The 43,934-nt window shown below is 72.6% G+C and carries 50 protein-coding genes and 1 pseudogene; 32 read left to right on the forward strand and 19 right to left on the reverse strand.

What is annotated here, in order from left to right; translation table 11 throughout:
• The first annotated feature begins 686 nt into the window (after positions 1-686).
• The 3 genes from rplM (at position 687) to glmM (ending at position 3,340) form a co-directional block, all read left to right on the forward strand.
• Entirely contained in the window at positions 687-1,139 is a 453-nt protein-coding gene (rplM, locus tag BJF79_RS39380; RefSeq protein WP_075905053.1) for a 50S ribosomal protein L13, read from the forward strand.
• Between the two features lie 146 nt (positions 1,140-1,285).
• Entirely contained in the window at positions 1,286-1,810 is a 525-nt protein-coding gene (gene rpsI / locus BJF79_RS39385; protein ID WP_075905055.1) for a 30S ribosomal protein S9, read from the forward strand.
• A gap of 186 nt (positions 1,811-1,996) precedes the next feature.
• Positions 1,997-3,340 carry a phosphoglucosamine mutase gene (gene glmM / locus BJF79_RS39390; protein ID WP_075905057.1) on the forward strand — a complete coding sequence of 448 codons (1,344 nt, stop codon included), beginning with the start codon at positions 1,997-1,999 and terminating at the stop codon, positions 3,338-3,340.
• A gap of 270 nt (positions 3,341-3,610) precedes the next feature.
• Here glmM and BJF79_RS39395 read toward each other — a convergent pair whose 3' ends face one another.
• The gene (locus BJF79_RS39395; RefSeq protein WP_075905059.1) at positions 3,611-3,928 is read right to left on the reverse strand and encodes a hypothetical protein; all 318 of its coding nucleotides are present in this window, start codon (positions 3,926-3,928) and stop codon (positions 3,611-3,613) included.
• Between the two features lie 24 nt (positions 3,929-3,952).
• Entirely contained in the window at positions 3,953-4,237 is a 285-nt protein-coding gene (locus BJF79_RS63810; protein ID WP_262403248.1) for an HNH endonuclease family protein, read from the reverse strand.
• A gap of 488 nt (positions 4,238-4,725) precedes the next feature.
• On the opposite strand from BJF79_RS63810, the gene BJF79_RS39405 reads away from it, so the two are divergent.
• From BJF79_RS39405 to BJF79_RS39425, 6 genes are all read left to right on the forward strand, one after another.
• Positions 4,726-5,703 carry a DUF389 domain-containing protein gene (locus BJF79_RS39405; protein ID WP_262403249.1) on the forward strand — a complete coding sequence of 326 codons (978 nt, stop codon included), beginning with the start codon at positions 4,726-4,728 and terminating at the stop codon, positions 5,701-5,703.
• Between the two features lie 113 nt (positions 5,704-5,816).
• Positions 5,817-6,791, forward strand: coding sequence for an ABC transporter ATP-binding protein (locus tag BJF79_RS39410; protein WP_075905061.1), 975 nt, complete (start codon positions 5,817-5,819; stop codon positions 6,789-6,791).
• The gene (locus BJF79_RS39415) at positions 6,788-7,666 is read left to right on the forward strand and encodes an ABC transporter permease (RefSeq protein ID WP_075905063.1); all 879 of its coding nucleotides are present in this window, start codon (positions 6,788-6,790) and stop codon (positions 7,664-7,666) included. The genes BJF79_RS39410 and BJF79_RS39415 overlap by 4 nt, the downstream gene beginning before the upstream one ends.
• A complete protein-coding gene (locus BJF79_RS63815; protein WP_262403250.1) occupies positions 7,663-7,794 on the forward strand; it encodes a hypothetical protein in 132 nt (43 codons plus the stop codon). Before BJF79_RS39415 ends, BJF79_RS63815 begins: the two co-directional genes overlap by 4 nt.
• A gap of 5 nt (positions 7,795-7,799) precedes the next feature.
• Positions 7,800-8,573, forward strand: coding sequence for an ABC transporter ATP-binding protein (locus tag BJF79_RS39420; protein ID WP_262403251.1), 774 nt, complete (start codon positions 7,800-7,802; stop codon positions 8,571-8,573).
• Positions 8,570-9,295: an ABC transporter permease gene (locus BJF79_RS39425; protein WP_075905065.1), complete on the forward strand. Its 726-nt coding sequence runs from the start codon at positions 8,570-8,572 to the stop codon at positions 9,293-9,295. Before BJF79_RS39420 ends, BJF79_RS39425 begins: the two co-directional genes overlap by 4 nt.
• 2 nt (positions 9,296-9,297) lie before the next feature.
• Here BJF79_RS39425 and BJF79_RS39430 read toward each other — a convergent pair whose 3' ends face one another.
• Positions 9,298-9,714, reverse strand: coding sequence for a hypothetical protein (locus BJF79_RS39430; RefSeq protein ID WP_075905067.1), 417 nt, complete (start codon positions 9,712-9,714; stop codon positions 9,298-9,300).
• Positions 9,715-9,781: 67 nt separating this feature from the next.
• Between BJF79_RS39430 and BJF79_RS39435 the strand changes: the two genes are divergently transcribed.
• Both BJF79_RS39435 and BJF79_RS39440 read left to right on the forward strand, forming a co-directional pair.
• Positions 9,782-10,111 (forward strand): PadR family transcriptional regulator, encoded by a 330-nt coding sequence (locus tag BJF79_RS39435; RefSeq protein ID WP_075905069.1) that lies wholly within the window; start codon positions 9,782-9,784, stop codon positions 10,109-10,111.
• A complete protein-coding gene (locus tag BJF79_RS39440; protein WP_262403252.1) occupies positions 10,108-10,827 on the forward strand; it encodes a permease prefix domain 1-containing protein in 720 nt (239 codons plus the stop codon). The genes BJF79_RS39435 and BJF79_RS39440 overlap by 4 nt, the downstream gene beginning before the upstream one ends.
• On the opposite strand, the gene BJF79_RS63820 is transcribed toward BJF79_RS39440, so the two are convergent.
• The 5 genes from BJF79_RS63820 to BJF79_RS66085 all read right to left on the reverse strand — a co-directional run bounded on the left by BJF79_RS63820 (position 10,718) and on the right by BJF79_RS66085 (position 13,976).
• The gene (locus BJF79_RS63820) at positions 10,718-11,383 is read right to left on the reverse strand and encodes a PEP-utilizing enzyme (RefSeq protein ID WP_075905071.1); all 666 of its coding nucleotides are present in this window, start codon (positions 11,381-11,383) and stop codon (positions 10,718-10,720) included. The two genes, BJF79_RS39440 and BJF79_RS63820, sit on opposite strands and share 110 nt — an antisense overlap.
• Positions 11,326-12,339, reverse strand: coding sequence for a PEP/pyruvate-binding domain-containing protein (locus BJF79_RS63825; RefSeq protein WP_075905073.1), 1,014 nt, complete (start codon positions 12,337-12,339; stop codon positions 11,326-11,328). The genes BJF79_RS63820 and BJF79_RS63825 overlap by 58 nt, the downstream gene beginning before the upstream one ends.
• Positions 12,336-12,902, reverse strand: coding sequence for a transcriptional regulator (locus BJF79_RS39455; protein ID WP_262403253.1), 567 nt, complete (start codon positions 12,900-12,902; stop codon positions 12,336-12,338). The genes BJF79_RS63825 and BJF79_RS39455 overlap by 4 nt, the downstream gene beginning before the upstream one ends.
• A gap of 7 nt (positions 12,903-12,909) precedes the next feature.
• The gene (locus tag BJF79_RS66080; protein ID WP_316043532.1) at positions 12,910-13,179 is read right to left on the reverse strand and encodes a hypothetical protein; all 270 of its coding nucleotides are present in this window, start codon (positions 13,177-13,179) and stop codon (positions 12,910-12,912) included.
• 134 nt (positions 13,180-13,313) lie between these two features.
• Entirely contained in the window at positions 13,314-13,976 is a 663-nt protein-coding gene (locus BJF79_RS66085; protein ID WP_316043533.1) for a TetR/AcrR family transcriptional regulator, read from the reverse strand.
• A gap of 85 nt (positions 13,977-14,061) precedes the next feature.
• Here BJF79_RS66085 and BJF79_RS39465 point away from each other — a divergent pair, with 85 nt between their 5' ends.
• Together BJF79_RS39465 and BJF79_RS39470 are read left to right on the forward strand one after the other, a co-directional pair.
• Positions 14,062-15,009, forward strand: coding sequence for an ATP-binding cassette domain-containing protein (locus BJF79_RS39465; RefSeq protein WP_075905119.1), 948 nt, complete (start codon positions 14,062-14,064; stop codon positions 15,007-15,009).
• Positions 15,006-15,767: an ABC transporter permease gene (locus BJF79_RS39470; protein ID WP_075905077.1), complete on the forward strand. Its 762-nt coding sequence runs from the start codon at positions 15,006-15,008 to the stop codon at positions 15,765-15,767. Before BJF79_RS39465 ends, BJF79_RS39470 begins: the two co-directional genes overlap by 4 nt.
• Here the strand turns inward: BJF79_RS39470 and BJF79_RS39475 are convergent, their stop codons facing one another.
• Entirely contained in the window at positions 15,768-16,451 is a 684-nt protein-coding gene (locus BJF79_RS39475) for a TetR/AcrR family transcriptional regulator (protein WP_075905121.1), read from the reverse strand.
• A 113-nt stretch (positions 16,452-16,564) separates the two neighbouring features.
• On the opposite strand from BJF79_RS39475, the gene BJF79_RS39480 reads away from it, so the two are divergent.
• Together BJF79_RS39480 and BJF79_RS39485 are read left to right on the forward strand one after the other, a co-directional pair.
• Positions 16,565-17,086, forward strand: coding sequence for a hypothetical protein (locus tag BJF79_RS39480; protein ID WP_075905079.1), 522 nt, complete (start codon positions 16,565-16,567; stop codon positions 17,084-17,086).
• A 60-nt stretch (positions 17,087-17,146) separates the two neighbouring features.
• A complete protein-coding gene (locus BJF79_RS39485; RefSeq protein WP_075905081.1) occupies positions 17,147-18,310 on the forward strand; it encodes a GDSL-type esterase/lipase family protein in 1,164 nt (387 codons plus the stop codon).
• Positions 18,311-18,322: 12 nt separating this feature from the next.
• On the opposite strand, the gene BJF79_RS39490 is transcribed toward BJF79_RS39485, so the two are convergent.
• Positions 18,323-19,720 carry an MGH1-like glycoside hydrolase domain-containing protein gene (locus tag BJF79_RS39490; RefSeq protein ID WP_187357123.1) on the reverse strand — a complete coding sequence of 466 codons (1,398 nt, stop codon included), beginning with the start codon at positions 19,718-19,720 and terminating at the stop codon, positions 18,323-18,325.
• Positions 19,721-19,923: 203 nt separating this feature from the next.
• Here BJF79_RS39490 and BJF79_RS39495 point away from each other — a divergent pair, with 203 nt between their 5' ends.
• From BJF79_RS39495 to BJF79_RS39520, 7 genes are all read left to right on the forward strand, one after another.
• Positions 19,924-20,397 carry a LysE family translocator gene (locus BJF79_RS39495; RefSeq protein ID WP_262403254.1) on the forward strand — a complete coding sequence of 158 codons (474 nt, stop codon included), beginning with the start codon at positions 19,924-19,926 and terminating at the stop codon, positions 20,395-20,397.
• A 261-nt stretch (positions 20,398-20,658) separates the two neighbouring features.
• The gene (locus BJF79_RS39500) at positions 20,659-21,561 is read left to right on the forward strand and encodes an ABC transporter ATP-binding protein (protein WP_083734578.1); all 903 of its coding nucleotides are present in this window, start codon (positions 20,659-20,661) and stop codon (positions 21,559-21,561) included.
• Positions 21,558-22,577, forward strand: a complete 1,020-nt coding sequence (locus tag BJF79_RS39505) for an ABC transporter permease subunit (protein WP_075905083.1) — start codon at positions 21,558-21,560, stop codon at positions 22,575-22,577. The genes BJF79_RS39500 and BJF79_RS39505 overlap by 4 nt, the downstream gene beginning before the upstream one ends.
• A gap of 12 nt (positions 22,578-22,589) precedes the next feature.
• Complete coding sequence (locus BJF79_RS63830; RefSeq protein WP_262403255.1) at positions 22,590-23,309, forward strand: hypothetical protein; 720 nt, start codon at positions 22,590-22,592, stop codon at positions 23,307-23,309.
• A complete protein-coding gene (locus BJF79_RS63835) occupies positions 23,306-24,070 on the forward strand; it encodes a sensor histidine kinase (RefSeq protein ID WP_262403256.1) in 765 nt (254 codons plus the stop codon). Before BJF79_RS63830 ends, BJF79_RS63835 begins: the two co-directional genes overlap by 4 nt.
• Positions 24,067-24,723 (forward strand): response regulator, encoded by a 657-nt coding sequence (locus tag BJF79_RS39515; protein ID WP_075905085.1) that lies wholly within the window; start codon positions 24,067-24,069, stop codon positions 24,721-24,723. The genes BJF79_RS63835 and BJF79_RS39515 overlap by 4 nt, the downstream gene beginning before the upstream one ends.
• A gap of 51 nt (positions 24,724-24,774) precedes the next feature.
• Positions 24,775-25,122 carry a VOC family protein gene (locus tag BJF79_RS39520; protein ID WP_075905087.1) on the forward strand — a complete coding sequence of 116 codons (348 nt, stop codon included), beginning with the start codon at positions 24,775-24,777 and terminating at the stop codon, positions 25,120-25,122.
• 282 nt (positions 25,123-25,404) lie between these two features.
• Here BJF79_RS39520 and BJF79_RS39525 read toward each other — a convergent pair whose 3' ends face one another.
• Positions 25,405-25,779, reverse strand: a complete 375-nt coding sequence (locus BJF79_RS39525) for a VOC family protein (protein WP_075905089.1) — start codon at positions 25,777-25,779, stop codon at positions 25,405-25,407.
• An 85-nt stretch (positions 25,780-25,864) separates the two neighbouring features.
• On the opposite strand from BJF79_RS39525, the gene BJF79_RS39530 reads away from it, so the two are divergent.
• Positions 25,865-26,827 (forward strand): helix-turn-helix transcriptional regulator, encoded by a 963-nt coding sequence (locus BJF79_RS39530; RefSeq protein ID WP_075905091.1) that lies wholly within the window; start codon positions 25,865-25,867, stop codon positions 26,825-26,827.
• Positions 26,828-27,216: 389 nt separating this feature from the next.
• Here BJF79_RS39530 and BJF79_RS39535 read toward each other — a convergent pair whose 3' ends face one another.
• From BJF79_RS39535 to BJF79_RS39545, 3 genes are read right to left on the reverse strand one after another with little or no spacing between them, the layout of a single operon-like run.
• Positions 27,217-28,098: a GntR family transcriptional regulator gene (locus BJF79_RS39535; RefSeq protein ID WP_316043534.1), complete on the reverse strand. Its 882-nt coding sequence runs from the start codon at positions 28,096-28,098 to the stop codon at positions 27,217-27,219.
• A 7-nt stretch (positions 28,099-28,105) separates the two neighbouring features.
• Positions 28,106-28,369 (reverse strand): DUF397 domain-containing protein, encoded by a 264-nt coding sequence (locus BJF79_RS39540; RefSeq protein WP_075905095.1) that lies wholly within the window; start codon positions 28,367-28,369, stop codon positions 28,106-28,108.
• A 16-nt stretch (positions 28,370-28,385) separates the two neighbouring features.
• Positions 28,386-29,231, reverse strand: a complete 846-nt coding sequence (locus BJF79_RS39545; protein ID WP_075905097.1) for a helix-turn-helix domain-containing protein — start codon at positions 29,229-29,231, stop codon at positions 28,386-28,388.
• 101 nt (positions 29,232-29,332) lie between these two features.
• On the opposite strand from BJF79_RS39545, the gene BJF79_RS56520 reads away from it, so the two are divergent.
• From BJF79_RS56520 to BJF79_RS63840, 4 genes and pseudogenes are all read left to right on the forward strand, one after another.
• Positions 29,333-29,599: a hypothetical protein gene (locus BJF79_RS56520; protein WP_075905099.1), complete on the forward strand. Its 267-nt coding sequence runs from the start codon at positions 29,333-29,335 to the stop codon at positions 29,597-29,599.
• On the forward strand, positions 29,596-29,997 hold the full coding sequence (locus BJF79_RS56525) for an ATP-binding protein (RefSeq protein ID WP_075905101.1): 402 nt from the start codon (positions 29,596-29,598) through the stop codon (positions 29,995-29,997). Before BJF79_RS56520 ends, BJF79_RS56525 begins: the two co-directional genes overlap by 4 nt.
• Positions 29,998-30,194: 197 nt before the next feature.
• Positions 30,195-30,308: a hypothetical protein gene (locus tag BJF79_RS54560; RefSeq protein WP_143220802.1), complete on the forward strand. Its 114-nt coding sequence runs from the start codon at positions 30,195-30,197 to the stop codon at positions 30,306-30,308.
• A 49-nt stretch (positions 30,309-30,357) separates the two neighbouring features.
• Positions 30,358-30,435 (forward strand): annotated as a pseudogene (locus BJF79_RS63840) (hypothetical protein); the annotation flags it as partial.
• Positions 30,436-30,588: 153 nt separating this feature from the next.
• On the opposite strand, the gene BJF79_RS39570 reads toward BJF79_RS63840, so the two are convergent.
• Genes BJF79_RS39570 through BJF79_RS39585 form a run of 4 tightly spaced genes read right to left on the reverse strand, consistent with a single transcriptional unit; the run spans position 30,589 to position 37,043 of the window.
• Complete coding sequence (locus BJF79_RS39570; RefSeq protein ID WP_075905103.1) at positions 30,589-32,790, reverse strand: DUF4132 domain-containing protein; 2,202 nt, start codon at positions 32,788-32,790, stop codon at positions 30,589-30,591.
• 10 nt (positions 32,791-32,800) lie between these two features.
• Positions 32,801-33,940, reverse strand: coding sequence for a DUF4132 domain-containing protein (locus tag BJF79_RS63845; RefSeq protein WP_143220803.1), 1,140 nt, complete (start codon positions 33,938-33,940; stop codon positions 32,801-32,803).
• Positions 33,835-34,818 (reverse strand): hypothetical protein, encoded by a 984-nt coding sequence (locus tag BJF79_RS63850; RefSeq protein WP_143220804.1) that lies wholly within the window; start codon positions 34,816-34,818, stop codon positions 33,835-33,837. Before BJF79_RS63850 ends, BJF79_RS63845 begins: the two co-directional genes overlap by 106 nt.
• Positions 34,815-37,043, reverse strand: a complete 2,229-nt coding sequence (locus BJF79_RS39585; RefSeq protein ID WP_075905109.1) for a DUF4132 domain-containing protein — start codon at positions 37,041-37,043, stop codon at positions 34,815-34,817. Before BJF79_RS39585 ends, BJF79_RS63850 begins: the two co-directional genes overlap by 4 nt.
• A gap of 121 nt (positions 37,044-37,164) precedes the next feature.
• Between BJF79_RS39585 and BJF79_RS39590 the strand changes: the two genes are divergently transcribed.
• The 5 genes from BJF79_RS39590 to BJF79_RS39605 all read left to right on the forward strand — a co-directional run bounded on the left by BJF79_RS39590 (position 37,165) and on the right by BJF79_RS39605 (position 43,255).
• Complete coding sequence (locus BJF79_RS39590) at positions 37,165-38,556, forward strand: alkaline phosphatase PhoX (protein WP_075905127.1); 1,392 nt, start codon at positions 37,165-37,167, stop codon at positions 38,554-38,556.
• A 149-nt stretch (positions 38,557-38,705) separates the two neighbouring features.
• On the forward strand, positions 38,706-39,365 hold the full coding sequence (locus BJF79_RS63855) for an ATP-binding cassette domain-containing protein (RefSeq protein WP_262403257.1): 660 nt from the start codon (positions 38,706-38,708) through the stop codon (positions 39,363-39,365).
• A 30-nt stretch (positions 39,366-39,395) separates the two neighbouring features.
• On the forward strand, positions 39,396-39,776 hold the full coding sequence (locus BJF79_RS63860; RefSeq protein WP_262403258.1) for a hypothetical protein: 381 nt from the start codon (positions 39,396-39,398) through the stop codon (positions 39,774-39,776).
• Entirely contained in the window at positions 39,773-41,494 is a 1,722-nt protein-coding gene (locus BJF79_RS39600; RefSeq protein ID WP_075905111.1) for an ABC transporter ATP-binding protein, read from the forward strand. The genes BJF79_RS63860 and BJF79_RS39600 overlap by 4 nt, the downstream gene beginning before the upstream one ends.
• A 96-nt stretch (positions 41,495-41,590) precedes the next feature.
• Positions 41,591-43,255, forward strand: coding sequence for a catalase (locus BJF79_RS39605; RefSeq protein WP_075905113.1), 1,665 nt, complete (start codon positions 41,591-41,593; stop codon positions 43,253-43,255).
• A 10-nt stretch (positions 43,256-43,265) separates the two neighbouring features.
• Here BJF79_RS39605 and BJF79_RS39610 read toward each other — a convergent pair whose 3' ends face one another.
• Positions 43,266-43,700, reverse strand: coding sequence for a hypothetical protein (locus tag BJF79_RS39610; protein WP_143220805.1), 435 nt, complete (start codon positions 43,698-43,700; stop codon positions 43,266-43,268).
• Between the last annotated feature and the right edge of the window lie 234 nt (positions 43,701-43,934).

The raw sequence follows: 43,934 nt of genomic DNA on the forward strand, positions 1-43,934 counted from the left end.
CTGGGACCCGGGCCGGGGGCCGGGCTGGTGGCCGGGGGAGGGACGGCCGGGACGCCGTCGCCCGGTTGCTGGGGGCGCCCGGCGGGACGGCCGGGTCTGCGGGGAGTGGACAGCGGGGGCTCCCGGGGGCTGGCCGGTGTACGCCGTACGCCGGCAGGGGGACCGGTCGGCGGCACCTTATCTCTTTATGTAGTGCCGAGTAAGGAGATTCGGGCAAAACGCGAATCGGTACTCGTTATGCGCACTTCCCGTGCACATTCGCATACGTTCCGCACGCCCCACGGTTTCCGCACATACCCACGTATGGCCCGCGCGTCGCCGCGTCCCGCCGCGTCCCGCCGCCGTTCCGTGCGCCGCCGCGTCCCGCGACGGTTCCGCGCGCCGCCCGTCCCGCGTTCCGTCCGGGTGGACGGGTGGGGCATACTGGTAGACGGCTGGGAGACTGTCACGGGCTACTCGCTTTGACCCGCGCCCGCGCGGCCGAGTATCCTGCGGGTTTGTTGTATGCGTCGGCGCCTGCCCGGAAGGCGGGATGACGACCGCATCCACGTGTCGGTGTGCCCCATGTGCGCTCGCACGGGCCCCGGCCTCCCGGAGCGCCCGATCGGATCGAGATTCGCTTCTGACCGGTCGGCGCGAGCAGGAGATCCGCTGAGATAGTCGACGAGAAACGAAGGCTGACGACCGTGCGCACGTACACCCCTAAGCCCGCTGACGTTCAGCGTCAGTGGTACGTCATCGACGCGACCGATGTCGTGCTGGGCCGTCTCGCCAGTCATGTCGCGCAGCTGCTTCGGGGTAAGCACAAGCCGATCTACGCTCCGCACCTCGACACCGGTGACTTCGTCGTCATCGTGAACGCCGACAAGGTGTCGCTGTCCGGCAACAAGCTGGAGCAGAAGCGGGCGTACCGGCACTCGGGCTACCCGGGCGGTCTGCGGTCGGTGAACTACGCCGACCTGCTGGCCAAGAACCCCGAGCGGGCCGTCGAGAAGGCGATCAAGGGCATGCTGCCCAAGACGACCCTCGGCCGGCAGATGTTCCGCAAGGTGAAGGTCTACGCCGGTCCGGAGCACCCGCACCAGGCGCAGAAGCCGGTCCCGTTCGAGATCACCCAGATCAGCCAGACCGGCAAGTAAGGCAGAACCGGCCGGTTGCCGGGGCGCGGAGCGCCCTCCGGCCGTCCGGTACCGCGCACGCACCGGCGTGCGCGTCCTGAAGCAGAGGCCGCCGGGGCACCCGATTTTCGGGCCAGCCGCCCTGGCCAGAAGACACTAGGAGAACCGTGGACGAGTCCACCGGCACCGAAACCGAGACGCCCGCCGAGGGCGTCGAGTTCGACTCGTACGAGGACGCGCCGTCCGAGTACACCACCGAGAGCCCCGAGGCCGAAGGCGAGGGCTACCTCGGTCAGCCGGTCGCGACCGGTCCCGCCGCCGGCACCGGCCGCCGCAAGCAGGCCATCGCGCGGGTCCGCATCGTCCCCGGCAGCGGCCAGTGGAAGATCAACGGCCGCACGCTGGACCAGTACTTCCCGAACAAGGTCCACCAGCAGATCGTGAACGAGCCGTTCGTCCTGCTCGGCCTGGAGGGCCAGTTCGACGTGCTCGCGCGGGTGAACGGCGGCGGCACCACCGGCCAGGCCGGTGCGCTGCGCCTCGGCATCTCCCGTGCGCTGCAGTTCGCGAACATCGAGCACCGCCCGGCGCTGAAGAAGGCCGGGTTCCTCACCCGCGACGCGCGGGTGCCGGAGCGCAAGAAGGCCGGTCTCAAGAAGGCCCGCAAGGCTCCGCAGTACAGCAAGCGTTGATCGACGGCACGAGCCGCCGCACCCATGGCTTCATTGTGGCCGACCCCACGTGGTCGGCACGCCGGGTGCGGCGGCTCGTCCGCTTTTTCCGGTTCGTTCGCTCATGATGGCCGCACGGAACCGGACGGGACGCCGCACGTCCCGTCCGCGTCCGGGCGGCCTTTTCGTCTATCCGGGAGTTGAACTGTGGCTCGTCTGTTCGGGACCGACGGCGTGCGGGGGCTCGCCAACCGTGACCTGACCGCCCGCCTCGCCATGGACCTGTCCGTCGCCGCGGCGCGGGTCCTCGGCGAGCAGGGCGAGTTCCGGGGGCATCGGCCGCTGGCGGTGGTCGGGCGCGATCCGCGGGCCTCCGGCGAGTTCCTGGAGGCGGCCGTCGTCGCGGGCCTGGCCAGCTCCGGCGTGGACGTGCTGCGCCTCGGCGTCCTGCCGACCCCGGCCGTCGCGTACCTGACGCACCAGCTGCACGCCGACCTCGGCGTGATGCTGTCCGCGTCGCACAACCCGGCCCCCGACAACGGGATCAAGTTCTTCGACCGGTCCGGCCACAAGCTCCCCGACGACAGCGAGGACCGCATCGAGGCGCGGCTCGGCGAGGAGTGGGACTGGCCGACCGGCGCCGGTGTCGGCCGCGTCCGCGACGCGCACGGCGCGGTCGAGCAGTACGTGGCGCACCTCGTCGCGTCCGTCCCGGTGTCGCTGGACGGGCTGCGCGTCGTCGTCGACTGCGCGAACGGCGCGTCGTGCGACGTCGCGCCCGAGGCGCTGCGCCGCGCGGGCGCCGAGGTCTTCACGATCGGCACGGCACCGGACGGCCTCAACATCAACTCCGGCTGCGGTTCGACGCACCTGGACGCGCTCCGCGCCGCCGTCCGCGAGACCGGCGCCGACGTCGGCATCGCCAACGACGGCGACGCCGACCGCTGCCTCGCCGTGACCGCCGCGGGCGAGGTCGTCGACGGCGACCAGATCATGGCGATCCTGGCGCTCGAACTGCGCGAGACCGGTGCCCTCACCGCCGACACCGTCGTCGCGACCGTGATGTCGAACCTCGGTTTCAAGCTCGCGATGCGGGAGGCCGGGCTCACGGTCGTGGAGACCGCCGTCGGCGACCGCTACGTGCTGGAGGCGATGAAGGCCGGCGGGTTCGTCTTCGGCGGCGAGCAGTCCGGGCACGTCATCATGCTCGACCACGCGACGACCGGCGACGGCGTCCTGACGGGCCTGCACCTGCTCGCCGCGATGGCCCGCCGCGGCCGTCCGCTCGACGAGCTCGCGAAGGTGATGACCCGGCTGCCGCAGGTGCTCGTCAACGTCAAGGACGTCGACAAGACCCGCGCGAAGACGTCCCCCGAACTGGCCGCGGCCGTCGCCGCCGCCGAGGCCGACCTGGGCGAGACCGGCCGGGTGCTGATCCGCCCGAGCGGCACCGAGCCGATGGTCCGCGTGATGGTGGAGGCCGCGTCCGAGGAGAAGGCCCACACCGTGGCCGACCACCTGGCGGAAGTGGTCCGAACGACCCTCCGCTGACCCGCCCCCGCGCGTGCCGGGGCACGCGCCCGGGCGGGGGTTCACGCCCGGGCGGGTGTGACTCCCGAGCGTGCGGAGGTGCCGCACACGCCGGGGGTGTGGCGCGCGGGCGGGTTCACGCCCGGCCCGGACGTATCCGCGTGGTAGTGCCGCAGACACCGGGGGAGTGCCGCCCGGCCAGGTGTCACCCACCGCGCGGGCCGGGGTCGCTCGCGGCCGGTCGTCCGCGCCGAGCCGCCAGGCGAGGGGGTGGACGACCGGGCGGATTTTTCAGCGGTCTTCGATGTCCAGGCGGCCGACCTTGAGGTGCTTGATCTCGACGGTTCCGGCCTCCAGGTGCTCGACGATCGCCCGCTTGACGACGAGCTTGCCGATCGCGACGGCGCCGACGGCGAGGGCGCCGAGGGCCATCGAGCCGATCGCGAGGGAGCCGAACGCGTTGCCGAGGCGGAGGTTGAGGCCGGTGGCGGACGCGCCGGTGACCTCGGCGCCGGTGGCGCGTGCGCCCACGGCGCGTTCCGTCCGGACGCGGGGACGTTCGTCCTGTTCGTCCTGTTCAGGGGCCTGCCGATCGCTGGAATCGCTCATGCGTCGAGCATAGGACGGGCGCGGTCAGCAGCGGTCGAGGAAGCCGCCGAGGGTGCGCCGGTCGGCGGACGTGACGGGCAGGGAGTACTCGTCGGCGACCGCGATGTACTTGGTCGCGTACTCGCACTGGTAGGGCTTGCGCGGTTGCCATTCGGCGGGGCCGGAGTCGCCCTTCTGCCCGTTGGGCACGCCCCACACGGCGAGCAGGTTGGCGTGGTCGTTGGCGAACCGTTCGCGGCGGTCCTCGGGCCAGCCGGACGCGCCCATCCGCCAGGCGAGCGCGAGCGGGTAGACGTGGTCGATCTGCACTTCGGCGGCGTCGGCCTTCTTGAACGAGATGTCCGGCCGGTATAGGGGTCGTGCAGGAGACCGGCGACGACGACGCAGTCGCCGCGCTTGCGGACGTCGTCGAGGTCGCGGGCGAGGACGTCGTTGCGCTGGTCGCAGCCGTTGCGGTCGATGTCCTTCCACCGGGTGCCGAACTTGTCGCGCTCGTAGCCGTCGCCGTCGCCCTCCGCCGCGACGCGCAGTCCCGCGAGGGTCTCGCGCGCCGGGCTCGCCGCGCCGGACGGCGAATCGGTACCGGCGTCCGATATGCCGACGTCGGCGCTGCAGGCCGCCAGCAGGGCCGCGGCGAGTGCGAGTCCTGCCGCGCGTGCCGTGCAATCCATCGTCACCGTCCTGGGGGTTTCTGTTGGTTTCGCCGGGATGCAGGTAAATAAACGATCACACCGTACGGGGTGGCGTTCCGGCCATGGGGGACGCTCCTTGCGGGCAGTATGTGGGACGTGCTGCACATGCGAGCGATCGTCCCGCCGGACCGGACGGACGACGTCTGCGAGGCTCTCGCCGACTGCGACGGGGCGACGAACATCGTGGTCGTCCGGGGTGCGGCGCTGTCGCCGTCCGGTGACCTGGTGACCGGGGACGTCGCCCGCGAGTCGGCCAACGAGGTGCTCGACGCGCTGCAGGATCTCGGTGTCGACCGGGACGGCTCGATCGCGCTGGAGCGGATCGACCTGTCGATGTCGCGGGTGGCCGAACGCGCGGAGCGGCGCGCGCCCGGGCACGGCGACGACGCGGTCGTGTGGGACGAACTCGACCGGCAGGTCACCGAGGGCGCGGCGATGACCTGGTCGTTCATCGCGTTCCTGGTGCTGGCGACGCAGCTTGCGGCGATCGCCGCGCTGATCGACTCGCCGATCCTGGTGGTCGGCGCGATGGTGCTCGGGCCGGAGTTCGCCGCCGTCGCGGCGATCTGCTACGGCATCGTCCGGTTGCAGGCGCGGCACATCGTCACGGCGGTGCGCACGCTCGTCGCCGGCTTCGCGATCGCGATCGTGGTCACGTACGTGTGCGCGCTGGTCAGCCGGTGGATCGGTGTGATCGAGATGTCGGAGCTTCCGGAGAACCGGCCGCTCACCGCGTTCATCTACAGCCCGGACCGCTGGTCGTTCATCGTCGCGCTGCTGGCGGGCGCGGCCGGGGTGCTGTCGCTGACGGCGGGGAAGTCGTCGACGCTCGTCGGGGTGTTCATCTCCGTGACGACCGTGCCCGCCGCCGGGAACCTCGGGGTCGCGCTGGCGCTGAAGCACGTCAGCGAGATCGAGGGGTCGCTGCTGCAGCTCGGCGTCAACCTCGCCGGGATGATCATCGCGGGGACGGTGACGTTGTTCCTGCAGCGGATCGTGTGGGGGATCGTGCTGCGCCGCCGCGCGGCTCCGATCTCGACCGGACGGCCCGTGCCGCCGCGCGTCCGGCCCCCGGGACCGTGACGCCGGCATCGGGCCGCAGAGTGACTTTGGTCGATACCGGTATCAGACTTATGGCTCCATGCATCGCTCCTAAGGCCGACGTGGACGGACAAGCAGGCGGTAGGTTCGGCAACATGCCGATCATCGCCACCCAGGGCCTGACGATGAGGTTCCCCCGGGTGACCGCCCTCGACGACCTCAACGTGGCCGTCGAACCGGGCGTCGTCGGGCTCGTCGGCGCGAACGGGGCCGGGAAGTCCACGCTCATCAAGATCCTGCTGGGGCTGCAGCCGCCCACGGCGGGGACGGCGAGCGTGCTCGGGCTCGACATCGCGCGCGAGGGCGTCCGCATCCGGGAGAACGTCGGGTTCATGCCCGAGTACGAGTGCCTTCCGCCCGACATCTCCGCGACCGAGTTCGTCGTGCACATGGCGCGGATGTGCGGGCTCCCCGCGACCGCCGCGCGCGAGCGCGCCGCCGACACGCTGCGGCACGTCGGCCTGTACGAGGAACGGTACCGTCCGATGGGCGGCTACTCCACGGGCATGCGCCAGCGGGTGAAGCTCGCGCAGGCGCTCGTCCACGACCCCAAGCTCGTGTTCCTGGACGAGCCCACCAACGGCCTCGACCCGGCCGGACGCGACGAGATGCTCGACCTGATCCGCCGGATCGGCGCCGAGTTCGGGATCAGCGTGCTGGTCACCTCGCACCTGCTCGGCGAACTGGAACGCGTCTGCGACCACGTGGTCATCATCGATGGCGGGCGGTTGCTGCGCTCGCAGGCCGTCGAGGCGTACACCGAGGCCAGCGGCGTCCTCACCGTGGAGGTCGAGGACGGACGCGACGACCTGGGCCGACGGCTCCACGAGCAGGGTGCGGCGGTCCGGCCGGACGGCCGGTTCCTCTTCGTCGACATCGCGGGGGAGGCGACCTACGACCTCGTCCGGGACGGCGTCGCCGAGCTGGGGCTGCGGCTGATCCGGATGGAGCAGCGCCGGCACCGCATCGAGGAGGTCTTCCAGGACGACCCGTCCGCGGCCGTCCCGCCGGAAGCCTCGGAGGCGCCGGAGGCGCAGGGGGCGCAGGGGGCACAGGGGGCGCCGCGATGAGCACCAGCACGATCCACGACATCGGCTACCGGCACTACGAGGGCCGCCGCAACGGCCGCGGGTACGTGCTGCGGTCGCTGTACGTCCACAACCTGCGGGCCGCGTTCGGGCTGGGCCGGCCAGCCCGCGCCAAGATCATGCCGTTCCTGCTCGGCGCGATCATGCTGCTGCCGGCCGCCGGGTCGGTCGCCGCGTTCGCGCTGACCAAGCAGGAGGACGCGCTGATCAAGTACGCGTCCTACGCGGTGTTCCTGCAGGTCGTCATCGCGATCTTCACCGCGACGCAGGCGCCCGTGCTGGCCTCGCGGGAGCTGCGGTTCCACGTCGTCCCGCTGTACTTCTCCCGCCCGATCGACCACCTCGACTTCGTCCTCGCCAAGATCGGCGCGATGGCGACCGCGCTGCTGGCGATCATGGCCGTGCCGATCACCGTCCTGTACGTGGGCGGGCTCGTCACGAAGGCGCCCGACTCGGGACGCCAGCTGACCGACTACCTGACGGGCCTCGTGGGCTGCGTGCTGTTCGCGGTCGTGCTCGCCGCGATCGGCATGGTCGTGGCGGCGTTCACGCCCCGCCGCGGGTTCGGCGTCGCCGCCGTCATCGCCGTCTACATGCTGACGGTCGCTTTCACGGCGATCGTGCAGACCCTCGCCGAGGTCCAGGGCAACTTCACGCTGCAGGGCTGGATGTCGCTGTTCGCCCCGTTCGACCTGGTCGACACCGTCCAGGTGCGGCTGCTCGGCGCGGACGTCACGTCCCCGTCGGTGGCGCCGGGCGTCGGCGGCGGGCTGGTCGCCCTCGCGGTGTGCGCCGCCCTCGCCGCCGGCTCGATCGCGGTCCTGTACCGCCGGTTCCGGAAGGCGGGCCTGTCATGAGCGAGCTGAAACTGGAGAACGTGTCCCGCTGGTACGGCAACGTCGTCGCCGTCAACGGGGTGTCGATGACGATCGGCCCGGGCGCACCGGGCTGCTCGGCCCGAACGGCGCCGGGAAGTCCACGCTGATCCACATGATGGGCGGGTTCCTCGCGCCCTCCTCCGGGACGGTCGCGCTGGACGGCGCGCCGATCTGGCGGAACCCCGCGGCGTACCGCGGGCTCGGGCTCGTCCCCGAGCGGGAGGCCGCGTACGACTTCCTCACCGGCGAGCAGTTCATCCAGGCGATGGCGAAGCTGCACAAGCTGAAGGATCCGGACGCCGCGGCCCGCCGCGCCATCGGCCTCGTCGAGATGGACTACGCGGCGAACCGCACGATCGGCACCTACTCCAAGGGCATGAAGCAGCGGATCAAGATGGCGTCCGCGCTGGTGCACGACCCGCCCGTCCTGCTCCTGGACGAGCCGTTCAACGGCATGGACCCGCGGCAGCGGCTCCAGCTGATGGACCTCATCCGGCGGATGGCCGACGAGGGACGCACGATCCTGTTCTCGTCGCACATCCTGGAGGAGGTCGAGCGGCTCGCCGGGCACATCGAGGTCATCGTCGCGGGCCGGCACGCCGCGTCCGGCGACTTCCGCCGGATCCGCCGGCTGATGACCGACCGGCCGCACCTGTTCGTCGTCCGGTCCGCCGACGACCGCGCGCTCGCCGCCGCGATCATCGCGGACGGCTCGGCGCGCAGCGTCCGGCTCACCGACGCGGGCCTGGAGGTCGAGGCGACCGACTTCCAGCGCTTCACCTGGCTGCTCCCGCAGGTCGCGAAGCAGGCGGACGTGCGGTTGTGGGAGGTCTCGCCCGCCGACGAGTCCCTCGAAAGCGTCTTCTCCTACCTGGTGGCCAAATGAACGCGACGATCGCGACGATCACCCTCCGGTCGATGCTCGGCCGGCGCCGCGCGCTGCTGCTGCTCGGGCTGCCCGCCATCCTGGTGGTGCTCGCGCTCGCATTGCGCCTGCGCATGACCGGCGGCGACGCCGACCTGGACACCGCGACGCTCGTCCTGCAGCAGTTCGGGCTCGCGACGCTGCTGCCGCTGCTGGCGCTCATCGCCGGGACCGGCGTGATCGGCCCGGAGATCGACGACGGCCAGATCATGTACGTGCTGACCAAGCCGATCCCCCGGCAGGTGATCGTGCTGACGAAGCTGGTGGTCGCGATCCTGCTGGTCACGGCGTTCGCGGTGATCCCGACGCTGCTCGCCGGGGTGCTGCTGGCCGGGACGACCGCGGGCCTCACCGTCGCGTACACGGTCGGCGTCCTGGTCGGCGGCTTCGCCTACAGTTCGATCTTCGTGGCGCTCGCGGTGGCGAGCCGCAACGCCGTCACGATCGGCCTGCTGTACGCGCTGGTGTGGGAGTCGCTGCTGGCGAGCTTCGCGCCGGGCGCCAAGTCCGCGTCCGTCCAGGCGTGGGCCCTGTCGGTGACCGACTCGCTGACCTCGGCGACGATGGTGACGTCGTCGGTCGACCTGACCCTCGCGATCGTCCTGCTGGTCGCGGTCACGGTCGTCGGCGCGTTCCTCGCGGTGTTCCGGCTGCGCGCCCTGTCGGTCGCGAGCGCCGAATAGCGTTACGCCCCGGGGCGGACGACCATCAGGACGGCGACGATCGTCCACAGCAGGTTGAAGATCCCGGTGGTCATCGCCAGCCGTCCCGCCGCCCCCTCGCCGGACGCCTCCCCGGCCAGCACCCGCCCCTGGGCGGGGAGGACCGCGAACACCAGCAGCGCCGCGGCGGCCGCCGTCGCGGCGATCGACGCGAGCAGCCACGCCTGCGTCAGCACGCCCAGCGTCGCGCCCGTGGCGAACCCGAACACCGGAACCGCGACGCCGACCAGCGCGTAGTTCCGGCAGATCCGGTGCAGCAGCGCCATGACCCCCGCGTTGCCCTCGCGGGCGTAGCGCGGGAACAGCGACCCCGCCACCGACACCGGCCCGATCGCCAGGATCGCCGCGAGCACGTGCAACGTCAGCAGTACCTCGGTCATGATCTCTCCCTCTACGTACGCAACCAACATATTGGCTACCAATACATAGCACGCTAAGCTGGCCGCCATGAGGGGAGACGCGGTACGGGGCCACCTGGACGCCCTGCTGCTCGCCGTGCTCGAATCCGGCCCGCTGCACGGGTACGCGATCATCACGGCCGTCCAGGAACGCAGCGACGGAGCCCTCGAACTGCGCACGGGCACCGTCTATCCGGCGCTCAACCGGCTGGAGCGCCTCGGGATGCTGACCGGCAGCTGGCAGTCCGTCGGCGCGCGCCGCCGCCGCTGCTACGAACTCACCGACAACGGGCGCCGCACCCTCGCCGGGGAGCGGACGGCCTGGCGCGAGTTCACCTCCGCGATCGGCGCCGTCCTCGAACCGAGGCCGTCCGCATGACCATCGACGAGCACGTCGCCGCGCTCTCGGACGTCCTGCACGGCCCCGCCCGCACCAAGGACCGCATGCTCACCGAGGTGCGCGAGGGCCTGACCGACGCGGCCGACGCCCTCGCCGACGCGGGCCTGCCCGCGGACGCCGCCGCCCGCCGCGCCGTCCGCGACTTCGGCAGCGTCGACGACGTCGCACCGAGCTTCCAGGACGAACTCACCGTCGCCCAGGCCCGCCGGACCGCCGTCACCGCCGCGCTCGGCGCTCCCGTCCTCCTGCTCTGCTGGCAGTTCGCGGGCGCCGACACCGGCGTGCTCTCGCACACCGCCCGGCTCGTGGGCGCCGTCGCCGCCGTCGCGGCCCTGCTGTGCGCCGGTTGCCTCGCCGCCACGGGCGCGTGGGCCGCACCCCGCGCCCTCCCGCGGACGGTCGCCTGGGCGGGGACGATCGCGGCGCGGCCCTCGGCGCGGCGCGATCGCGCTCACCGTCGCGTCCGCGCTCGCCGCGAACTGGACGCTCGCCGCACCGATCGCCGTCCTCACGCTGGTGTCGCACGCGAAGGTCGCGTCGTCCGCGCGGGCCTGCCGGCACTGCGTCCGCCTCGCCTGACGAACGTCACCGGAGGGCGTCGGCCCACCCGAGCAGGCGATCGAGGTGCGGGTCCGACGTCGCGACCGTGCGCGCGCGTCCGGCGACGATCTCGCCGCTCGTCCCGTCGATCGTGATGAGCGCGCCGTCCGGGAGACCGAGGTCCGATGCCCCGACGACGGCCGGTCGGCCCAGCGAGCGCGCGACGACCGCGGCGTGGCTCGTCGTCCCGCCGACCGCCGTGACGACGCCCGCCGCGGCGGCCAGCCCGTGCATGTCGAGCGGGGACGTGTACGGACGAACGAGGACGACCGGCCCGTCCGCCGCCATGCGGACCGCGCCGTCGGGGGTGGTCGCCACCCGGCCCGTCGCGACGCCCGGAGAGGCGCCGATCCCCCGCGCGAGGACGTCCGGGGCGTCGAGCCTCGGCGCGCGCGCCCCCCGCAGGTCGTCCGGGGACACCCGCCCGACCGCCTCGCGCCGGTCGATCACCCCCTCCTCGACCAGCTCGACCGCGACCCGGACGGCCGCCCGCCCCGCGAACCCCCCGGGCCGGACCTGCAGCAACCACAGCGCGCCCGACTCGAAGGTGAACTCCACGTGGCACGCGTCGCGATAGCACTCCTCGACCCGATTCAAGGCGTCGACGAGCGCCGCCCACACCTCGGGCTCCCGCTCGGCCAGCGCGTCCAACCGCAGCGGACTCGCCCGTCCCGACACGACGTCGTCGCCCTGCCCGCCGAACAGCACCTCCCCGAACGGACCGGGCTCGCCGGTCCCCGGATCGCGGCTGAACGCGCGCCCGTGCCGCTGCGCCCGTCGCGATTGCCGAACACCATCGCCTGCACGATGACGGCCGTCCCGGACTCGTCCGGAATGCCGCGGATCATCCGATAGGTCCGCGCCCGCGGCGTGTTCCACGACGCGAACACTCCCCGCACGGCCAGCACAAGCTGCCCCCAGGCATCATCCGGCACCGCCGAACCCGCCCCGGCGGAGCCGGACGCTCGTTCCCGCGGCGCGCGGCCCTCGTCCGTCCCGTCGTCCGGTGCCTCAGGTCCGCGAGTTGCGTCGTCCGGCCGTGTTCCTAGCCCGGTGGCGGCGTCGAGGGAGCTCGGCGGCAGGCAAGTCCCCGCCCCGGCGGAGCCGGACGGTCGTTCCCGCGGCGCACCCCGCTCGTCCGTCCCGTCGTCCGTAGTCGCGGCGGGTGAGCCGGGCGTGGTCGCCGTCGCGGTGAAGGTCCTGTGGAGGCGGTCGCGTGAGTCGTGGGCGAAGCGGGGGTCGCCGGTTTCGGCGGCCAGGCCCGCCGTCGCGTCCGTCGTGAGGCCCAGGTTCAGGATCGTGTCCATCATGCCGGGCATCGACACCGCGCCGCCCGAGCGGACGGCGAGGACGAGCGGACGGTCCGGGCCGCCGAGGCGGCGGCCCGTGGCGGCTTCGAGGTCGGCGACGGCCGCCGCGAGTTCGGCGTCGAGGCCGTCGGGGAGGCGGCCGTCGCGCAGGAAGGCGCGGCACGCGGCGGTGCCGATGACGAACCCGGGCGGGACCGGGAGCCCGAGCCGCCGCAGCGTGATCAGGCCGTGGGCCTTGCCGCCGAGGACGGTCGCGGGCTCGTCGACGCCGGGCGCGAGGGGGCGGATCCAGGTCATCGCGGGATGCCCAGCGTGACCAGCAGGTCTTCGTGCAGCTGGAACCACACGGTGTGGTAGCTGGCGAGGTCGTCGGTCACGTATCCCTGCTCTCCCGCGCGGGCGCGGGCGAGCGCGTGGGAGAGCCGGTCGCGGTACCGCTGGAAGCGGAACAGCGCCCCCGCCAGTTCGGCGCAGACGACGTCGGCGCGCAGGTGGAAGTCCCCGAGGGCCGCCAGCACGCGGGAGCGGTCGTCGGGCCGCAACTGCCACGCGGTGAAGAGGTCGAGGAGTTCCGGGTTGAGCACCATGAACTCGCCGTACGCCCTGGTCACGGTGGGGCGGACGCCCGCCGCGTCGAGCTCGTCGCGGATCCGTGCGGCGTCCGCCTCCCGTCCGGCGCCGGTGAGGCCCCACCCGCCGAACTCGCCGGGCTCGCGCGTGACGAGGCCCGCCACCGCGAGGTCGATCAGTTCGGATTCCACGTCGGGTTCGAGGAGCCCCGCCGCCTCGGCGAGGCGGCGGGCCCCCGCGACGCCAACGCAGCGCACGGTGTGGAGAACCAGCAGGTCGAGGCCTGTCATGTGCATGTCATACCCGCGTTTCGTCGGTGGCGATGGTGTGCGTCGCGCCGCGGCCGTCCGCGCGCGCGACGATCTCGCCCGCCCGGACCCGTACCGCGACCTCGGTGTCGTCGCCCGGTTCGGCGACCCCGGCGGCGGCCGCCGCCGTGCCGTCCTCGTCGAGGACGAGGCGCAGGCGCGGCCACGCGTCCGGTGCGAACGTGCGCCGAAGGCAGCGGGTGAGGTCGCCGACGCGGAGCCGGACGAGCCGTCCGATCTCGGCCGGGTCGGCGGTCACGACCGCCACGGTGACCCGGTCGCCGGGCCGGGCGGCGCGGACGGCCTCCTCCGCCGCCCGCAGCCGTCCGCGCCGAGGACGCTCGACGATGCCGTCGCCGTCGAGCCCGGTCGGGCGGCCGGTGATCTCGTCCGTCAGTTCGCCGGGCGGCTCCCAGGTTTCCTGGACGGCCGCGGCGGGGGCGGCGTAGGGCAGGTGCGGCGGGTCGAAGGTGTCGGCGAGGTCGAGTCCGGCCAGGTGGCGGCAGGCGCGCGCGACGTCGAACGGGTCGCCGAAACCGGGCGCGCGCCCGCGAGATGCCCGGAGCCGTTGAGCAGTGTCAGCACCAGCTCGGCCAGCCGCACCCGCCGGACGCGCGGCGCGTACGACTCCAGCGCGAGCCCGAGCAGGAGCGCCTCCAGCCACGTGACCTGCGCGAGCGCGGCGCGTCCGCGGTCGTCGTCGAACAGTCCGGCGGTGGCGAGCAGCCGCAGTCCGGCGCCCGCGGGCGAGTCGCCGCTGAGCGGCAGCCGTTCGAGCCAGCCGCGGGCGAACGAGCCGAGCGCGTCGGCGGGCCCGTCGGCGGGCGGCGCCTCGGTCGTCGCGGTGTCGTCGAGGGAGTCGACCAGGACGGCCAGGTACAGCGCGCGCTTGCTCGGGAAGTTCGAGTAGACCGCCCCCCGGGTGAGCTCCGCGCGTTCCGCGATCCGGTCGATCTTCGCGTCGGCGTATCCGCGCTCGGCGAACTCCGCCCGCGCCGCGACCAGTACGGACGCCCGCGTCCGCTCCTGCTGCTGGGCCCGTGTGAGCCTGGCCATCGCCCCGCCCCCTTTGCTCCGTCGGCCCGCCTAAGATACTTTCACCATCCGGATGATGCCAACATCTGAATGTCGGGAGCATGTGGTGAGCGAGCACGGTTTCGAAACCGAGGGCCTGGTCAGACGGTTCGGCGGGACGACGGCGCTCGACGGCGTCGATCTCGCCGCCGGACGCGGGCGCGTGCTGGGCCTGCTCGGGCCCAACGGCGCTGGGAAGACGACCGTGATCCGGATCCTCGCGACGCTGCTGCGGCCGGACGCCGGGCGCGCCGCCGTCGCGGGGTTCGACGTGGTGCGCAGTCCGGCCCGGGTCCGGGAGCGGATCGCGCTGTCGGGCCAGCACACGAGCGTCGACGAGGAGCTGACCGGACGAGCGAACCTGATCATGATCGGGGGGCTCCTCGATCTGCCCCGCCGCCGCGCCGCGGAGCGGGCGGGCGAACTGCTCGGACGGTTCGGCCTCGACGAGGCCGCGGACCGTCCCGTCGCCGGGTACTCGGGCGGGATGCGCCGCCGCCTCGACCTGGCGGCGAGCCTCGTCGGACGTCCCGAGGTCGTGTTCCTCGACGAGCCGTCCGCCGGACTCGACCCCGGCAAACGGGACGAACTATGGCAGCTCATCCGGGACCTCGCGGCCGACGGCGTCACCGTCCTGCTGACCACCCAGTACCTGGAGGAGGCCGACGCGCTCGCCGACACGATCACGGTCATCGACGCCGGACGGGTCGTGGCCGCCGGGCCGCCCGCCGAGCTGAAGCGGCGGATCGGCGGGCACACGATCGCCGTCCGGCTCGACGATCCCGCCGACGCCGGACGGGCGGCGGCGATCCTCGCCGCGGTCGCCGGGCGCGCCCCCGAACTCGCCGCCCGCACCGAACTGGCCGTCCCGGTGACCGGCGCCGACGCCCTCTTCGAGACGACCGCGCGGTTCCGCGAGGAGCGCATCGGCGTCGCCGAACTGTCCCTGCGGCTGCCCAGCCTCGACGAGGTGTTCCACGCCCTGACCGACGACTCCGCGAAGGCGGCACGATGACGCGCACCGTCCGGCACAGCCTGATCCTCGCCCGCCGGAGCCTGGCCAAGACGAAACGCAACCCGGGCCCCGTCGTCAACGGCATCGTGTCGCCCGCGCTGTTCCTGGTCCTGTTCCTCTACCTGTTCGGACGGCCGGTCGCGGGTTCCACGGGCGACTACCTGCAGTACCTCTTCCCCGGCATCGTCGTCATGGGCGCGGCGCTGGCCGGGCTGGTCTCCACCGGCACGAACATCAACCTCGACCTCAAGAACGGCGTGACCGACCGGTTCCGCAGCATGCCGATCAGCCGCCTCGCGCCCCTCCTCGGGTCCGTTCTGGCCGACTTCGTCCGGTACGTGTTCGCCGTCGCCGTCCTGTTCGTCCTCGGCGTCGCGCTGGGTTTCCGCACCGGGGGCGGCATCGCCGCCGCGTTCGCCGCCGCGGGCCTGGCCGTCCTGTTCGGCTTCTGCCTGAGCTGGGTGACCGTGCTGTTCGGCGTGCTGGTCAAGGACGCCGGGGCCGTCCTGGCGTTCAGCTTCATCACCTTCCTGCCCCTCCAGCTCGGCACCAGCCTCGCCACCCCGACCGGGGACCTCCCGGGCTGGCTGAGCGCGTGGGCCGGCGTCAACCCGGTCACCCACGTCATGGACGCCTGCCGCGCCCTCCTCAACGGGACTCCGGTCGGCGGCACGGTCACCACCACGCTGATCTGGTGCGCCGCCCTGTTCCTGGTGTTCTGCCCCCTGGCGGTCCGCGCCTACGGCCGCCCGCAGTGATCAGGACGGGACGCCCGCGCGTTCGGCCTCGATCCCGTTGAGCAGCGCGCGGAGCCCGTACTCGAACGTCTCCTCGGGCGCGCCCGCGTAGTCGGCCGCCGCGGGCGCGTCCAGCCGGGCGCGCAGCCGCGGGAACCGCGCCGCGACCTCGGCCGCCTTCTCCATCGTGTCTCGCATGACGGCCTCGGCGTCCTTGCCGCCCCGGGTGAGCCGCATGGTCAGCGAAACCGTGGCGGAGGCGCCGAGGACGTTGCCCAGCACGTACGTGAACACGGCCGCCGCCGCGCGGTCGGCCTGCGCGCCGGTGAAGCCGCCCGACTCGTAGACGGCGAGGCAGTGGTCGTCGTACCGGGCCTTGCCCTCGCCGTAGAACAGGTGCGACCCGAACGCCTGGACGAGCCAGGGATGCCGCTCGAACATGGCGTGCAGGCCGACGGCCAGCGCCGTCGCCGCGTCCCGCCAGCCGAGCGCGTCCGGGTCGGCGAACTCGATCTCGTCCCACACCCGGTCGCCGGCCAGCAGCAGCAGGTCGTCCTTGTTCTTGACGTGCCAGTACACGGCGGTCGCGGCCGCGTTGAGGCGTTTGCCGAGGTTGCGCATGTTCAGGCCGTCGAGGCCCTCCTCGTCGAGCAGTTCGACGGCGGTCCGGACGATCTGTTCGCGGGTGAGGCTGTCGCGCGGCATGACCACACGATAGGGCGCGCCTGAACTTAGTTCAAGAAACCTCTTGCACTTAGTTCAAGTCGGTGCCTACAGTGCTCTTGCACTTAGTTCAAGAGCCTTCGAGAGGAACCCCCATGCCGACGCTCGCCGCCGTCCTGCAACTGCTCGTCGCCGTCGCCTTCGTGAGCATCCCGCTGGTCCGGCACCGCTACGGCCCCGCCGCGAAGGCGGCCGCCGAGGCCGAACTCGCACGTCAGGACGTCCCCGCGACCGTCCTTGAGGAGAACGGGCTCAAGTTCGACGCGAGCGGGCACGAGACGGCCGCGCCCGTCGCCATCGCGGCGGTCATGGTCGCCGCCGCGTCCCTCAACCTCGCCGGGCACGACTGGGGCCGCCCGCTCACCTGGGTCTTCTCGTCGCTCGTCCTGCTCGGCAACGCCGTGATCCTCTACAGCCAGCTCACCGCCGCCAAGTCGGTGCGGGCCGCGTTCGTGCGCAAGGGCGACCCGGCGCTGCTGCGCATCGACGTCCCGGCCCTGCTCGGCGCGGCCGAAGGCGCATTCCCCCGCTGGGTGATGCCGAACCTGCAGAACATCCGCCACACGATCGTCTTCGCGGGCTCGGCGGTGGCCCTGCTCGCCGTGACCCTCGGCTGATTTGCCTACACCCCTTAGGCTGTAGCAAAAAGGTATTCGCAACAGGGGAAGCAAGCGATCATGCAGACCTGGACGACCACCCCCATCACCGCCGACGTCCTGCGCGGTGCCCTCGACCTGGAGCGCACCGCGCGGGGCGTGCTGCCGCACCGGCTGCCCGCATGGGCGCGTGCGCAGTACCCCGACGGGCAGCTCGCCATGGCCGAGTCCCAGCCCTCGGGCGTCCGGCTCGCCTTCCGCACCCGCGCCACCGCCGTCGAACTGGACGCGATCCCCACGAAACGGTCGTACCCGGGCGCCCCGCCCCGCCCGGACGGCGTGTACGAGCTGCTCGTCGACGGGCGCCTGCACGACTCGGCCGTCCTGAACTGCGGCGACACCCTCGTCATCGACATGGCGACCGGGACGGCCGAGCACCGCCCCGGCGAGCCCGGCACGCTCCGCTTCGCCGGCCTGCCCGGCGGCGACAAGGACGTCGAGATCTGGCTGCCGCACAACGAGACGACCGAGCTGGTCGCGCTGCGCACCGACGCGCCCGTCGAGCCCGCGCCCGCCCGCGGCCGCCGGGTCTGGCTGCACCACGGCAGCTCGATCAGCCACGGCAGCAACGCCGCGACGCCCACCGCCACCTGGCCCGCGCTCGCCGCCACCGGCGCCGGGGTGGAACTGGTCAACCTGGGCCTGGGCGGCAGCGCCCAGCTCGACCCGTTCACCGCGCGCACCATGCGCGACACCCCCGCCGACCTGATCAGCGTCAAGATCGGCATCAACCTGGTCAACGCCGACGCGATGCGGCTGCGCGCCTTCACCCCGGCCGTGCACGGCTTCCTCGACACCGTCCGCGACGGCCACCCGGCGGCGCCGCTGCTGGTCGTGTCGCCCATCTACTGCCCCATCCACGAGGACGTCCCCGGCCCCACCGCCATGGACGCCACCGGCCTCGCCGCCGGACGGCTGCGCTTCCGCGCGACCGGCGACCCCGCCGACCGCGCGCAGGGCAAGCTGACCCTGAACGTCGTCCGGGACGAACTGGCCCGCATCGTCGAGCGGCGAGCGGCCGACGACCCGAACCTGCACCACCTCGACGGCCGCGACCTCTACGGGGAGTCCGACTTCGCCGAACTGCCCCTCCCCGACGACCTGCACCCGGACGCCGCGGCGCACCGCCGCATCGGCGAACGCTTCCGGGCCGCGGCCTTCGCCGCCGACGGCCCGTTCGGGTGAACGGTCAGCCGGTCAGCCGGTCGGCAGCGGCACCGCGGTGGTGTCGTCGCCGGTGTCGCCGTCCGCGGCGAGCATGTCGAGGGCGAGCGCCGCGGACCAGCTGAAGTCGTGCGCGCCCCGCCCGCTGCCGTCCACCGGGTCGAAGTACTCCCGGAAGCCCGAGCGGTCAAGCAGGGCGAGGGTCGAACCGGAGATCGTCCGCGCGATGTCGGACCGTCCGGCGCGCAGGGCGCCGACCCACAGCAGCCAGTTGGTGTTCACCCACGTGGGGCCCCGCCAGTACCGGCGCCGCTCGAACCCGGGTTCGCGCAGGTCGTACGTTGGCACGGGGTGCGGGCAGCCGCCCATGAACGCGGGCGACAGCAGCAGATCGAGCAGCCGGTCGCGGACCGCGGCGGGCAGCCACGGGTCGAGCAGCGGCGCGAACCCGGAGATCGTCGCCGCGGTCCCGCGGACGCCGGTGCGCACGTCCCGCGCGACGAACGTGCCCCGCTCGTCGTCCCACAGCCGCGCCAGCAGCCCCCGGTGGACGGCGCGGGCGGCCAGGTAGTGCGGCTCCGGATCGCGGCCGACCCGGCGGGCGATCTCGGCCAGGCACAGCTCGCCGTCCAGCAGGATCGCGTTGAACAGCGGGTCCTCGACCGTGAACGCGTGCTTGTCCAGGAGCTTCAGGTCGTCGTACCCGAGGTCGCGGTAGCTCTCGGCGAGCGCGATGTACGCCGCGTAGTCGGCGTCGCCGGGCCGCTCGTCGGCCGCGACATGGTCCATGTCCCGGCGGACGAACGCGGCGCGCGCCCCGCCGACCCCGGCGAGGAACGGATCCCACGCGGGGCTGTTGTCCGTCCCGGACTCCCACGGATGGACGATCGCCGCGAGCCCGCCGCCGTCCAGGTCGCGCCGTTCGATCAGGTACCGGTGCTGCGCGGCGAGCTTCGGATACACCTCGGCGAGGAACCGCCGTGCGGCGCCCCGGTCGGCGGCCCGGGTGCAGATCGTCAGCGCGGCGCGGGCGTGGACGGGCGGCTGCACGATGCCGGACGTGCACACCGCGGGCGCGTCCGGGACGCCGCGGCTGTCCCAGAAACCGGGCCCGGGGAAGTACGCGTCGCCGCCCGCGTCGCCGTAGACGATGTGCGGCAGCCGTCCGGTGTCCCATTGGGCGCGCAGGAGGCAGCGCAGTTCGCGCTGCGCGCGGTCCTGGTCGACCCGGGCCAGCCCGATCGCGATGAACGCCGAGTCCCAGCTCCACTGGTGCGGGTACTGCGTGCGGGACGGGAGCGTGGCGGCGCCCGTCCAGTTGGCGTTCAGCGTGCCGACGGCGGCCTCGCCCAGCCGGTGGCGGTCCACCGGCCCGGGGGCCTCGACGGCGTCGACCCCGCCGGGGCCCGCGAGGCTTGCGACGCGGTCCACTCGGGTGGCTCCTCACAGGTCAGGGGGCGTATCGGGGGTGCACCGGGGGCTCTCCGACCGACGGAACCATGTGCGTCCATCGCCCACTGATTGTCATGTTATGACCCGAGCTTGACATTTCGTCCCCGAGAGTCGATTTTTTGCCAAGCCGCCGGGCCTGGCCGCGAGGGCGGGGCGATGGTCCGGAATGCGAAGATCTACGGATGCCGATCGACCCGCATCTGCTGGCCGTGTTCACGGTGACCACGATCGTCGCGCTCGTCACCCCGGGCCCCGACATGCTGTTCGTGCTCGGGTGCGGGATGCGGGGCGGCGCCCGCGCGGGCCTGCTGGCGACGGTCGGCGTCATCACGGGCGACGCGCTCTACATCGTCGCCGCGACCGCCGGGCTCGCCGCGCTGCTGACGGCGTTGCCGGTCGCGTTCACCGCCATCCGGATCGCCGGAGCCGCGTACCTCGTCCACCTGGGCGTCCAGATGATCCGGAAACGCGGGGAGGGACCGGCCGACGATCCCGCCGGTACCGCGATGCCGGGCCGCCGCGCGTTCCTCAACGGGATCGTGTCGTCCATGGCCAACCCGCAGACCTTCACCTTCATGGTCGCCTTCCTCCCGCAGTTCATCGACCCCGCCGCCGGGCCCGTCTGGCTGCAGGCCGCCGACCTCGGCGCGTCCTGATCGCCCTGGAGTTCCTCGCCGACGGCACGGTCGGCGTCCTCGCCGGACGCATCGGCGGCCGACTGCGCCGCAGCGCCGCCGTGCGCCGCCGCCTCGACGCCGCGACCGGCGGCGTGTTCATCGGCCTCGGCGTCACCCTCGCGGCCGAGGGCTGACCGCCGCCGCGCCCGGCGGCGAACCGGCCGAAAGTACGACCGCCGACGGCGCGAACCGTCCGTTGGGCCGGTGCTCCGGGGCGGTGCCGCGGCGGACGATGCCGTCATGTCGCATGAGAGCCCGGTCCCGATGCTGCACGCCGAGGGACTGACGAAGAGATACGGGCGCCGGGAGGCGCTGAGCGGAGTCGATCTGCGCGTCCCGTCCGGACGCGTCGTGGGCCTGGTGGGCCCGAACGGTGCGGGCAAATCGACGCTGCTGAACCTGGCCTGCGGCCTGCTGGAGCCGACGTCGGGTTCCCTGCGGGTGCTCGGGTCGCCCCCGGCGGCGGGCGCCGCGCACCTGGCCCGGGTCGGGTTCGTGGCGCAGAACACCCCCGTCTACCCGTCGTTCAGCGTGGCCGACCACCTGCGCCTGGGGACGCGCCTGAACCCGTCGTGGGACCAGGCCCTGGCCGAGCGGCGGATCGCGCAGGTCGGGCTGAACCCCGACCAGAAGGCCGGACGGCTGTCGGGCGGCCAGCGCGCCCAACTGGCCCTGACGATCGCCGCCGCGAAACGTCCCGAACTGCTGGTCTTCGACGAGCCGGCCGCCGCCCTGGACCCGCTGGCGCGCCAGGGATTCCTCGAGAACCTGATGGAGTTCGTCGCCGAACTCGGCGCGAGCGCCGTCCTGTCGTCGCACCTGCTCGGCGACATCGAGCAGGTCTGCGACCACCTCGTCGTGCTGTGCGACGCGCGGATCCAGGTCGCGGGCGAGGTCTCGGACCTGCTGGCCGCCCATTACCGGCTGGCCGTGCCGCCCGGCGGACTCGACCGGCTGCCCGCCGGTGTCGAGGTCGTCCGGACCGAACCCGGCGGCACGCTCGTGCGCGACGACCGTCCGGCGTCGCGCCCGCCGTCGCGACCGCCGTTCCCGGCCGAGCCCGTCACGCTCGAAGACCTCGTCCTCGCCTACATGTCGCGGGCGCACCGGCCCGCCGTCCCGGCCGGAGGCGGAGCGCGATGATCTGGCTGAACTGGCGGAAGTTCCGCCTGCAGGCCCTCGTCGGCGCCGCCGGACTCGTCCTGATCGCCGGATACCTGCTGTATCTGGGCCTGGACATCCGGGACGCCCACGACGCCTACCGGTCGCGCTGCACCGACCCCGCGAGCTGCGCGAAGGGCGAGGCCGAGTTCCGGGGCGCCTACCGGACCACGCTGCTGTTCCTGGCCGCCGGGCTCGGGCTGATCCCCGTCGTCCTCGGCGCGTTCTGGGGCGCGCCGCTGATCGCCCGGGAGCTGGAACTCGGCACCCACCGGCTCGTGTGGAGCCAGAGCGTGACCCGCCGCCGCTGGCTGCTCGCCAGGACGGCGTTCGTCGGCCTCGCCGCGATGATCTTCACGGGCCTGGTCGCCCTCCTGCTCACCTGGGCGGCATCCCCCTACGACCGGGTCGCCGCCGACCGGTTCGGCGCCATCGAGTTCGGGGCCCGCAACATCGCCCCGATCGGCTACGCCTTCCTCGCCGTCGCGCTCGGCACCGCCGTCGGCCTGTTCGTGCGCCGGACGCTGCCCGCGATGGCCGTCACGGGCGTCGTCTTCCTCGTCGTCCAGTTCGCGGTGCCGAACCTCGTGCGCCCGCACCTGATGCCGTCCGAGCACGCGACCCTGCCGATGACCGCGCAGACCATCAACGGGGCCAAGAACCTCGGCAGCATCACCGGCGCCCCCGTCATCGGCGGCCTGCGGGTGCCCGGCGCGCCCGACGCGTGGATCAGCGAGACCGGCCCGATGCGCACCACCGACGGCCGGACGGTCGACGCGGCCGCGTTCGGCCGATGCCTCGACAGCCCCCCGAAGACGGGCGCGGACGGCACGTTCGGCGACACCGCCGTGTGCCTCGCCGCACTCGACCTGCACGTCGACCTGGAATACCACCCGAGCGGCCGCTACTGGTCGTTCCAGCTCGCCGAAACCGGGCTCTACCTGCTGTCCGGCGCGCTCCTCACCGGCATCGCGCTGTGGCGCGTCCGACGTGCCTGAAAGGGGACGGCCATGATGAAACCGGACGTGCTGATGAACGCGGGGCTGGGCACTGTGTTCGCCCTGGGCATCGCCTTCATCGCCTACAAGCTGATCGGAAGCTGGGGCGGCGCCTACTGGATCCACACCGCCGCCGTCGCCGTGGTCCTGTGCGCGCTCGCGCTGCTGCGCGGACGCCGCGCGTGGCCCGCGGCCCGCCGCGGCCGTCACGGCCGCCGCGGTCGCGCTCGCCTGGCTCGCCGGGCCCGCCGCCACGACCGTCCTGGCAACGCTCCTGGTGGGAGGCGGTCTGGTCGTCGGGGCGCTGCTGCACGCGTTCACCCCCGCCCGTCCGGACGGCACGTCGGTAACCTGGCCGACGTGACCGTTCCGGACGGATGGGTCCGGGGCGCCTCCGCGGCCGGGCTCGGGGCCGTGCTCCTCGCGGCGATCGCCGTCCAGGCCGTCGCCATCGCGCAGAGCTGGGGCACCTGGTACTGGCTGCCGGGAGGCGTCTTCGCGGCGGCGGTGTGCGGCGCGGCCCTGGCCGGGCGCGGCGGCCGCTGCGCTCGGCGATCACGGCGTCGGCCTCGCCGCGGCCGCCATCGCCGTCACCCGCGCGGCCGGGCCCGAACTCCCCGCCGAACCCAGCCCGGCCATGACCCTGGGGCTGGCCGTGCTCACCGGCGGCCGCGCTCCGGACCCTCCCGCCGGTCCCGGCCGCGGCGATCACGGCCGCCGGACCGGTCGTGATCGCCGCCGGTGAGCTCGCCGCCGGGCCGTCCGCCGGTCTCGGCGCGGTGACGGCGCTGGACGGCCCGATCTGGCTGGCCGCCGCCGGGGCCGGGCTGTCGCTGCGGCTGCTGGACGCCCGGGCCCGCGCCACCGCCGAGCAGGTGGGCCGGGACGAGCGGCTGGAACTCGCCCGCGAACTGCACGACGTCGTCGCCCACCACATCACGGGCATGCTGCTTCAGGCGCAGGGCGCCCAGGTGGTCGCGCGGCGCGACCCCGAACAGGTGGGCGCGTACCTCGCCGAGATGGAGACCGCGGGCACCGACGCGCTGGCCGCGATGCGGCGGGTCGTCGGGCTGCTGCGCGACACCGGCGACGCCCCGCCCGCCTCCCCGGGACCCGAGCGGCTCGGCACCCTGGTGGAGCGTTTCCGCAGGCAGGGCCCCATGGTGCGGCTGGACATGCCGGACGGCGACACCGGGTGGCCGCCGGAGGTGACGACGACCGTGCACCGCGTCGTCCAGGAGGCGCTCACGAACGTCCTGCGGCACGCGCCCAAGGCGCGTTCCGTCGAGGTCACCGTCGGGCGCGACGACCGGGACGTCACCGTCGAGGTCGCCGACGACGCCCCGGCGGCGCCGTCCCGGCACCGCGGCGGCTACGGCCTGATCGGCATGCGCGAACGCGTCGAGACGCTCGGCGGCACCCTGCACGCCGGGCCGCGGCCCGGCGGCGGCTGGTCCGTCCGGGCGACCCTGCCCGCCGGAGAGCCCCGATGACCATCTCCGTCCTGATCGCCGACGACCAGGCGATGATCCGCCGCGGGCTCCGGCTGATCCTTGAGGACCAGCCGGACATCAGCGTGGTCGGGGAGGCCGCCGACGGGGCCGAAGCGGTCGCCATGGCCCGGCGGCTGCGCCCGGACGTGTGCCTCGTGGACATCCGGATGCCCCGCCTCGACGGCATCGAGGTGACCCGCGCGCTCGCCGGCCCCCGCGTGCCCGACCCGCTCCGGGTCGTCGTCGTCACCACCTTCGACCTCGACGAGTACGTGTACGGGGCGCTGCGCGGCGGCGCGGCCGGGTTCGTCCTCAAGGACGCCGGGCCCGCCCTGCTCGTCGAGGCGGTCCGCGCCGCCGACAACGGCGAGGCGCTGGTCTCGCCCTCGGTCACCGTCCGCTTGCTGCGGCACCTGACGGACGCGCCCGCACCGGCCCGTCCCGCCCGTCTCCCGGCCCTGTCCGACCGCGAACTCCAGGTCGTCCGGGCCCTGGCGCGCGGACGGACCAACCAGGAGATCGCCGCGGAGCTGTTCATCTCGCTCAGCACCGTCAAAAGCCACCTGTCGGGCATCCAGGCCAAACTGGGGGTGCGGAACCGGGTCGGCATCGTCACCTGGGCGTGGGAGAACCGGCTCGTCGACGGCGCCTGAGCGACCTGTGGAACGCTGGACGGGTCGTTCACCTCGCCGCCCGGAGCCGCCATGTCCATCCGCCGCGCCATGCCCGACTTCCACTCGGAGGCCATGGAGGAGAGCCGCGACTTCTACGGCCGCCTCGGCTTCGAGGAGGTCATGAACCACGGCTGGGTGATGACGCTCGCCTCGCCGTCCAACCCGACCGCCCAGGTCACCTTCATGACCCACGACCGGACCGCGCCGGTCGTGCCCGACATGAGCGTCGAGGTGGACGACGTCGACGCGGCCTACGCGGCGATGCGAGAGACCGGCGCGGAGATCGTCCATCCCCTGCAGAACGAGGAGTGGGGCGTCCGCCGCTTCTTCGTCCGCGACCCCAACGGCCGCGTGATCAACGTCCTGAGCCATCCGTAGGGAGTTCGTTCGACCCCGTCGCGATATTGCGGGGATGTCACCGCCGCTGGGGATCATGGGCTTCGTCGAGCACCTCGCCGAGCGGAACCTCCGGGGAGACCACCCTGACGAGACACGCGCGATGGGCGAAAAGCTCCTGCGAAGGAAACCCGCCCATTGTCGCGACCGTCACCTGCCGAACTTCGGGCGAAGAACCCGACATCTCGTCCCCGCAAAAACAACGACCGAACGAGTGCACAGTCATCGAGACTCCAATACGCCCACAAGCCGGGCAGGGAGCGGTCAGCCGGTGGCCGGTGTGAAGAAGTTGACGAGGTTGCCGTCGGGGTCGCGGAACAGCAGCGACCGGTTGCCCCACGGCATCGTGGTGGGCTCGTTGACGAAATCGATGACGGACCCCGTGAGCTTCTCGTAGACCCGGTCCACGTCGTCGACCCGGAACTCGACGATCACGCTGTGGTTGTCGGCCGGACGGGCGGAGCCCGGGGCGAACAGCGGGACGGTACGGGTACCGGCGATCGCAAGCGTGGCGGCGGGCGTCCGGATCTCGGCGAAGTCCTCGGTGGCCCACGCCGCCCGCATCTCCGTGACCGTCTCGTAGAACTCGACGAGCCGAGCGACGTCGCCGGTGATGACGCGGATCGATACGAAGTCCATGGCGTTCCTCCTAGGTTCGTGACGCCCGCACGCTACGTCGGATACTGGACAGAATCGGTCCACTATCGGACGTAACCTCGAAGGCATGTCCCGACCCACCGGCCGCGTCCTCACCCTCCTGGAACTGCTGCAGTCGGGCGGCACCCGGACCATGACCGAGCTCGCCGACCGGCTCGGCGTCGACGGACGCACCGTCCGGCGGTACGTCGACCACCTGACCGACCTCGGTATCCCCGTCGAGTCGGTGCGCGGCCGCTACGGCGGCTACCGCCTCGCCCGCGGCTACCGCCTGCCGCCGCTGATGCTCGACGACGACGAAGCGCTCGCCGTCCTGCTCGGGCTGATCACCGGGCCCGCGGGGGACGCCGCGAGCGAGACCGCCGCGGCGAAGATCCGGCGGGTGCTCCCCGAACGGCTCGCCCGCAGGCTGGACGCGCTCCCGGAATCCCTCGCGTTCACGAAGCCGTCCGGCGGGTCCGCCCCGCCCGCCGGGACCCTGCTCACGATCTCCGACGCGGTGCGCCACCGCCGTCCCGTCTCGATCAGGTACACCGACCGCGCCGGCCGCCGCACCGACCGCACGCTGCACCCCCACGGGATCGTCAACCACGCGGGCCGCTGGTACGTCACCGGCGAAGACCCCGCCGTCGGCGCGGACCGCACCTTCCGCCTCGACCGTCTCGAAGACGCCAGGACCCTGCCCGGCTCGTTCGCCGCACCGGACGCGCCGGACCCGGCCCGTCGCGTCCTGTCGGGCTTCGCCACGGCGCCCTACCGGCACGAGGTGACCATGCGGATCCACGGGACGGTCGAACAGATCCGCGCCCGCCTCCCCGCCAGTGTCGCGACCGTCGAAGAAACCACCGCCGAACCGGATCCGGAGGCCGAACGCTGGCTGCGCGTCGAACTGCGGGCCGAACGCCTCGACTGGCTGCCCGCAGTGCTCGCGGCGCTCGACCGTCCGTTCGTCATCGACCGCCCCGACGAACTACGCGACCGAGTCCTCGCCCTCGCCGACCGCCTCGCCTCCCACGCCCGCCGAACCTGAGGACGAGCGTTCAGGTACGGCGCGCGCGCGGAGGCGGACGGCCGAAGCCGTCCAGAACGCCGTGAGGCCGAACCCCGGCAGCACGACGAGCGCCGGGTTCACCCAGACCGGGACGGTCTCGGCGGCAGTCCGCGCTCGTCGACGCACACGAGACTGAACGGGAAGCCGCGGTTGTAGGAGACCGCAGGCATCGCACCGGCATCGGGCCCGTCCGCGACGCACGCTTCGCTCGGTTCGAGGAAACCCGCGTATTCCATCGACGCGTACAGTTAGAGCAGGACCGCGCCAATGGCCGCGAAGAGGCTGCTCAAGTACAAGGCCCGCGCCGCCCGGTTCACGGCCGCGCGGTGGTCGGTAAGTCGCGGGCACGGTGCGAGATGCCCGGCACGTCAGAACTCATCGAGCCCTCCGACTTGCCCGATCGGGAAGATGTGGCGGGTCGCCGAGCAGATCGTCTCCAACGTGTGGACCGGCGTCCCCTCGGCCGAATACGACGCCCGCAACACCTGGACGACCCATTCGCCGGGTTCGAGTTCGAGCGTGTCGGCCTCGAACCTGGTTGCCGGACGGGCAGTGAGCGTCTCCTCGGCATGCCCGAAGGTATAGCCCAAGGCGACGATCGCGGCCTGCAAGGACGGCTTGACGAACTCCGGCTCGGCGATCCGGGTGCCGTCGAAGAGGTCGGCGCGGAAGTAACTCGTGGCGATGCGGACCGGCACCTCGTTGGCCGTCATCATTTTGCGGCGCGCCAGTATGTCGTCCCCAAGGGCGACGTGCAGGCAAGCGGCGACGTGCTCGCTCGCGGGCTCGGTGCCGATGTAGAGCATCCGTCGGCCAGGCGTGATGCCCTGCCGCTCGGCTTCGGTGAGGAACAGCGACGCCGAGCCGCGTGTGGCCGGGTCGGTCGGCAACGCGCGCTGCACGATCACGCGCGGCCCCTGGCTGACCGGAGCGGCGGGCGCCTTGGCGGCCGGCCCCTTGCGCATCTGCGAAACGCGGCCGGGCGTGACACCGAGCGCCTTGGCGATTTCTTCCAGGTTATTGCCGCCCTCACGCGCCTCGGCGATGGCGCCGCGCCGGATCCGGGCCGCCTCCTCGGTCAGGCCCTGCTGTTCGGTCATGGCGCGGCTGATCGCCCGTGCCCGCTCGATCGGATCGGCAATGGCGGAGATGTCCTGCAATGTCCTCAGGTCCACGTGACCGGCTCTCCGGTTCTTCTGCGGAAGTTGTTGTCGACCGGCCGTCACGCGGGACGACCGGTCGGCGATCAACGGGACGTCACGCGTCTCCGGTGGTCTTGAGGACGCCGACGAGCCGCGCCCACTCCCGCCGTCCGAGCACGATCACGCCCCCGTTCGGGGCCTTGGAGTCTCGGATGCCGATGGTGTCGTCCGGCGCGACCGTCTCGACGCACTGGCCCCCACTACCGCTGTAGCTGCTCTTCCGCCATGCGGCAATGCCGACCTCGATGCAGTCGCCGTTGCCGCTGTAGCTGCTTTTACGCCAAGCGGTGTAGGTGAAATCGAGCACGATCACTCCCATGCACGTCCCTTCGAGCCTAAGGCAAGCCGCTGGCCACCTGGCGGATCAACCGCTTCGAATCGCTGGTATTCAAGGCGGATGAGAGTAGATGGTCAAATATCAGACTAGCCTGCTTCGTCTCGGTCACTTTCTCCAAGTAGGCGCAGCCCATGAGGTGCTCCATGTAGAGGACGTCCGGGTAGCCCTCGAAAGCGAAGAGCGTGAAGGGGCCGTCAACGGCGGGATGAACGCCGGTCGCGTTGGGGAGGACTTGGAGGGAGACGTTGGCCAGATCGGCCATTGTCAGCAGATGCTCCAACTGCGCGCGCATGACGACAGTGCCGCCAACGAGTCGATGCAGAGTACCTTCGTCGATGATGACGTGTGCGTGAAGAGGTCGCTCGGAGGTTGTCAGCCGCTCCTGGCGTGCAAGGCGGGACTCTAGGGCCCGTTCGATCTCCTCGGGACTGCGTGGCCGCGAGCCACGGAAAACCGCACGGGCATAGTCAGGGGTCTGAAGGATGCCCGGGATCAGTTGGACTTGGTAGGTGCGATAACAGGTGGCTTCCGCTTCAAAGGCCAAGTAGTCGCTGAAGCCGGTCTTGAGTACGTCCTCATAGTTGTGCCACCAGCCCCTTTGGCGGGCCTCGCGGGCGAGTTTGACGAGCTCGGTGCGCTTATCGCCCGTGACGCCGTAGATCTCCAGTAGCTCCATCACCTCGCCGGACGTGATGCGCATCCGGCCGTTCTCCATACGGCTGAGCTTGGCGGTGTCCCAGCCGAGTTCGGTGACGACCGTCTCGCCGGTCATGCCTGCGGCGAGGCGGAGGTTCTTCAGCTCACGGGCGACGCGGCGGCCTCGGACGGTGGGGCGGTACGGCATCTCGTCTCCAACAATTTGTTTCGGAACTGATTGTGATCAAGGTTGTTGCCTGTGCACAGTGTCACCATACGGCTACGGAGCGGGTGAGGGGTGGGAATCTGATGAACGGACCGCCGGAGACGGTGCGGGAGCGGCGCGGGGTGCTGCTGGCCTGGCTTGCCGGGCAGCTCAACGCGCGGGGGATCACGGCGGAGGTCCTGGACGTGGACGGGGCGGGCATCCTGCGCGCACATGCCAAGTGCGTCCGGCACGTGGCGTGCGTCCCCGTTCCGCAGCACGACACGTGGGCGTTCGTCTACTCGGGCGGATGGGTGCTCGTGAACGACCCGCTTGCGGCGGACACGGTCGTTCGGGCGGTGGCGCGGTGAGCGTCCAGCAGAAGGAGATTCGCCTACCGGGGCTCGCCGTTGAGGTGTCGGCGGCGCGGCGGTTCGTCCGCGAGGTGCTCGGCGAGCACCCGGGACGGGCGGACGCCGTCCTGCTCACGTCCGAGATCGGCACGAACGCCGTCGAGCACTCACGCAGCGGACGTCCGGGCGGCTCGTTCCTCGTGAACGTGCGCTGGACGATCCGCTGGGCACGCGTCGCGGTCATCGACGACGGGGCCGACGGGGCGCCGTGCCTGCAACGGGTCGGGACGGGTTCGGCGGGCGGGCGCGGTGTCGCGCTGCTCGACGAACTCGCCGTGCGCTGGGGCTTCAGCCGCCGGTCCACGCGCGGCACCGAAGTCTGGTTCGTCGTCGCGTCCATGGAAGCCGGGTCGTAGAAGGTCAAGGCCAGGAGCAGGGATGGGCAAGCACGGAAAGAAGCAAGCGTGCGGTGGCAAGGGATGGGTGAAGGTGAACCTGGACAACAAGGAGCAGAAGATCACGTGCGGTACCTGTAACGGGACCGGGCAACAGTGAGCGGGTTCGCGGGGCTTCCGCCCGTTGATCGGCGCCTGTCCTTCGTCTCACACCCGGCATGCGCGTCCTGGAGATCGGCACGGGGACCGGATACAACGCCGCGTGCCTGGCCGAGTTGGGGGGCCGAAGTGGTTTCGGTCGAGATCGACGCGGAGGTCGCCGAGCACGCTAGGGCGGCGTTGCGTGCGGCGGGGCGTCCGGACTGGTCGTGATCACCGGGGATGGGGAGGCCGGTGTGCCGGCGCGCGCCGTTCGATCGTGTGCTGGCCACGGCGGCGGCGCACACCGTCCCCTACGCGTGGGTCGAGCAGACGCGGCCGGGCGGGCTCATCGTCGTGCCTTGGGGGCCGACCATCCACCCGGATGAGCCGCTGGCCGCGTTGACGGCTCGATTCGTCCGCGAATCCGGTCGGCTGACGGGCGCGGTTCGCGGGAACCGGCGCCGTGGAGCGTCAGGCCGTCAGGCGGGTCAGGTCGTTGATGAGTTCGGACGCGACGGCGGGGTCGAGGTCGCCGAGCGGGATCGGCTTGCCCGAGTAGCGGCCGGGCAGCACGAAGACGTCGCGGATCTCCTGGTCGGGGAGTTCCTCCGGCGAGTACACCCGGATGCCGGGGCTGAAGAAGACCATCACGTGGCGGCCGTCCCCGGTCATGTGCATGACCTGGCGGCGGAAGCCGCCGTCCTCCTTGTCGCCGAGTTCCCAGCCGCGCGAGGTCATGCCCGTGATCCGGCCGAAGTGGACGGCCTTGCCGCTGAATCGCGTGAGTTCGGTCGCCGTCCGTTCGGCGTCGGTCAGGGTGTGGACGGGGCGGGCGAGCTGTTCGAAGGGCTGCAGGATCTCGTAGTCGGCGAACACCTCCGTCCAGGGTGCGAGGTCGAGGCGGATGGGATGCGGGAGGGTGACGCGTGCGTCGTCGGGCAGGACGAACGCGTCGTCGTGGACGTCGGCGAACGTGCCGTCTTCGGCGACGCGGAACGCGGTCGAGTCGGCGGACCAGACGAGACGGCGGACGACGTGGCGGAGGAGCGGGTGTTCGGCGAAGATGGTGCGGAACTCGTCGGGTGTCCACGACCGTCCGGCGACCATCGCGCGTTCGAGCCGCTTCATCTGGTCGGTGGCGACCGCCCGTACTTCCTTCTTGAGGGTGCCGAACCGCTGGTAGGACGCGGGTGCGAGCTCCGGGTCGTCCTTGACGCCCGGCTTCGGAAGGGTCTTTCGGGTTTTGCCCTCTTCGTCGGTGACGAACGGTTTGAGGTGTTCGTCGAATCCGACGCGGAAGCTGCGGCGGCCGTAGTCGAGCGTCATCGTGCCTTCGGCGTCGAGGCCGAGGGGCGGGACGAGCCGGTCCGCCAGCTGCTCGGTGGTGTAGCCGCGCTCGTCCGCGATGCGCTGCAGCGCCGACTTCGCGAACGGCCGGAGGCGCTTCTGGTCGGCGGCCTTCTCGGCGAGCATGTGCAGGTGCCGCAGCGCGGTGGGCGTCCCGAGCCGGGTGAACAGGCTCAGCACGTTCGTCCCGCCCCGGTTCCAGGTGTCCCAGTTGTCCCAGCGCTTGGCGATCGGGGCGATCAGGTCGGCGGCGCCGTCGTCGCCGAACCGCAGCAGCGCGTACTGGACGGCCGGGGACGCCCAGCTCTTCGGGGACCGGTCGGCGACGAAGAGCTCGCGGGCGAACTCGGCCAGCGAGCCGGGGTCGAGCGCGTCGACGACCGGCTGCACCCCGGGATAGGACGGCTGCACGTGCGCGATGGCGAGCAGCGTGATGAAGTGCCGGGTCGCGGACGCGGGCAGCGCGTGTTCCCGCCCGCGCAGCAGGACCTGCGGCAGTCGCTCGGGCGCGAGTTCCGCGGGGACGTTCGGGAGCGGGTCGGGGTAGAGGTCGAGCGGGTCGGTGCGCAGCGCGGAGATCGCGGCGGCGGCCTCGTCCCCGTGGTGCCGGGCCGCTTCGACGACCGTGCCGTGCCCGTGCACCTGGGCGACGAGGCGGAGCGCCTGCTCGGCGCGGTCGCGGGTGGGGCCGGGCTTGCGCAGCGCGGACGGGACGGTCAGCCGCGCGGCGTCGGCCCCGTGCAGCCGGTACCAGGCTTCCGCCCGGTCCGCGTTCGGGTAGACGCCGAAGTGCTTGACCATGAGCTGGGCGACCTTGGCGTCCAGGTACGGTTCGATGCCGTAGATCAGCCGGTCGCTCTTCGCGCGGTGCAGGACGAAGCCGTAGGCGGCGAGTTCGTGGCGTGCGGCGGCGGCCTGGTAGAGGTGGTGCGTGCCGTAGGCGCGGTAGACGTCCCAGTACCGTTCGTCCGCGAGGAGCTTCTCGCCGTATTCGGGGGGTGCCTGCAGGACGAGCGCGGTGAACGCCCCGCGCGTTTCCCGTTCGCTCTTCTTCAGGGCCTCGCCGCTCGCGAACGTCTCCGCGAGGGCGTCCCAGTCGGTGTCGTCCGGCAGCGGCTCCACGCCCCCGTACTTCAGGTCGTAGGTGCCCTTGAGCCACTCCTCGCGCACGCCCGGAGCCCAGCGGACGATCGTCGGTTCCTTCGACGCCTTGAGCTTGAGGACGACCGGTGCCGCCGTGGGGACCGGGCGCGTCCAGGGCGGGTCGACGAGCAGGGGCGGGAGCGCGCTCGCGGGGGCGTCGGGGAGGCGGGGGGTTTTAGTCATGTCTCCTGTTTCATGGTTGAGGGGGCGAGCCGGTCAGTTCCGCCAGCTCGGCGAGGAGTTCGGACACGGCGACCGGGTCCACGTCGCTCCAGTGGGCCTGCTGAAGGCGGGGGAGCAGCCTGACGGCCCCGATCTCCTGGTCGGCGTACCGGTCGGGTTCCCGGATGTGGATGCCGGGCATGAACGTGACCCACACGTCATGGCCGTCGGACGTGGTGAACTGCATCCGGCGCCGGTGGACCATCCGGTGCGGCGGTTCCGGAAGGCTCCAGCCGCGCGCGGTCATGTCGACGATCCGGCTCGTCGGGACGCGCACGCCGAGGAACCGGTGCAGCGATGTCGAGTCGAACTCGGCGTCGGTCAGGACGTGGACGGGACGGGCGAGCTGCTCGAACGGCTGCGGGACGGCATCGTCCGCGAAGACCTCCGCCCACGCCTCGGCGTCGTCGAGGCGGATCGGGTGCGGGAGGGCGACGCGGGCGTCGTCCGGCAGGACGAACGGGACGCCGCGGACGTCGGCGAACGTGCCGTCCTCGGCGACGCGGAACGACGCCGGGCCGGCCGACCAGACGAGGCGGCGGACGACCGGCCGCAGCAGCGGATGTTCGGCGAGCACCGCGCGGAACTCGGCCGCCGTCCACGTCCGTCCGGCGAGCATCGCCTGTTCGAGGCGTTCGATCCGGTCGGCGAGGACGCGCGGGTCGGTGGCGTCCGCGGGGACGAGCCGGTCGGAGAGCTGTTCGGACGTCAGTCCGCGCATGATGGCGACCAGGTGCAGCCGGGCCTGCGCGTAGTCGCGCATCTCGTCGGAGGCGGCCGTGCGCGCGAGCCGGTCCAGCAGGCGCGGCGCGTCGTCGGGTCCCATGCCGGCCCGCATGTCGGCTAGCACCGCGACGGCCTCGTGTCCTTCGTGCGACCGGACGAACGACGACTCCCAGCGCTCCATCTCGCGGGCGAGCCGCGCGGCCGTCCCGGCGTCGCCGAGCCGCCGCAGCGCGTACTGGACGTCGGGCCCGGCCCACCGGTCGTCCGGAACGTCCCGGTTCACGTAGAGCGCCCAGGCGAGTTCGGCGAGCGAGCCGGGGTCGAGGTGCTCGAAGACCGGCTCGCAGCCCCCGTACGGGTCGTCGATCGTGGAGATCCGCAGCATCGTGACGAGGTTCCGGGTCGCGGAGACCGGCAGCGCCGCCGTCCCGTCCCGCAGCAGCACCCGCGGCAGCGAGTCCCGGACGAACTCCGCGTCGACCTCGGGCAGCGGATCGGGATACCGCTCGACGGGGTCGAGGGCGAGCGCGCGTACCGCCGCGGCGGCCCCCTCCCCGTACTGCCGTGCGGCCTCGACGGCGCATTCGGCGCCGTGCTCCCGCACGATGAGCGCGAGCGCCCGCTCGGCGCGCTCCCGCGCGGGTCCGGCGCGCGCAGCGCCTCCGGGACGACGAACGGTGCGGCGGCCCGGCCGTGCCACTGCAACCACGCGCGTGCGTGGTCGGCGCGGCCGGGGTCGTCCAGGACCTCGATCATGATCCGGGCGGTCGCGGCGTCCAGGAAGGGGACGAGGGGCGTCGCGCACCCGTGCCGTCCGGCGGCGTGCAGCAGCAGCGGGAGCGCCGCGAGGCCGTGCCGGGCGGCGATGAGCATGAGCGGGGCGTCGGGCGCCGCCTCGTACCAGCCGTCGAAGTACCGCTCGTCCGCGAGCAGCTCGCGGGCGAGCTCGTCCGGGCCCCGCATCACCAGCCAGTAGTACATCCGGCCGTCGGCCGTGCCGCCGCGCAGCCGTCCGGCGACCTCGGCCCAGTCGGTGTCGCCGGGCGGTACCGGGAGGAGAGCGTACAGGGCGATCTCCGGGGTCATCGACCACGCCTGCCGGTACCCGGGCGGCCACGACTCGACGGCCGGTGCCGCCGGGGCCGCCGTATCCGCGAGGACGACCGGTTCCGCCCTGGGGGCCGGACGCGTCCAGGGCGGGGCGGCGAGCAAGGGCGGCAGGGCGCTCGCGGCGGCGTCGGGGATCGGGTCGCCGTCGCTCACGCCGCCGGGTCCGTCCCGGTCAGTTTCGCCAGCGTGGCCAGGACCTCCGACGTCAGGACGGGCCCGAGTCCGTCGAACGTGAGACCGCCCGCGCCGTGGCTCCTCGTGCTCAGCTCCACCCGGTCGATCTCCTGCACGGGGGCGTCGTCGGGCGTGAGGACGCGGATGCCGGGCTCGATGTGGACGACGAGGTACCGGTCTTCGCCGAGTTCGAGCGACACGTGCCGCTGGAAGCCGCCGACCTCCTTCTCGCCGAGCTTCCAGCCCGCGCGGACGAGCCCGAAGATCGGCCCGTTCGGGACGGACGCGCCCTCGAAGCGGGGCAGCCGCGACGCCGCGCGCTCGCCGGGCGCGGGCTCGTGCACCACCCGTCCGAGCTGGGGGAACGGCTGCAGGATCTCGTAGTCGGCGAACACCGCGGCCCAGGCGTCGCGGTCCTTGAGCAGGAGCGGGTGCGGGAGCGTGATCGCGGCGCCGTCGGGCGGGACGAACGCGTCGTCGCGGACGTCGGCGAACGTGCCGTCCTCGGCCACGCGGAACGAGTCCGGCCCGGCGGACCAGACGAGGCGGCGGACGATGTGCCGCAGCAGCGGCTGCTCGGCGAGCACCTCGCGGAACTCGCCGGGCGCCCACGAACGCCCGGAGACCATCGCCTGTTCGAGGCGTTTGATCTGGTCGGCGGCGATGGTCCGCACTTCCTTCTTGAGGTCGGCGAACCGCCGGTACGCGACCGGTGCGAGGGCGTCGTCGTCCTTCGCGCCCGGCTTCGGGAGTGTTTTGCGGAGCTTGCCGCTCTCATCCCGGACGTACGGTTTGAGGTGCTCGTCGAACCCGACGCGGAAGCGGCGCGGCCCGTAGTCGAGCGTCATCGCGCCGTCGGCGTCCAGGCCGAGGTCCGGGACGAGCCGGTCGGTGAGCTGCTCGCGCGTGATGCCGCGCTCGCGGGCGACGGCGTTCAGCCGCGCCTGCGCGTGCGTCCGCATCCGCTTGGCGTCGGCCGCCTTCCGCGCGAGCCGGTCGAGGTGGCGGAGCGTGTCGGGGGAGTCGATCGCGGTCAGCACGTCCAATGCCGACAGCCCGCCCGACCAGACCCGCTCCCTGCTCCAGCGGCCCATCACGGTCGCGAGCCGCGCCGCCGTCCGCGCGTCGCCGAGCCGCCGCAGCCCGTACCGGACGCCGGGCGAGGCCCACGTCTTCGGGACGTACCCCTCCTTCAGGTACAGCGCCCACGCGAGTTCGGCGAGCGAGCCGGGGTCGAGGTGCTCGAAGACGGGCTCGCAGCCGGCGTACGGGTCCTTGACCGACGAGATCCGCAGCATCGTGACGAGGTTCCGGGTCGCGGAGACCGGCAGCGCCGCCGTCCGGCCGCGCAGCAGCACCTGCGGGAGATCCGCGCGGACGAACTCCTCGTCCGGTTCGGGCAGCGGGTCGGGGTACCGGTCGAGGGGATCGAGGCCGAGCGCCTCCATCGCCGCCACGGCCCGCTCCCCGTACTGCCGCGCCGCCTCGACGACGCACCCGCCGCCGTGCTCGCGGGCGATGACCGCGATGGCCCGTTCGGCCTGGTCCCGCTTGGGGCCGGGCTTGCGCAGCGCCTCCGGGACGACGAACGCGCGGCGGCCGGGCCGTGCCAGGCCGCCCACGCGCGCGGCGTCGTCCTCGCCGTGCTTCCCGAAGCACTTGATCATGAACTGGGCGGTGGCGTCGTCCACGAACGGGACGAGCGCCGCCGCGCACGACAGATGCTCCTTGGCGGCGTGCAGGATCAGCCGGTGGGCGGCGAGCCCGCGCCGCGCCGCGAACCGTTTGAGAGGCGTGACGTACACCCAGCCGGACCAGTCGTCGAAGTACCGCTCGTCGGCGAGGAGTTCGCGGGCCAGGTCGTCCGGTCCGTCCAGGACGAGCCAGCGGTACCGGGCGCTCCGCTGCCCTCCGCGCGCCTCCTTCAGGGCGGCGCCGCCGCGGAAGTACGCTGCGATCGACTCCCAGTCCGGGGCGTCCGGGAGGGGGACCTCGTTCCTCCGCCAGGTGTCGGACACGTCCGCGAACGCCTCGCGCACTCCGGGCGGCCACGACTCGACGGCCGGTGTCTTCGGCCGCTTCAGGCCCTTCAGGACGATCGGTTCCGCGGGGCCGGGCGTCCGGGCGCGGGTCCACGGCGGGTCCAGCAGCAGGGCCGGAACGTCGCTCGCCGGTGCGTCCGGAACGCGGGGTGAATCCGTCATCGTTCCCGTTTCATGGTCGGTGCGGTGGCGACAACGTGAAGAGGTGATCACCACCGTGGGATCACGCAATCTATGACGGACCGGGGACATCGGAACGTTCCCGAAAACGAGGGACATGGACATGGCAGTGACGCGTCGGGAGGTTCTCGCGGGAACGGGCACGTTCGGGGCGGGCATCGCGGTCATCGGAGCCGTGGACCACCTGTTCGGCGGCGATCCGTCCGGGAGCGGCGCGCGCGCCGTCGTCGGCCCCGCGCGCGACACCGGATACGGGCCGCTCGTGCCCGACCCGGACGGCCTGCTCGACCTGCCGCGCGGCTTCCGGTACACGGTCGTGTCGCGCGAGGGCGAGCCGCTGCGGTCGGGGGAGGGCCCGCTGCCGAGCCACTTCGACGGCATGGCGGCGTTCCCCGCGCGGGACGGCGCCGTCCGGCTCGTCCGCAACCACGAGAACCGTCCGGACGCCGCGCACCGCGTGCCCGTCGTGAACGGCCTGACCTACGACCCCGAGGGGCTCGGCGGCTGCACCCTCGTGGAAGTGGACGGGGCGTACCGGGTGCGGGAGGAGCGCGTCGCGATCGCCGGGACGGCCGTCAACTGCGCGGGCGGCCCGACCCCGTGGCGCAGCTGGCTGACCTGTGAGGAGACCGAGGACAAGGCGGGGGACAACGGCTACACCAAGGACCACGGGTTCGTGTTCGAGGTCGACCCCTACCAGCACGGCCGGACCGCGCCCGAGCCGCTGACCGCGCTCGGCCGGTTCCAGCACGAGGCGGTCGCGGTCGACCCGCGCGACGGGACCCTCTACGAGACCGAGGACGCCTTCAACCGGCCGTTCGGGCTGTTCTACCGGTTCCTCCCGAAAGATCCGCGCGGCGGTTTCGGGAGCCTGCGCGCCGGGGGACGACTGGAGGCGCTGCGCGTCCCGGACGTTCCGGACCTCTCGGTCGTGCAGGAGCCCGGCACGGTGTTCGACCGCGTCGAATGGGTCGAGGTGCCCGACCCGCTCGCACGCGAGACGCCCGTCCGGTTCCAGGACTTCGGCAAGGGCGGCATCACCCACGCGCAGAAGCTCGAAGGCTGCTACTGGAGCGGCGACCGCGTCCATTTCACGTCGAGCTACGCCCGGACGGACGAAGGCGCCTCCGCCGACCATTTCGGGCAGGTGTGGTCGTACGAGCCGCGCAGCGGGCGCCTCACGCTCGTGATCGTCTTCGGCCCCGGCACGGACGTCCGGACGCCCGGCGACTCGCCCGACAACATCTGCACGGCGCCGCAGGGCGGGCTGATGATCTGCGAGGACGGCGACGGCGCGCAGCACGTGTTCGGCGTGACGCGCCGCCGGACCGTCTACCCGATGGCGCGCAACCGGCAGGACATCGGCGGCGACGCCGGCCCCGAGTGGGGCGAGTTCGCGGGCGTGACCTTCGCCCCGGACGGACGCACCATGTTCGTCAACGTCTACGACCCGGGCACGACGTTCGCAGTCACCGGCCCCTGGAACCGAATCTAAAACCCGGGCCCCAGCCCCCAACCCGCCCCCGCCCCGCATCCGCAGAACCCCCGGCGCCCGGACCGCCCGCGTCCCGGCGGGCCGCCCCGCCCCGCGCGTACCGGCTCGAAGCCGCCTTCCAGGAGAAGGTCGACGCCGAGTCGTGGCGGGTGCGCGACCTCGGCATCGAGGTGTTCCGGTTCTTCGGACGGTTCGTCGGGCGGGGCAACCGCGCCGAGTTCATCGGGCTGACCCTGATCATCGTGGTGGGGTACGCGCTGCTGGAGTCCGGCTCGGCAAGCCTGGGCGACGTGGCGGCGGCCCCGCTGCTGTTCCACCGCCTGTTCAACCCGCTGGGCGCGATCCTGTTCACCTTCGACGAGGCGCAGAAGTCGGGCGCGAGCCTGACCCGGCTCGTCGGGGTACTGGGGGAGTCCGCGGAGGAACGCCTCGTGGGCGACACCGCCGTGGCGGCGGCGGACCGCGAGGACGGCCCGGCCCGCTCGGTGACGGTCGAAGGCTTGACGTTCGCCTATCCGGGCACCGGCACGCCGGTCCTGCGCGACGTCGATCTGACGATCCCGTCCGGCGGCTCGCTCGCGCTGGTGGGCGCGACGGGCGCGGGCAAGACGACCCTGGCCGCGCTGATCGCGGGCATCGGCACCCCGAGCACCGGACGGGTGCGCATCGGCGGCGCCGACCTCGCCGACCTCGACGAGGCCGCGGCGCGCGCCCTGGTGGGCATCGTGACGCAGGAGACGCACGTGTTCTCCGGCTCGCTCCGCGACGACCTGCGGCTGGCCGCGCCGGACGCGACGACGCCGAGCTGATGGACGCGCTGCGCACCGTCGCGCCGACGGGTGGGCCGACGCGCTGCCCGAGCGGGGCTCGGCACCCTGGTCGGCGAGGGCGGCGATCGCCTGGACGCCACCAAGACCACGCAGGTCGCGCTGGCGCGGCTGGTGCTGGGCCGGACGCCGGTCGTGGTCCTCGACGAGTCGACCGCGGAGGCCGGCAGCCAGGGCGCCGCCGAACTGGAACGTGCCGTCCTGGCGGCCTGCCGGGGCCGCACCACACTGTTCGTCGCGCACCGGCTGACGCAGGCGATGGCGGCCGACCGCATCGCCGTGCTGGAGGCGGGCCGCGTCGTCGAGCAGGGCACGCACGAGGAGCTGGTGGCCCTGGACGGCCGGTACGCGCGCCTGTGGCAGGCGTGGCGAGAGGGGGCGCCGCCGCTATGACGACGACTTCGACTCCGGACGACGGGCGGCCGCGCACGGGTTCGGCGATCCTGCGGACCACGCTGCGCCGCAACGCCCGCGCCATGACCGGCGGCACCGTCCTCATGGGCATGTACCAGGCGGGCGAGACGGCGTTCCCCATCGCGCTCGGCCTGATCGTCGAGCACGCGCTGCGCGACCGCGGCCTCGACACGCTGGCCCTGTCGATCGCCGCGCTGGCAGTGATCACCGCCGTCGTGTCGTTCTCGTGGCGGTTCGGGATGCGCATCCTGCAGAAGGCCAACACGACCGAGGCGCACCGCTGGCGGGTGGACGTCGCGGCGTGCGGGCTGCAGCCGGTGGCGCGGGACGTCGACCTCAAGTCCGGCGAGGTGCTGACCATCGCCACCGAGGACGCCGACCAGACCGCCGACATCGTCGAGGTGGTGCCGCTGCTGATCAGCTCGCTCGTCGCGGTGCTGATCGCGGCGGTCGCGCTGGGCATGGCCAGCGTCCGGCTCGGGCTGCTGGTGATCGTCGGGACCGTCGCGATCCTGACGATCCTGAGCGTGCTGTCCCGGCGCATCGGGACCGCGACCCGCGAGCAGCAGGCCCGGGTGGCGCGGGCGGGCGCGAAGGTCGCCGACCTGATCATCGGCCTGCGGCCGCTGCGCGGCTTCGGCGGCAACCACGCGGCGTACGGGTCCTTCCGGACGGTCAGCGACGACGCGCGGCGCCAGGCCGTCGGCGTCGCGAAGGTGAACGGCGCCTACGCGGGCGCGGCCATGGCCCTCAACGCGGTCCTCGCCGCCGCCGTGACCCTCATGGCGGGGCACCTCGCGTTCCAGGGCCGGATCAGCATCGGCGAACTCGTCATGGCGGTCGGGCTGGCCCAGTTCGTCATGGAACCCCTCAAACAGTTCTCCGAGATGCCGAAGTACGTCATGACGGCGCGCGCGTCCGCCGACCGGATGGCGCTGGTGCTCGCCGCGCCGCCGGTCCGCACCCCCGGGACCGAACGCCCGGACGCGCACGGCGGCCTGGAGGTCGACGGCGTCCGGTACGGGTCCCTGGACGAGCTGAAGTTCCAGGTTTCGGCCGGGGAGTTCGTGGCGATCGCCGCCTACCGGACGCGCGCGGCCGCCGACCTCGCGTCCGTCCTGGCCGGGAACGTCCCGCCCGGCGAATACGCGGGAACGGTGCGGGTCGGCGGGCACGACGCGGCCGACCTGTCGATCGAGGCGCTCCGCGCGCACATGCTGGTCAACCCGTCCGACGGGGAGATCTTCGCGGGCACCCTCCGCTCGAACATCGACCCCGCCGGCACCGGACGGGCGGTCGAGGCGGCCGTCGAGGCGGCGGTCGAGGCGTCCATGCTCACCGACGTCGTCGCACTGCACCCGGAAGGGCTCGACTACGCCGTCCGCGACCGCGGCGCGAACCTGTCCGGCGGGCAGCGGCAGCGGCTGTCGCTGGCCCGCGCGCTCGCGGCCGACGCCGACGTGCTCGTCCTGCACGACCCGACGACCGCCGTCGACGCCGTCACCGAACAGCTCATCGCGCGCAACGTCGCCGAACTGCGCCGGGGCCGCACCACCGTCGTGATCTCCGCCAGCCCGGCGCTGCTCGACGCCGCCGACCGCGTCCTCGTCCTGGCCGACGGCGCCGTCACGGCGGAGGGCACGCACCGCGACCTGCTCGGCACCGACGAGGGCTACCGCCGGGCCGTCGCGCGCTGACGTTTACCCAATCCGCATCGTGCATGACTTTCTCCTGTGCGCCCCCCGGGTAGGGGCGCCGGGAGGCATGTCGCGGAGCGAGAGGAGACGGACGTCGTGACCGACGTTTCGAGCAGGGGATCGCAGCCGGGGGACGAGCGCGCGGTGCTGACGAACCGGCAGGGCCACCCGGTCTACGACAACCAGAACCAGCGGACGGTCGGGTCGCGGGGACCGGCGACGCTGGAGAACTACCAGTTCCTGGAGAAGATCAGCCACTTCGACCGGGAGCGGGTCCCGGAACGGGTCGTGCACGCGCGGGGCGCGACCGCGTTCGGGTACTTCGAGGCGTACGGGAAGTGGGGCGACGAGCCGATCGCGAACTTCACCCGCGCGAAGCTGTTCCAGGAGGCGGGCAAGCGGACGCCGCTGGCGATCCGGTTCTCGACGGTCATCGGCGGACGCGACTCGGCCGAGACCGCGCGCGACCCGCGCGGCTTCGCCGTGAAGTTCTACACCGAGGACGGCAACTGGGACCTCGTCGGTAACAACCTGGCGGTGTTCTTCATCCGGGACGCCATCAAGTTCCCCGACGTCATCCACTCGCTGAAGCCCGACCCGGTGACGTTCCGGCAGGAACCGAACCGCATCTTCGACTTCATGTCGCAGACGCCCGAGACGATGCACATGCTCGTCAACGTGTTCAGCCCGCGCGGGATCCCGTCCGACTACCGGCACATGCAGGGATTCGGCGTCAACACCTACAAGTGGGTGAACCAGGCCGGGGAAACGAAGCTGGTCAAGTACCACTGGCTCCCGAAGCAGGGCGTCCGCAGCATGACGGAGGCGGACGCCGCCGCCGTGCAGGCGCACGACCTGGGGCACGCGACCAAGGACCTGCGCGAGGCGATCGACCGGGGCGACCACCCCGAGTGGGAACTCGTCGTGCAGATGATGGACGACACCGACCATCCGGAGCTCGACTTCGATCCCCTCGACGACACGAAGGTGTGGCCGGAGAACGAGTTCCCGCCGCGTCCGGTGGGCCGGATGGTGCTGAACGAGAACGTCGGGAACAACTTCGCGGAGAACGAGCAGATCTCGTTCGGGACGGGCGTCCTGGTGGACGGGCTCGACTTCTCCGACGACAAGATGCTGGTCGGCCGGACGTTCTCCTACAGCGACACGCAGCGCTTCCGCGTGGGGCCGAACTACCTCCAGCTGCCCGTCAACCGCGCGAAGGGCGCGACCGTCCGGACGAACCAGCGGGACGGCCAGATGGCCTACTACGTGGACGACGGCGGCGCGAACCCGCACGTGAACTACGAGCCGTCCATCACCGGGGGCCTGCGGGAGGCGCAGTACCCGACCTCGGACGACGAGGGGCCGGAGATCCGCGGCCGGGTGACGCGCAAGCGCATCGCGCGGACGAACGACTACGTGCAGGCCGGGCAGCGCTACCTGCTCATGGAGGACTGGGAGCGCGACGCGCTCGTCGACACGTTCGTCGGGCAGCTGTCCCAGTGCGAGCGGCCGGTGCAGGAGCGGATGGTCTGGCACTTCCTGCTCGTCGAGGACGACCTGGGCCTGCGCGTCGGCGAGCGCCTCGGCATCGGCCCCGACGCGGTCGCGCACCTGGAACCCCTGCCGGGCCAGACGCTGACCGACGAGGACCGGCGGCGCCTGGGCAACCTGGGCAAGAACGGCCCGCGCGACATCGGCGGCCTGAAGATGACCCACTGCGTCCCGAACGAACGCGCGGTACACCACTTCGGGGAATGAACGCCCCCGCTCAGGGGCGCCCGTCGGCGGCGTGGGCGATGTGGTGGGCCGTCAGGGCGGCGTCGATGATTTCGGCCTCGCCGGTGAAGGCACGTTCCATGACGGCGACGAACTCGTCGTTGGGCGGGTAGAGGCACGCGGCGGCGCCCGCCATCTCGCGGACGAGGACGCGGGCGCCCATGCGCAGCGCGGACTCCAGTTGGCGGACGTCCTGCCCGGCGCGGGCGGAGCGGGCGCCGAGGCGGCGGAACCAGTCGAGCGCGGCCGGTTTGCCGTGCGCGCCCGCGTAGATCACGAGGGCGTCGCGCAGCGCCCGGGTGACGACCTTGTCGGGCAGGTGCGCGTAGACGGGGACGCGCGCGGTGATGTCACCGGCGACTTCGGCGGTGATCTCGTCGAGGCGGTGGATGAGGCGGCTGGTCACGGGTGCCGGGGTGGGCTGCATCGGTCACCTCCGCACGGAGTCGGTGCCTCGCGGCGCTGTCCTTACCCGCGAGTAGTGGCATGTTACCGACGCGTAGAACGCCTGTCCCCCCTGATTTCGCACGGGTTCCGGAGATCTGTCCCGGGGGTCAGGGCGCCGCGGGGCCGGGGAGGCGCGGGTTCGCGGCGGCGCCCTCGGTGGCGAGCAGGACGACCGTGCCGGTCATGGCCGGGCGCGAGTGCGGCGCGGCGGCCG

Source organism: Actinomadura sp. CNU-125 (assembly GCF_001942465.1).
In the GTDB taxonomy this organism is placed as follows: Bacteria; Actinomycetota; Actinomycetes; order Streptosporangiales; family Streptosporangiaceae; genus Spirillospora.

Excerpts from the sequence above, each read along its gene's own strand:
- BJF79_RS39395 (WP_075905059.1), bottom strand. The coding sequence starts at position 3,928 with ATGAGCGATTCCAGCGATCGGCAGGCCCCTGAACAGGACGAACAGGAC.
- BJF79_RS39405 (WP_262403249.1), top strand. The coding sequence starts at position 4,726 with ATGCGAGCGATCGTCCCGCCGGACCGGACGGACGACGTCTGCGAGGCT.
- BJF79_RS39410 (WP_075905061.1), top strand. The coding sequence starts at position 5,817 with ATGCCGATCATCGCCACCCAGGGCCTGACGATGAGGTTCCCCCGGGTG.
- BJF79_RS39415 (WP_075905063.1), top strand. The coding sequence starts at position 6,788 with ATGAGCACCAGCACGATCCACGACATCGGCTACCGGCACTACGAGGGC.
- BJF79_RS63815 (WP_262403250.1), top strand. The coding sequence starts at position 7,663 with ATGAGCGAGCTGAAACTGGAGAACGTGTCCCGCTGGTACGGCAACGTC.
- BJF79_RS39420 (WP_262403251.1), top strand. The coding sequence starts at position 7,800 with ATGATGGGCGGGTTCCTCGCGCCCTCCTCCGGGACGGTCGCGCTGGAC.
- BJF79_RS39425 (WP_075905065.1), top strand. The coding sequence starts at position 8,570 with ATGAACGCGACGATCGCGACGATCACCCTCCGGTCGATGCTCGGCCGG.
- BJF79_RS39430 (WP_075905067.1), bottom strand. The coding sequence starts at position 9,714 with ATGACCGAGGTACTGCTGACGTTGCACGTGCTCGCGGCGATCCTGGCG.
- BJF79_RS39435 (WP_075905069.1), top strand. The coding sequence starts at position 9,782 with ATGAGGGGAGACGCGGTACGGGGCCACCTGGACGCCCTGCTGCTCGCC.
- BJF79_RS39440 (WP_262403252.1), top strand. The coding sequence starts at position 10,108 with ATGACCATCGACGAGCACGTCGCCGCGCTCTCGGACGTCCTGCACGGC.
- BJF79_RS63825 (WP_075905073.1), bottom strand. The coding sequence starts at position 12,339 with ATGACCTGGATCCGCCCCCTCGCGCCCGGCGTCGACGAGCCCGCGACC.
- BJF79_RS39455 (WP_262403253.1), bottom strand. The coding sequence starts at position 12,902 with ATGACAGGCCTCGACCTGCTGGTTCTCCACACCGTGCGCTGCGTTGGC.
- BJF79_RS66085 (WP_316043533.1), bottom strand. The coding sequence starts at position 13,976 with ATGGCCAGGCTCACACGGGCCCAGCAGCAGGAGCGGACGCGGGCGTCC.
- BJF79_RS39470 (WP_075905077.1), top strand. The coding sequence starts at position 15,006 with ATGACGCGCACCGTCCGGCACAGCCTGATCCTCGCCCGCCGGAGCCTG.
- BJF79_RS39475 (WP_075905121.1), bottom strand. The coding sequence starts at position 16,451 with ATGCCGCGCGACAGCCTCACCCGCGAACAGATCGTCCGGACCGCCGTC.
- BJF79_RS39480 (WP_075905079.1), top strand. The coding sequence starts at position 16,565 with ATGCCGACGCTCGCCGCCGTCCTGCAACTGCTCGTCGCCGTCGCCTTC.
- BJF79_RS39485 (WP_075905081.1), top strand. The coding sequence starts at position 17,147 with ATGCAGACCTGGACGACCACCCCCATCACCGCCGACGTCCTGCGCGGT.
- BJF79_RS39495 (WP_262403254.1), top strand. The coding sequence starts at position 19,924 with ATGCCGATCGACCCGCATCTGCTGGCCGTGTTCACGGTGACCACGATC.
- BJF79_RS39500 (WP_083734578.1), top strand. The coding sequence starts at position 20,659 with ATGTCGCATGAGAGCCCGGTCCCGATGCTGCACGCCGAGGGACTGACG.
- BJF79_RS39505 (WP_075905083.1), top strand. The coding sequence starts at position 21,558 with ATGATCTGGCTGAACTGGCGGAAGTTCCGCCTGCAGGCCCTCGTCGGC.
- BJF79_RS63830 (WP_262403255.1), top strand. The coding sequence starts at position 22,590 with ATGATGAAACCGGACGTGCTGATGAACGCGGGGCTGGGCACTGTGTTC.
- BJF79_RS39515 (WP_075905085.1), top strand. The coding sequence starts at position 24,067 with ATGACCATCTCCGTCCTGATCGCCGACGACCAGGCGATGATCCGCCGC.
- BJF79_RS39520 (WP_075905087.1), top strand. The coding sequence starts at position 24,775 with ATGTCCATCCGCCGCGCCATGCCCGACTTCCACTCGGAGGCCATGGAG.
- BJF79_RS39525 (WP_075905089.1), bottom strand. The coding sequence starts at position 25,779 with ATGGACTTCGTATCGATCCGCGTCATCACCGGCGACGTCGCTCGGCTC.
- BJF79_RS39530 (WP_075905091.1), top strand. The coding sequence starts at position 25,865 with ATGTCCCGACCCACCGGCCGCGTCCTCACCCTCCTGGAACTGCTGCAG.
- BJF79_RS39540 (WP_075905095.1), bottom strand. The coding sequence starts at position 28,369 with ATGGGAGTGATCGTGCTCGATTTCACCTACACCGCTTGGCGTAAAAGC.
- BJF79_RS39545 (WP_075905097.1), bottom strand. The coding sequence starts at position 29,231 with ATGCCGTACCGCCCCACCGTCCGAGGCCGCCGCGTCGCCCGTGAGCTG.
- BJF79_RS56520 (WP_075905099.1), top strand. The coding sequence starts at position 29,333 with ATGAACGGACCGCCGGAGACGGTGCGGGAGCGGCGCGGGGTGCTGCTG.
- BJF79_RS54560 (WP_143220802.1), top strand. The coding sequence starts at position 30,195 with ATGCGCGTCCTGGAGATCGGCACGGGGACCGGATACAACGCCGCGTGC.
- BJF79_RS39570 (WP_075905103.1), bottom strand. The coding sequence starts at position 32,790 with ATGACTAAAACCCCCCGCCTCCCCGACGCCCCCGCGAGCGCGCTCCCG.
- BJF79_RS63845 (WP_143220803.1), bottom strand. The coding sequence starts at position 33,940 with ATGCTGCGGATCTCCACGATCGACGACCCGTACGGGGGCTGCGAGCCG.
- BJF79_RS39585 (WP_075905109.1), bottom strand. The coding sequence starts at position 37,043 with ATGACGGATTCACCCCGCGTTCCGGACGCACCGGCGAGCGACGTTCCG.
- BJF79_RS39590 (WP_075905127.1), top strand. The coding sequence starts at position 37,165 with ATGGCAGTGACGCGTCGGGAGGTTCTCGCGGGAACGGGCACGTTCGGG.
- BJF79_RS39600 (WP_075905111.1), top strand. The coding sequence starts at position 39,773 with ATGACGACGACTTCGACTCCGGACGACGGGCGGCCGCGCACGGGTTCG.
- BJF79_RS39610 (WP_143220805.1), bottom strand. The coding sequence starts at position 43,700 with ATGCAGCCCACCCCGGCACCCGTGACCAGCCGCCTCATCCACCGCCTC.